The sequence below is a fragment of the Roseicyclus sp. genome (assembly GCF_018402035.1).
Taxonomy (GTDB): domain Bacteria; phylum Pseudomonadota; class Alphaproteobacteria; order Rhodobacterales; family Rhodobacteraceae; genus Roseicyclus.
Genome location: NZ_JAGYJN010000011.1, coordinates 1 through 47784, shown reverse-complemented (window position 1 = coordinate 47784; position 47784 = coordinate 1). Strand labels below are relative to the sequence as shown.

Annotated in this window: 43 protein-coding genes; 32 read left to right on the top strand and 11 right to left on the bottom strand. The window is 63.5% G+C overall.

Annotated features, from left to right (window positions below; translation table 11 throughout):
* Together KG698_RS13255 and KG698_RS13250 are read left to right on the top strand one after the other, a co-directional pair.
* On the top strand, positions 1-144 hold a 144-nt coding region (locus KG698_RS13255), incomplete at its 5' end, for a sigma factor-like helix-turn-helix DNA-binding protein (protein WP_300983999.1).
* Between the two features lie 66 nt (positions 145-210).
* Positions 211-432 carry an RND transporter gene (locus tag KG698_RS13250; RefSeq protein ID WP_213686046.1) on the top strand — a complete coding sequence of 74 codons (222 nt, stop codon included), beginning with the start codon at positions 211-213 and terminating at the stop codon, positions 430-432.
* Between the two features lie 8 nt (positions 433-440).
* Here KG698_RS13250 and meaB read toward each other — a convergent pair whose 3' ends face one another.
* Entirely contained in the window at positions 441-1433 is a 993-nt protein-coding gene (meaB, locus tag KG698_RS13245; protein WP_213686045.1) for a methylmalonyl Co-A mutase-associated GTPase MeaB, read from the bottom strand.
* 125 nt (positions 1434-1558) lie between these two features.
* On the opposite strand from meaB, the gene hrpB reads away from it, so the two are divergent.
* From hrpB to KG698_RS13225, 4 genes are all read left to right on the top strand, one after another.
* A complete protein-coding gene (hrpB, locus tag KG698_RS13240) occupies positions 1559-4012 on the top strand; it encodes an ATP-dependent helicase HrpB (RefSeq protein ID WP_213686044.1) in 2454 nt (817 codons plus the stop codon).
* 74 nt (positions 4013-4086) lie between these two features.
* The gene (selD, locus tag KG698_RS13235; protein ID WP_213686043.1) at positions 4087-6219 is read left to right on the top strand and encodes a selenide, water dikinase SelD; all 2133 of its coding nucleotides are present in this window, start codon (positions 4087-4089) and stop codon (positions 6217-6219) included.
* A gap of 106 nt (positions 6220-6325) precedes the next feature.
* Complete coding sequence (locus tag KG698_RS13230) at positions 6326-8623, top strand: xanthine dehydrogenase family protein molybdopterin-binding subunit (protein WP_213686042.1); 2298 nt, start codon at positions 6326-6328, stop codon at positions 8621-8623.
* The gene (locus KG698_RS13225; protein WP_367114107.1) at positions 8511-9677 is read left to right on the top strand and encodes a DUF2235 domain-containing protein; all 1167 of its coding nucleotides are present in this window, start codon (positions 8511-8513) and stop codon (positions 9675-9677) included. The genes KG698_RS13230 and KG698_RS13225 overlap by 113 nt, the downstream gene beginning before the upstream one ends.
* A 13-nt stretch (positions 9678-9690) precedes the next feature.
* On the opposite strand, the gene truA is transcribed toward KG698_RS13225, so the two are convergent.
* Positions 9691-10461 (bottom strand): tRNA pseudouridine(38-40) synthase TruA, encoded by a 771-nt coding sequence (truA, locus tag KG698_RS13220; RefSeq protein ID WP_213686040.1) that lies wholly within the window; start codon positions 10459-10461, stop codon positions 9691-9693.
* Between the two features lie 160 nt (positions 10462-10621).
* On the opposite strand from truA, the gene KG698_RS13215 reads away from it, so the two are divergent.
* The 6 genes from KG698_RS13215 (at position 10622) to yghU (ending at position 18920) form a co-directional block, all read left to right on the top strand.
* On the top strand, positions 10622-11995 hold the full coding sequence (locus tag KG698_RS13215; protein WP_367114109.1) for a YcjX family protein: 1374 nt from the start codon (positions 10622-10624) through the stop codon (positions 11993-11995).
* A 94-nt stretch (positions 11996-12089) separates the two neighbouring features.
* Positions 12090-13091: a YcjF family protein gene (locus KG698_RS13210; protein ID WP_213686038.1), complete on the top strand. Its 1002-nt coding sequence runs from the start codon at positions 12090-12092 to the stop codon at positions 13089-13091.
* 31 nt (positions 13092-13122) lie between these two features.
* The gene (locus tag KG698_RS13205) at positions 13123-14034 is read left to right on the top strand and encodes a DMT family transporter (RefSeq protein ID WP_213686037.1); all 912 of its coding nucleotides are present in this window, start codon (positions 13123-13125) and stop codon (positions 14032-14034) included.
* Positions 14035-14078: 44 nt separating this feature from the next.
* Positions 14079-14792, top strand: coding sequence for a VIT1/CCC1 transporter family protein (locus tag KG698_RS13200; protein ID WP_213686036.1), 714 nt, complete (start codon positions 14079-14081; stop codon positions 14790-14792).
* Between the two features lie 180 nt (positions 14793-14972).
* A complete protein-coding gene (ileS, locus tag KG698_RS13195) occupies positions 14973-17942 on the top strand; it encodes an isoleucine--tRNA ligase (RefSeq protein ID WP_213686035.1) in 2970 nt (989 codons plus the stop codon).
* Positions 17943-18056: 114 nt separating this feature from the next.
* A complete protein-coding gene (gene yghU / locus KG698_RS13190) occupies positions 18057-18920 on the top strand; it encodes a glutathione-dependent disulfide-bond oxidoreductase (protein WP_213686034.1) in 864 nt (287 codons plus the stop codon).
* A 119-nt stretch (positions 18921-19039) separates the two neighbouring features.
* On the opposite strand, the gene KG698_RS13185 is transcribed toward yghU, so the two are convergent.
* Positions 19040-19795: a folate-binding protein gene (locus KG698_RS13185; protein WP_213686033.1), complete on the bottom strand. Its 756-nt coding sequence runs from the start codon at positions 19793-19795 to the stop codon at positions 19040-19042.
* A 128-nt stretch (positions 19796-19923) separates the two neighbouring features.
* On the opposite strand from KG698_RS13185, the gene KG698_RS13180 reads away from it, so the two are divergent.
* The gene (locus KG698_RS13180; RefSeq protein ID WP_213686032.1) at positions 19924-21120 is read left to right on the top strand and encodes an aminotransferase class V-fold PLP-dependent enzyme; all 1197 of its coding nucleotides are present in this window, start codon (positions 19924-19926) and stop codon (positions 21118-21120) included.
* 6 nt (positions 21121-21126) lie between these two features.
* On the opposite strand, the gene KG698_RS13175 is transcribed toward KG698_RS13180, so the two are convergent.
* Positions 21127-21573, bottom strand: coding sequence for a DUF305 domain-containing protein (locus tag KG698_RS13175; RefSeq protein ID WP_300983986.1), 447 nt, complete (start codon positions 21571-21573; stop codon positions 21127-21129).
* 1 nt (position 21574) lies between these two features.
* A complete protein-coding gene (locus tag KG698_RS13170; protein WP_213686030.1) occupies positions 21575-22690 on the bottom strand; it encodes a pyridoxal phosphate-dependent aminotransferase in 1116 nt (371 codons plus the stop codon).
* Positions 22691-22827: 137 nt separating this feature from the next.
* Between KG698_RS13170 and KG698_RS13165 the strand changes: the two genes are divergently transcribed.
* From KG698_RS13165 to KG698_RS13150, 4 genes are all read left to right on the top strand, one after another.
* Positions 22828-23991: an alpha-hydroxy acid oxidase gene (locus KG698_RS13165; protein ID WP_213686029.1), complete on the top strand. Its 1164-nt coding sequence runs from the start codon at positions 22828-22830 to the stop codon at positions 23989-23991.
* Between the two features lie 171 nt (positions 23992-24162).
* Positions 24163-24492, top strand: a complete 330-nt coding sequence (locus tag KG698_RS13160) for a hypothetical protein (protein ID WP_213686028.1) — start codon at positions 24163-24165, stop codon at positions 24490-24492.
* A 55-nt stretch (positions 24493-24547) separates the two neighbouring features.
* Positions 24548-26083, top strand: a complete 1536-nt coding sequence (locus KG698_RS13155) for an AAA family ATPase (protein WP_213686027.1) — start codon at positions 24548-24550, stop codon at positions 26081-26083.
* On the top strand, positions 26080-26814 hold the full coding sequence (locus KG698_RS13150; protein WP_213686026.1) for an SDR family oxidoreductase: 735 nt from the start codon (positions 26080-26082) through the stop codon (positions 26812-26814). The genes KG698_RS13155 and KG698_RS13150 overlap by 4 nt, the downstream gene beginning before the upstream one ends.
* A gap of 100 nt (positions 26815-26914) precedes the next feature.
* Here the strand turns inward: KG698_RS13150 and KG698_RS13145 are convergent, their stop codons facing one another.
* The 3 genes from KG698_RS13145 to KG698_RS13135 all read right to left on the bottom strand — a co-directional run bounded on the left by KG698_RS13145 (position 26915) and on the right by KG698_RS13135 (position 29888).
* Positions 26915-27670, bottom strand: coding sequence for a TIGR02186 family protein (locus KG698_RS13145; RefSeq protein WP_213686048.1), 756 nt, complete (start codon positions 27668-27670; stop codon positions 26915-26917).
* 2 nt (positions 27671-27672) lie between these two features.
* Positions 27673-28599: a sulfite exporter TauE/SafE family protein gene (locus KG698_RS13140; RefSeq protein WP_213686025.1), complete on the bottom strand. Its 927-nt coding sequence runs from the start codon at positions 28597-28599 to the stop codon at positions 27673-27675.
* 119 nt (positions 28600-28718) lie between these two features.
* Positions 28719-29888 (bottom strand): type III PLP-dependent enzyme, encoded by a 1170-nt coding sequence (locus KG698_RS13135; protein WP_213686024.1) that lies wholly within the window; start codon positions 29886-29888, stop codon positions 28719-28721.
* 352 nt (positions 29889-30240) lie between these two features.
* Here KG698_RS13135 and KG698_RS13130 point away from each other — a divergent pair, with 352 nt between their 5' ends.
* The 10 genes from KG698_RS13130 to KG698_RS13085 all read left to right on the top strand — a co-directional run bounded on the left by KG698_RS13130 (position 30241) and on the right by KG698_RS13085 (position 38884).
* Complete coding sequence (locus KG698_RS13130; RefSeq protein WP_213686023.1) at positions 30241-30729, top strand: VOC family protein; 489 nt, start codon at positions 30241-30243, stop codon at positions 30727-30729.
* Positions 30730-30837: 108 nt separating this feature from the next.
* Positions 30838-31293 carry a universal stress protein gene (locus KG698_RS13125; RefSeq protein WP_213686022.1) on the top strand — a complete coding sequence of 152 codons (456 nt, stop codon included), beginning with the start codon at positions 30838-30840 and terminating at the stop codon, positions 31291-31293.
* 250 nt (positions 31294-31543) lie between these two features.
* On the top strand, positions 31544-32107 hold the full coding sequence (locus tag KG698_RS13120; protein ID WP_213686021.1) for a NifU family protein: 564 nt from the start codon (positions 31544-31546) through the stop codon (positions 32105-32107).
* Entirely contained in the window at positions 32107-32769 is a 663-nt protein-coding gene (tsaB, locus tag KG698_RS13115) for a tRNA (adenosine(37)-N6)-threonylcarbamoyltransferase complex dimerization subunit type 1 TsaB (protein ID WP_213686020.1), read from the top strand. Before KG698_RS13120 ends, tsaB begins: the two co-directional genes overlap by 1 nt.
* Entirely contained in the window at positions 32766-33188 is a 423-nt protein-coding gene (locus KG698_RS13110) for a GNAT family N-acetyltransferase (RefSeq protein WP_300983978.1), read from the top strand. Before tsaB ends, KG698_RS13110 begins: the two co-directional genes overlap by 4 nt.
* A 190-nt stretch (positions 33189-33378) precedes the next feature.
* A complete protein-coding gene (locus KG698_RS13105; protein ID WP_213686019.1) occupies positions 33379-34377 on the top strand; it encodes a BMP family ABC transporter substrate-binding protein in 999 nt (332 codons plus the stop codon).
* Between the two features lie 90 nt (positions 34378-34467).
* The gene (locus KG698_RS13100; RefSeq protein ID WP_213686018.1) at positions 34468-36000 is read left to right on the top strand and encodes an ABC transporter ATP-binding protein; all 1533 of its coding nucleotides are present in this window, start codon (positions 34468-34470) and stop codon (positions 35998-36000) included.
* Complete coding sequence (locus KG698_RS13095; protein WP_213686017.1) at positions 36000-37118, top strand: ABC transporter permease; 1119 nt, start codon at positions 36000-36002, stop codon at positions 37116-37118. Before KG698_RS13100 ends, KG698_RS13095 begins: the two co-directional genes overlap by 1 nt.
* Positions 37119-37122: 4 nt before the next feature.
* On the top strand, positions 37123-38100 hold the full coding sequence (locus KG698_RS13090; protein ID WP_213686016.1) for an ABC transporter permease: 978 nt from the start codon (positions 37123-37125) through the stop codon (positions 38098-38100).
* Positions 38084-38884 carry a purine-nucleoside phosphorylase gene (locus KG698_RS13085; protein ID WP_213686015.1) on the top strand — a complete coding sequence of 267 codons (801 nt, stop codon included), beginning with the start codon at positions 38084-38086 and terminating at the stop codon, positions 38882-38884. The genes KG698_RS13090 and KG698_RS13085 overlap by 17 nt, the downstream gene beginning before the upstream one ends.
* 77 nt (positions 38885-38961) lie before the next feature.
* Here KG698_RS13085 and deoD read toward each other — a convergent pair whose 3' ends face one another.
* The 3 genes from deoD to KG698_RS13070 all read right to left on the bottom strand — a co-directional run bounded on the left by deoD (position 38962) and on the right by KG698_RS13070 (position 42035).
* The gene (deoD, locus tag KG698_RS13080; protein WP_213686014.1) at positions 38962-39666 is read right to left on the bottom strand and encodes a purine-nucleoside phosphorylase; all 705 of its coding nucleotides are present in this window, start codon (positions 39664-39666) and stop codon (positions 38962-38964) included.
* 4 nt (positions 39667-39670) lie between these two features.
* Positions 39671-39967: an H-NS histone family protein gene (locus tag KG698_RS13075; protein ID WP_300983972.1), complete on the bottom strand. Its 297-nt coding sequence runs from the start codon at positions 39965-39967 to the stop codon at positions 39671-39673.
* Between the two features lie 100 nt (positions 39968-40067).
* Positions 40068-42035 carry a protein meaA gene (locus KG698_RS13070; RefSeq protein ID WP_213686012.1) on the bottom strand — a complete coding sequence of 656 codons (1968 nt, stop codon included), beginning with the start codon at positions 42033-42035 and terminating at the stop codon, positions 40068-40070.
* A 170-nt stretch (positions 42036-42205) separates the two neighbouring features.
* Here KG698_RS13070 and KG698_RS13065 point away from each other — a divergent pair, with 170 nt between their 5' ends.
* The 5 genes from KG698_RS13065 (at position 42206) to KG698_RS13045 (ending at position 47661) form a co-directional block, all read left to right on the top strand.
* Positions 42206-43147, top strand: a complete 942-nt coding sequence (locus tag KG698_RS13065; protein WP_213686011.1) for an ABC transporter permease — start codon at positions 42206-42208, stop codon at positions 43145-43147.
* Positions 43144-43968: an ABC transporter permease gene (locus KG698_RS13060; RefSeq protein ID WP_213686010.1), complete on the top strand. Its 825-nt coding sequence runs from the start codon at positions 43144-43146 to the stop codon at positions 43966-43968. Before KG698_RS13065 ends, KG698_RS13060 begins: the two co-directional genes overlap by 4 nt.
* A 58-nt stretch (positions 43969-44026) precedes the next feature.
* Complete coding sequence (locus tag KG698_RS13055; RefSeq protein ID WP_213686009.1) at positions 44027-45604, top strand: ABC transporter ATP-binding protein; 1578 nt, start codon at positions 44027-44029, stop codon at positions 45602-45604.
* Complete coding sequence (locus KG698_RS13050; RefSeq protein ID WP_213686008.1) at positions 45601-47046, top strand: aldehyde dehydrogenase family protein; 1446 nt, start codon at positions 45601-45603, stop codon at positions 47044-47046. Before KG698_RS13055 ends, KG698_RS13050 begins: the two co-directional genes overlap by 4 nt.
* A gap of 75 nt (positions 47047-47121) precedes the next feature.
* Entirely contained in the window at positions 47122-47661 is a 540-nt protein-coding gene (locus KG698_RS13045; RefSeq protein ID WP_213686007.1) for a hypothetical protein, read from the top strand.
* Positions 47662-47784: the final 123 nt, after the last annotated feature.

Sequence of the window (47784 nt, the reverse complement as noted above, 5' to 3'; positions counted from 1 at the left end):
ATGAACACCGACCATACGCTCGAAGAAGTGGGCCAGCAATTCAGCGTGACCCGCGAACGCATCCGCCAGATCGAAGCCAAGGCTTTGCGGAAGCTCAAGCACCCAAGCCGGTCGCGGAAGCTACGTTCTTTCCTTGATCAGTAGGGTGGGCATTTTGCCCACCACAGCACAGCGCGGTGGGCGGGATTGCCCATCCGCAGGGAAAAAATAATGCGCCGCCTTCTCGATGCTCTGCCGCTTTGGATGCTGGTTGTGGCTTGCCTCACGCTTGGCCTCGCCCCCTTTACCCCCGAGCCGCATATCTGGGAAAAGCTCAAGATGCTGGCGGCGGGGGAATTGCGCCAAGCCATCGATATCTTCGACCTGCTCCTGCATGGGCTGCCGTGGCTGTTGCTATTCGCCAAGCTGATCCTGACACGCCGTGCTGTGTAGGGCGCGCCCTACCCCTTCAACCGATCCAGCATCTCGGCCGCTGCCGCGTCTGGGGTCATCTCACCTGCGGCCACCTGTGCGGCCATGGCGGCCATCGCGGATTTGACGGCTGGATCACCGCGCAGACGGGCCAAAAGCCCCGCGCGCACCTCTTGGTCGAACCAATGCGCGGCCTGTTCGGCGCGGCGGCGGTCCCACCAACCCTGATCCTTGCGCCAGCGCGCCAAGGTCTGCATCTCATCCCAAGCCTGCGCGATCCCGTCGCCTGTCACCGCCGAGACGGGCAGCGCCTTGGGGAACCCCTCCGGGTCTTGTGGGCGTTTGCGGAGCAACCGCAGCGCGCCTGCGTAATCGGCGACGGTGCGGGTCGCGGCCGGTTTCAAATCGCCATCGGCCTTGTTGACCAAAATCAGATCGGCCATCTCCATGATGCCGCGCTTGACGCCTTGCAACTCATCCCCGCCTGCCGGGGCCAAAAGCAGGACGAACAGATCGCAAATCTCGGCCACCATCGTCTCGGATTGGCCGACACCCACGGTCTCGATCAACACCACATCAAACCCTGCCGCCTCGCAAAGCGCCACCGCCTCGCGGGTGCGGCGCGCGATACCGCCCAGATGGGTGGCCGAGGGCGATGGGCGGATAAAGGCCGCAGCCTCGCGGCTGAGCAGTTCCATCCGTGTCTTGTCGCCCAAGATCGAGCCCCCCGAGCGCGCCGAGGAAGGATCGACCGCCAAGACCGCGACCTTGAGGCCCGCGCCCACCAGCGCCATGCCAAAGGCCTCGATAAAGGTGGATTTGCCCACGCCGGGCGTGCCTGAAAGGCCGATCCGCAAGGCTTGGCGGCCATGGCCGCGCAGCGCCTCGATCAGGGCGGTGGCCTGTGTGCGGTGATCGGCACGGGTGCTTTCGACAAGCGTCACGGCACGGGCCAGCGCGCGGCGCTCACCCGCAAGGATGCGGGGGGCCAGATCATCGCCGCCTTGTACCTGTTCCGCCATCGCTCTGCGCGCCTTCCTCTCCGCCACCCCGGTCGCCCGGTGTTGGACTATCTGCCCCGGCAAAGCGCGGCATGTCCAGTGCAACTGCCCGGCTTTGGTGTTGACGCTGATGGGCGCTGCACCGCATGTGGCGGCGATCAGGCCAGAACCACGGGATTGCGCGCGCCTTGCCCCTGCCCATCGACGATATCTTGCCCGCACTTTGCGCCGCAATCGCGGCCAAGGGGCGTGCCGTGCTGCAAGCCCCGCCGGGGGCAGGCAAAACGACAGGTGTGCCGCTGGCGCTATTGGGCCAGATCAAGGGCCGCATCGTCATGCTGGAACCCCGCCGCTTGGCCGCGCGCGCCGCCGCCGAGCGGATGGCCGAAACCTTGGGCGAGGCCGTGGGCCAAACCGTGGGTTACCGTATGCGCGGCGAAAGCGTGGTGGGGCCAGACACGCGCATCGAGGTGGTGACCGAAGGCATCCTGACCCGGATGTTGCAAGACGCCCCCGACCTGCCCGGTGTGGGCTGCGTGATCTTTGACGAATTCCACGAACGCTCGCTCAACGCCGATCTGGGGCTGGCCCTGACATGGGAGGTCGCCCAAGCGCTGCGCCCCGATCTTGCGATTGTCGTGATGTCGGCCACGCTGGATGCCGCCCCCGTGGCGGCGCTTTTGGGCGATGCGCCGCTGTTAAGCTCAGAAGGTCGCGCCTTTCCGGTTGCGACCCGCCATCTCGACCATCCCCTGCCCAAGGATCGCCGTTTGGAGGATGGGGTCATCGATCTGATCTTGCACGCACTTGGCGAGGCCGAGGGGGGATGCCTTGTGTTTTTGCCGGGCGAAGGCGAGATACGCCGCACCGCTGCGCGCCTTGTAGGCCGCCTGCCCGGTGATGTGGCGCTGCATCTGCTTTACGGCGCGATGCCCTTTGCCGATCAGCGCGCGGCCATCGCGCCCGCGGTGCAAGGGCGCAAGCTGGTGCTGGCCACCGCCATCGCCGAGACCTCGCTGACCATCGCGGATGTGCGCATTGTCGTCGATGCAGGCCGCGCGCGGCGGGCGCGCTTCGATCCGGGATCGGGGATGTCGCGGCTTGTGACCGAACCCGTCAGCCGGGCCGAGGCCGATCAGCGGCGCGGCCGCGCGGGCCGGGTTGCACCGGGCATCTGCTACCGGATGTGGACCAAGGGCGCCGAGGGCGCGCTGCCCGCTTTCCCGCCGCCTGAGATTGCGGCGGCCGATCTGGCGGGCTTGGCGTTGGAGCTGGCAGTTTGGGGCGGGGCCGAGGGGCTGGCCTTTCTGACACCACCCCCCGAAGGCGCGCTGGCCGAGGCGCGGGCGCTCTTGGCAGAGTTGGGCGCTTTGGATGCGGCGGGGCGGATCACCGATCATGGCCGGGCGCTGGCGCGCCTGCCGCTCCATCCAAGGCTGGGGCATCTGGTGCTGCGCGGGGGGCGCGGCGCGGCGCGCTTGGCAGCGCTTCTTGCCGCGCGCGATCCGTTGCGCGAGCGGGGTGTCGATCTGGCGCTGCGCCTGCGCGCGCTGGACGATCCGGGCGGCATGGGGGCCGATCGCGGCGCGGTCGCCCAGATCAGGGAAGAGGCCAAGCGCCTGAAGCGCTTTGAGCGCGGCGATGCGGCCCTTGGACTTGGGGGGCAGGCCGCACTCGCCTATCCCGACCGGGTGGGCCTGCGCCGTGCGGGCGATGCGGCCCGCTATGTGCTCTCGGGCGGCAAGGGCGCGGTGATGCCGGATGGCGACGCATTGGCCGGCCAACGCCTGATCGTGGCCACCGATCTTGATGGCGACCCGCGCGAGGCGCGTATCCGCCAAGCGGTCAGCATCAGCGAGGCGGAATTGCGCGCCATCCATGCGGACCAGATCATCTGGCGCAATCAATGCCACTGGTCCAAGCGCCACCGCCGGGTCGAGGCCCAGCAACAGGAGGTCTTTGGCGCGCTGGTGCTGGCCGAACGCCCGTGGCGCGACGCCCCCCCCGAGGCGATGGCAGACGCGCTGATGGAGGGTATCCGCGATCTGGGGTTAGCATGTTTAGGCTGGAGCGCGCGGGCGCGGCTTTTGCGGGCGCGCATCGCCGCCTCGGGTCTGGCTGATGTTGGGGATGGGGCACTGTTGGCGGGGCTCGAAGACTGGGCCGCGCCCTATCTCGGGGCTGCGCGCAATGCCGCCGATCTGGGCCGCTTTGATCCGCATGATGCGCTGGTCGCGTGGTTGGGCCACACCATGCTGCGCGAGGTCGAACGGCTGGCACCCGCCACATGGCAAAGCCCGCTTGGTCGTGCGATCGCCATTGATTATTCCGGTGCCGTGCCCGAGGTGGCGCTGCGCCTGCAAGAAGTGTTCGGCACCACCACTCATCCCCGGATCGGCCAAGATCGGGTGCCACTCAAGATGGTGCTGCTCTCGCCGGGCGGCCAGCCCGTGCAGGTCACGACGGATTTACCGGGATTCTGGGACGGATCCTATACGGATGTGCGCAAGCAGATGCGCGCGCGCTACCCGCGCCATCCTTGGCCGGAAGACCCAAGATCAGCCGATCCCACCTTGCGGGCAAAGCCGCGCGGAGGATAGGGCTGCAGTGGGGGCGCTGCCCCCGCCCCTTCGGGGCCCCCCCGGAGTATTTTTGAAGCAAAGAAGGGCCAAGCATGCAGGACGGGTCAGTGCCCATCGTCAAGGAGCTGGTGCTGGTGGGCGGCGGCCATGCCCATGCGCTGGTCCTCAGACGTTGGGGGATGCGGCCTGTGCCCGGTGTGCGGGTGACGCTGATCAACCCCGGGCCAAGCGCGCCCTATACCGGCATGCTGCCCGGCCATATCGCGGGGCATTACGCGCGCGATGCGCTTGAGATCGATCTGGTGCGGCTGGCGCGCTTTGCGGGTGCGCGGCTGGTCTTGGGGGCGGTTGAGTTGATCGATCCGGTGGCGCGGCGCGTATCGGTGGCAGGGCGCGCGCCGATGGCCTATGACCTTTTGTCGCTTGATATCGGGATCACCTCGGATATGGCCGCGCTGCCGGGTTTTGCGGAACATGGCGTGGCGGCCAAGCCGCTGGGGCGTTTTGCAGACCGCTGGGCCAGCTATTGCGCGGGCGACGCTGCGGCCCGCATCGCGGTGATCGGTGGCGGTGTGGCGGGGGTGGAACTGGCGCTGGCCTGTGCGCATCGGATGCAGGGCTTAGGGCGCGCGGCAGAGGTCTCGGTGATCGACAGGGGCCAGATCCTCAAGGGTTGGCCGGGGCGCGGGCGGCTCTTGGCGGCGATGGACGCGCATGGCATCGCGCGGATCGAAGGGGCGGTGCCTGTGGCAGTGACCGCAGATGGTGTGATGCTGGAAGATGGGCGGCGGATCGCGTCCGATTTCACCATCGGTGCTGCGGGTGCCGTGCCGCATGGGTGGCTGGCACATTGTGGCATGGCGCTGCATGACGGCTATCTGGTGGTGGATGACCAGCTGAGATCGATCAGCCACCCCGAGATCTATGGCGCGGGCGATTGTGTGCATCTGCGCGACACCCCCCGCCCCAAAGCCGGTGTTTTCGCCGTGCGCGCGGCCCCGGTTCTCGCGTGGAACCTGCGCGCCGATCTGACGGGCGCGCAGCGCCACAGCTTTCGCCCACAGCGCGATTTCCTGAAGCTGGTGTCTTTGGGCGGCAAGCATGCGCTGGCCGAAAAGGCCGGCTGGACATGGTCCGGCCCTGCCATGTGGCGTTGGAAAGATGCAATCGACCGCCGCTTTATGGAGAAACTGCGCAACTTGCCCGCGATGGCGCATGTAGGCCCGCCGCGCGGTGCTGCGCGTGGTGTGGCCCAAGAGATGGCGGGCCCTGCCCCATGCGGCGGCTGTGGGGCGAAGCTTGGCGCTGGTGCGTTGACGGGGATCTTGGGCGGCCAGCCCGGCGATGATGCGGCGGTGCTGACGACGGGCGGGGTGCGCCAAGTGATCTCGACCGACCATCTGCGCGCCTTTGCCCATGACCCGGTGCTGGTCGCACGCGTTGCTGCCATCCATGCGATGGGCGATATCTGGGCGATGGGGGCCACCCCGCAAGCCGCCGTTGCCAGCGTGATCTTACCGCGCATGGCGGCGCGGTTGCAGGGCGCGTGGCTGGACGAGGTGATGGCGGCAGCACGCGTTGTTTTCGCCGCTGAGGGCGCCGAGATCGTCGGCGGCCATTCCTCGATGGGGGTGGAGTTGACGCTGGGCTTTACCGTTACGGGGCTGCTTGATCGCGCGCCGATCACGCTGGGCGGTGCGCGTGCGGGTGACGCGCTGATCCTGAGCCGTGGCATCGGCACGGGCGTGGTGCTGGCCGGTGACATGCAGATGCGCGCCCATGGCGCAGAGGTCGCGGCCGTTTGGGCGCAGATGTCCACGCCACAGGGCGATGCGGCGGCAATCCTTGCCCCTCATGCCCATGCGATGACCGATGTGACGGGCTTTGGTCTGGCCGGGCATTTGGGCAATATCTGCACCGCCTCGGGCGTGGGAGCGGAGGTTTGGCTTGACGCAGTGCCGCTTTTGCCCGGTGCCTTGCGGCTTTCCGAGGCGGGTCTGCGCTCTACGCTTTTTGCACAGAACCAAGCAGCACTGGCCGGGCGGGTCGCGGTGGCCGATACCCCCCTTGGCGCGCTGGTTTTCGACCCGCAAACGGCGGGGGGGCTATTGGCAGCGGTCCCTGCCGATCTGGCCGCTGGTTTGGTCGCAGGCTTACGCGCCGCTGGCCATGATGCGGCACAGATCGGCGCGGTGACAGCCACACCGCAAATGATTTTTCGCTGAAGCCAGACAGGATGCCGGTCGTCCAGCACGGCATCTGCTCTGGACAGGGCCGCCATGGCCCCTAGTGTCAGGGGCAACAAGGATGGATGGATCAAGGGGCAAGAAGATGCGCAAATTCGGGACAAGCCAACCCATCACACGGCTGGAAGATCGGCGTTTTCTGACCGGGCAGGGGCAATATGTTGATGATGTCGCCCCCGATGATGCCTTGTATGGCTATGTATTTCGCAGCCCCGAGGCGCATGGCCGGATCGAACGACTAGATGTCACGCAAGCCCGCAGCGCGCCGGGTGTGCATCTGGTGCTGACCGCGGCTGATCTGGCCACAGCCGGGCTGAAGAACGCGATGCGCTTTGCCGTGGTCCAAACCGCCGGTGGATCGCCGGTGGCCAAACCTGATCGCCCGATCCTTGTGACCGACAAGGTGCGGTTTGTGGGCGATGCGGTGGCCTTTATCGTGGCCGATAGCGTGGCCGCTGCCAAGGATGCGGCCGAGTTGATCGCGCTTGATATTGTAGCCGAACCGGTCAAGCTCGACCTCGCGCCGGGTGGCGCGGTGGTGCATGCCGAGGCGCCCGACAATATCGCTTATGATTTCACCATGGGCGACGATGCCGCAACGCAAGCATCACTGGCCAAGGCCGCCCATGTGGTCACGCACAAAAGCCATGACAACCGGATCATCGTCAACAGCCTTGAGCCGCGCGGCTGTTTTGCCGAGACGGTCGATGGGCGGCTGCATCTGGCCTTCAACGGGCAAGGTGTCTGGGGGGCAAAGGGCGATCTAATGCGCCTTTTCGGCCTCGAGGCCAAGGATGTGCGCGTCACCAATCCCGATGTCGGCGGCGGCTTTGGGATGAAGGCGATGGGATACCCTGAGCATTTCCTTGTGGCCCATGCCTGTCGCGTGCTGGGCCGGCCTGTGCGCTGGATGTCGGAACGCACCGAGGCGATGCTTTCCGACAATGCAGGGCGCGATCTGGATGTCACCATTACCTTGGGTTTTGACGCGGATCTCAAGATGGTCGCTTTTCACACTGACAGTATCTCGAACCTCGGGGCCTATGTCTCGCAGTTCGGACAGAACATCCAATCCTCGCTCTATTCCAAGGTCTTGACCGGCACCTATGATGTGCAGACCTACTTCTTCCGCAACCGCGGGGTGTTCACCAACACGACCCAAGTCGATGCCTATCGCGGCGCGGGCAGACCCGAGGCGATCTATGCGCTTGAGCGCGCGATGGATTTCGCCGCGCGCCAATTGGGCGTCGACCCGCTCGAGCTGCGGCGGCGCAATTTCATTCCGACAGCGGCATTCCCTTATCGCAGCGCCACGGGCGAGCTTTACGATGTGGGCGATTTCCACAAGGTCTTGGCCCGCGCCGAGGAAGCCGCCGATCTGACGGGTTTCGCCGCGCGCAAGGCGGCCTCTGCGGCCAAGGGACGGCTGCGCGGGCTCGGCACCTGCTATTACATCGAAAGCATCCTTGGCGATCCGCAGGAAACCGCGATGATCGAACTGACCGCGACGGTGGCCAAGGTTTATGTCGGCACCCAATCGAACGGGCAAGGGCATGAAACCGTCTATGCCCAGCTGTTGCATGATCAAACCGGCCTGCCGCTTGAGCAGATCGAGATCGTGCAAGGCGACAGCGACCAGATCGCCAAGGGCGGTGGCACGGGCGGGTCGCGCTCGGTCACGGTGCAGGGCATGGCGATGCGCGCCACCGCCGAGACGCTGATCACCGGGCTCTGCGCCTTTCTCGATGAGGATATGGACCAGCGCGAGACCAGCTTTGACGCGGAGGAGGGCGTGTTTCGCGCCCCCGGCTCCAACGTCGTGATCACCTTGCTTGAGGCCGCAGGCCGCGCCAAATCCGCCGGGCGCGCGGAATTGACCAAGGTGACCGAGACCCGCACCCTGCCCGGTCGGTCCTATCCCAATGGCTGCCATATCACCGAGGTCGAGATCGACCCCGAGACCGGCACGACACGGGTCGACCGCTACACCGTCGTCGATGATTTCGGCAATCTGATGAACCCAAGGCTGGCCGAGGGGCAGGTGCATGGCGGCGTGGTCCAAGGGATCGGGCAGGCCATCAGCGAGCATGTCGTCTATGACAGCGAGGGGCAGCTTTTGACCGCGACCTTCATGGATTACGGCATGCCGCGCGCCGATGACACGCCGTTCATCGCCTTTTACACCGAATGCGTGCCGTCCACGGCCAACCCCTTGGGCATGAAGGGCTGCGGCGAGGCGGGCACGGTCGGCGCTCTGGCGGCGGTGGCCAATGCGGTGCAAGACGCGCTTTGGCCCTTGGGCATCCGGCAGGTGGACATGCCCTTCACCCCGTCCCGCGTCTGGGGGATGTTGCAACATGGCAAGGCGAGTGCGGCCGCGTGAGCGCCTAAGACAATGGTTCAGGGGCCAAGCTGGCCCCGCCCATTTTGCGCCTGTGCCACCCAGCCCCACGACGCATGTCGTGTTGCTTGACGGGACAATGTCGCAGCTCACCCATGGGCAAGAGACGCATATCGGGCTGACCTATCTGCTCTTGCGCGAGATCGCGGCGGCGGCCCAGCTTTCCATCCATTATGAGCCGGGCATCCAATGGCAAAGCTGGCGGCGCACCCATGAGGTGATCGCGGGTGTAGGTCTGAACCGCCAGATCAAGCGCGCCTATCAGTTCTTGGCGCGCGGCTACCGGCCCGGCGACCGGATCATCCTGATGGGCTATTCGCGCGGCGCTTATGCAGTGCGCTCGCTTGCGGGGATGATCGACCGGGTGGGCCTGTTGCGGCCCGCGCATCTGGACCGCGACACGGTGGAGCGGCACTACGCGCTTTACCGCGCGGCCCCCGAGAGCGATCAGGCCCAAAGCCTGAAACAGCGCTTGTGCCATGGGGATGTGCCGATTGCCTTTCTGGGGGCCTATGACACGGTGCGCCCATCGGGTATCGACCTTTTCGGGCTGTGGCAGATCGTGCCGGCACCCCATGCCTTTCACACAGATGCGGTTGGCCAGTCGGTCATGGTCGCGCGCCAAGCGCTGGCCTTGCAAGAGACGCGGGCCGCGTTTCACCCGATGATCTGGACAACCACCCAAACACAGGCTGCCAGCGGGCAAGTGCAACAGATGTGGTTTCGTGGCACCCATGGCGATGTCGGGGGCCAGCTGGGCGGGCTTGGCTGGGCGCGACCCTTGGCCAATATCGCGCTGATCTGGATGTTGTCCGAGGCGGCGCGCGCGGGCCTTGCCCTGCCCATGCTATGGCGTCAGCGTTTCATCACCGATGCCAATGCGCCGGGGATCGGGATGAACCGTGGCATTGGAAAGCTCTTTGTTTTGCGCCGCCCAAGGCCGATTGGCCAAGACCCATCCGAAGTGCTGCATCCCAGCGCGCTGACGCTGGGCCGCGCCTTGGGGATGACTGGCCTACGCGCCATGCCGCTGTGAGGGGGCAAGATAGTCAGGCGGCAAAGATATCTTGCGGGTAGCCGACCCCGGTCAGAAACAGCCCATCGGGTGGGGCGACAGGCCCGCAAGCGGCCCGGTCGCACGCGCGCAGCGCCATGGCCATCTGATCGGGATGCCACGCGCCCGCGCCCACGCGCTCGAGCGAGCCCGTGATGGAGCGGACCTGATTGTGCAAGAAGGACCGCGCGCGCAGGTGGATCTCGATTGTTTGGCCATTCGGGGTGGCCCTCTCCTCGATCATGATCTCGTCGAGGGTTTTCACAGGGCTTGCCGCTTGGCACATGGCCGCGCGGAAGGTGGTGAAATCATGCCGCCCCAGCAAATGCGCCGCAGCTTGGCGCATCGCGCCCAGATCGAGGTCATGGCGCAGATGCCACGCCTGCCCGCGCTGATGGACCAAGGGCGCGCGGCGACAGATCAGCTGATAGGTATAGCGCCGCTCGATGGCCGAGAAGCGCGCATGCCAGTCGTCGGGCACCCGCGTACAGGCCACAACAGCAACAGGCGCGGGCTTGAGATGCCAATTGATCGCCTCGGACAGGCGATAGGGGTCCCAATCGCGCGCCATATCGCATTGGGCCACCTGCCCTGTCGCATGCACGCCTGCATCGGTGCGACCGGCGGCAGCGACGGATGGCACATCAGCCTCGAGGGCGGCCAAAGCCACCTCGAGCGCGCCTTGCACCGTGGGCAGGCCCGATTGGCGTTGCCACCCGGCAAAGGGCGCACCGTCATATTCCAATTTCAGCGCATAGCGAGGCATGGGCCGCGACATAGGCCCAAAGCCCCCCCGCCGCCAAGGGGCAAACGCGTTCCGCCTGCCCTCTCGCAATCGGGCGCAGCGATGCTTACTGTCTGACCAACACAGTGAGAGGTTGCCCCATTTGGTCATCAGGACGATCACACAAGCGCTTGGCCATCAGATCGCGGATGTCTCGCATGGTGTCACCGGGCTCTTCTCGGCACCGGTGATCCGGCTGGGCGTCACCGGCTTGAGCCGGGCAGGCAAGACCGTGTTCATCACCTCGCTGGTGGCCAATCTGCTGGAACGCGGGCGGATGCCGGGGTTGGAGGCCGCGCGCATGGGCCGGATCGAGGCGGCCTATCTGCAACCCCAGCCCGATGATACCGTGCCGCGCTTTGATTTTGAAAACCATCTGGCGGCTTTGACAGGGGCATCGCCGCATTGGCCGGAAAGCACCCGCGCCGTGTCGGAATTGCGGGTCTCGTTCAGGGTCAGGCCGGGGGGGATTTTGGCGGGGCTGACCGGGCCGCGCATCGTGCATCTCGATATCGTGGACTACCCCGGTGAATGGCTGCTCGATCTGGGGTTGCTTTCGCTGAGCTATGGCGCTTGGTCGCGCGCCGCCTTGGCGCGCGCGGCCGTACAGCCCGAAGCAGCGGCTTATGTGCAGCTTTTGGCCAAAGCCGCACCCGATGCACCGCATGATGAGCCGCAGCTTGCAGCCCTTGCAAAAGCTTGGGCCGCCTATCTGCGCGCCGCGCAACAGGCAGGTTTTGCCGATTGCACACCGGGCCGCTTCTTGTTGCCCGGCGATCTGGAGGGTAGCCCCGCGCTGACCTTTGCGCCCCTGCCACCCGGACCTGCGCCACGCGGATCGCTGGCGCGCGAATGTGAACGCCGTTTCGAGGCCTATAAGGCGCAAGTGGTCAAACCGTTCTTCCGCGCCCATTTTGCCCGGATCGATCGCCAAGTGGTGCTTGTCGATGTCTTGGAGGCGGTCCATCGCGGGCCAAACGCCCTTGCCGATCTCCGCCATGCGATGGCCGGGATCTTGTCGGCCTTTCGGACCGGGCGCACGACATTCTTGGCGGGGTTGATGGGACAAAGCCGGGTCGACAAGATCTTGTTTGCCGCAACCAAGGCCGATCATTTGCACCACAGCCAGCATGACCGCTTGGCCGCGCTCATGGGCGCGCTTTTAGGCGATGCGCGCAGACGGGCCGATTTTACGGGCGCGCGCACCCATGCCATGGCATTGGCAGCCCTGCGCAGTACGGTCGAGGAAAGCCGCGAGATCGACGGGGTGATGCATGATCTGGTGCGCGGCACCTTGCTGGAGACGGGCGCGCAGGTGGCGCTCCATCCCGGCGATCTGCCACAAGACCCCAGCCAAATCTTGGCCAGCACCCCAGAGGGCGCGCCGCAATGGGTGGCGGGCGATTACGCGGTGATGCGCTTTGCACCTGTGGCCGGGACGTTGCGCGCAGGCGACGGCCCGCCGCATATCCGCCTTGACCGGGCGGCGGAGTTTCTTTTGGGGGATCGGCTGTGATCTCTGCGTCACCTCAGCGGGGGGCGCTGCCCCCCGGCGCCTTTGGCGCCACCCCCCGGGATATTTATGAAACGAAGAAGCGAGGGGCTTGGCGATGACGATCCGCAAAGGCCCGGTGATGATCGCGATCAGCGATCCCGCGCCGATCTTGCCGCAAGAAGCCCCCTTGCCGCCCGATGCGGCCGCTTTGCCCGAGGGGCGCGCGATGATCTTGGCCGCGCAATTGGCCGCAAAGCGGCCGAGCTTTTTGGCGCGGCTCTTTTGGCGCGCGGCGGCGGGGTTGATCACGCTGATGGCGGGGATCGCGGCATGGGATTTCATCACCGCAATTTTGGCGGCGCGCCCCTTGCTTGGGTGGCTGGCTTTGGTGCTGGTGGGGCTGGTGATGGTGAGTTTCACTGGGCTCGCGCTGCGCGAATGGCTTGCCTTTCGCAGGCTTGGGCGGCTCGATCAGCTCCGCGCGGCAGCCCTTGGCGCGCAGGCAACCGGCGATTTGGCGGCGGCGCGAGAGGTAGTCGTCCAGCTTGAGGCGCTTTATCGGGCGCGGCCCGAATTGGCAGGCGCGCGCGCCGATCTGGCGCGTCAACGCGATGACATCTTTGATGTGACCGCCTTGTTTGCTTTGGCCGAGGCGCGTTTGCTGTCGCCCTTGGATCATGCTGCGCGGCTGGAGATCGAGGCCGCCTGCCGCCAAGTCGCCACGGTGACGGCATTGGTGCCCATCGCGCTTGCCGATATGCTGGCCGCACTCACCGGCAATATCCGCATGATCCGGCGCATCGCCGAGATCTATGGCGGGCGCTCGGGCCCCTTGGGGGCGTGGCGGCTGACGCGGGCGGTTCTGAGCCATCTGGTGGCCACGGGGGCGGTGGCCATCGGCGACGATCTGATCGGCTCGGTCGCCGGTGGCTCGGTCCTGTCCAAGATCTCGCGCCGCTTTGGCGAAGGGGTGGTCAATGGCGCGCTCACCGCGCGGGTGGGTGTGGCCGCGATGGAGGTTTGCCGCCCCCTCCCCTTTGGACCGGGACAAAGACCGGGGGTAAGCGCGCTGCTCCGCCGGGCGCTGACGGGGCTTTTCGGGTCGGGGACGGGGTGACAATCGCCAAGGCGCGCGGCAAGAGTGGGCGATGAGCCAATCCCACCGAGATCGCCCACTGCTTGGCATCGTCTTGATGCTGGGCTTTTGCTTGCTCATCCCATTTTCGGATGCGCTGGCCAAGCTGTTGGGCGATCAATTCCCGCTGTGGCAGTTGATCATGGTGCGCTTTCTCGCGCAGGCGGGGCTATTGCTGCCCTTGGCGCTGTGGCGCGGCGCGGTGATTTTTCCCAGCACACGGGTGGTGCGGCTGGCCGCGATGCGCAGTGTGCTACAGATTTGCGGCATCGCGATGATGTTCAGCGCGCTGCGCTTTTTGCCTCTCGCCGATGCGGTGGCGATTGCCTTTGTCATGCCTTTCATCATGCTGATCCTTGGCCATTATGTGCTGGGCGAGCAGGTGGGGCCGCGGCGGCTGGCGGCGTGTACGGTGGGGTTCATCGGCACGCTGATGGTGATGCAACCAAGTTTTGCCGCCGTGGGGTGGCCGGCACTTTTGCCACTGGCGGTGGCGGTGGTCTTTGCGCTGTTCATGCTGGTCACCCGCCAGATTGCCAAAGAGATCGACCCCATCGCGCTCCAAGGCTTGGGAGGCATCATCGGCCTGCCGCTTCTTGGGGTGCTCTGGTTCTTGCCCGCATGGGGTGGCAGCCCGCCGCTGATCGGCTGGATCGCACCGCCCGATCAGGCCGCAGTTTGGCTGTTGATCGCGCTTGGGATCACCGGATCGCTGGGGCATTTGTTAATGAGTTGGTCGCTGCGCTTTGCGCCTGCATCGACATTGGCACCGATGCAATATCTGGAAATCCCGATGGCGGCCCTTGTCGGGCTTGTGCTGTTTGCCGAGTTTCCCAACGGCTTGGCTTTGGCGGGGATCGCGGTGACCATCGCGGCGGGGCTTTACATCGTGGCGCGAGAGCGACGGCTGAGCCGCGCGGATTGAGTGCGCGCAAGGCAATGCGCATCGGCACGGCCTAGCCTGATGGCATGCCGCAAGAACATGGCCATAGCCCGGCGGAGGTCGCGGAACGGATTGGTGCGCCCGCAGGGCGTGGGTATCTGCGCGACACGATCTATGGGGCGATTGACGGGGCGGTGACAACCTTTGCCATCGTGGCGGGTGTGGCCGGGGCCGCATTGCCGACGGGCGTGATCCTTGCGCTGGGGCTGGCTAACCTCTTGGCAGACGGGTTTTCCATGGCGGCGGGCAATTACGCAGGCACCAAGGCCGAGCGCGACGACGCAAACCGGCTAGCGCAGGTCGAACGCCGCCATCTGGCTGAAAACCCCGAGGGCGAACGGGCCGAGATCCGCGAGATCTTGCGCCGCAAAGGGTTGCGTGGCGATGTCTTGGAACAGGCGACCGCGCAGATCGCAGGTGACACGGCGGCGGCGGTCGCGCTGATGCTGAGCGATGAATACGGGCTTGCCCCGGTCGCGCCGCGCCCCTTGCGGGCGGCGCTGGCGACATTTGGGGCCTTTGTGGGCGCGGGGTCGGTGCCGCTTGTCCCCTTCGTGCTGGGATGGGGTGATGCTTTTGCGCTGGCCGCCGCGATGACCTTGGCGGTGTTTTTCGCCATCGGTGCCGCCAAAAGCCTGTGGTCCGAGGCACCATGGTGGCGCTCGGGCCTTGAGACATTGGCCATTGGCGGGGCAGCGGCAATGGTGGCCTTTGCGGTGGGGCGGCTCTTTGCGCCCTGAGCCCCCTTTACCCGGCGGGGGTGCGGGCCTATACCGCCACGCATGACGCATATCGTGGTTCAGATCATTCGAATTACGGGCCCGGCGCTCTGATCCAGTGAGCCGCCGGGATTGAGGTGCTTGAGCAATCGCACCGCCGCCATTATTGCCCACTCATCCGAAAGATAGGGAGCGCCCGAGATGTGCGCCGATACGCCGAACCTGGACTACAAGGACACGCTGAACCTACCCCAGACCGAATTTCCGATGCGCGCGGGCCTGCCTCAGCGCGAGCCGGGCTGGCTTGCCCGCTGGGAAGAGATCGGGGTTTACGACCGCCTGCGCGAAAAGGCGGCTGGCAGAAAGCCGTTCACCCTGCATGATGGCCCCCCCTATGCGAACGGGCATCTGCACATTGGCCATGCGCTGAACAAGATCCTCAAGGATATGGTCGTGCGCTCGCAGCAGATGTCGGGCTTTGATGCGCGCTATATCCCCGGCTGGGATTGTCACGGCCTGCCCATCGAATGGAAGATCGAAGAGGCGTACCGCGCCAAGGGCCAAGACAAGGACAAGATCGACGTTGTCGATTTCCGCCAAGAATGTCGCCGCTTTGCCGAGGGCTGGATCGATATTCAACGCGAGGAATTCAAGCGGCTGGGCATCACCGGCACATGGGACAAGCCCTATCTGACGATGGATTTCCACGCCGAGCGCGTGATCGCCGAGGAATTTCAGAAATTCCTGATGAACGGCGCGCTTTATCAAGGGTCCAAGCCCGTGATGTGGTCGCCCGTGGAGAAGACCGCATTGGCCGAGGCCGAGGTGGAATATCACGACCGCCAGACCGATGCCGTTTGGGTGCCCTTCCGCGTTGTGCCCGCAAGCGAGAAGATGGCGCTTTTGGACGCAGAGCCCACGGCCTTTAACGATGCGCTGCACGGGATGGCCACAAGCGATCTTGATCGCGCAAAGGTCGTGATCTGGACAACCACGCCGTGGACCCTGCCGCAAAACCGCGCGATCTGTTTTGGGCCCGAGATTTCTTATGGGCTATACGAGATCACGGCCCGGCCCGAAGAATGTTGGGCGCGGATCGGGGATTACTACCTGATCGCCGACAAGCTGGCCGATGATGCGCTGGGGGCCATGCGGCTGGAACCCGGCCAGTATCGCCGCCTGCGCGCTGTGGCGGCGGATGAGCTGGCGGCCCTGACCTGTGCGCACCCCTTGCGCGGGGCCGAGGGGGCAGATGGCGAATGGGATTATGATGTGCCGCTATTTGCTGGCGATCATGTGACCGATGATGCCGGCACGGGCTTTGTCCACACTGCGCCCAGCCATGGCGATGACGACTTCGAGATCGGGCGCAAGCATGGGCTGGCGATGACATGGAACATTTTGGACGATTCCAGCTATCGCCCCGACCTGCCGTTTTTTGCCGGTCAGCGGATCATCAAGGAAGATGGCAAGCCGGGCGGTGCCAACAAGGTCGTGATCGACAAGCTGGTCGAGGTCGGCGGGCTATTGGGGCGTCGGCGTATCACGATTTCGGATGCACATTCTTGGCGGTCGAAAGCGCCGGTGATCCGGCTGAACCGTCCGCAGTGGTTCGCCGCCATCGACAAGCCCTTGGGCGATGGGATGGATCAATATGGGCAGTCGATCAGGCAACGCGCGCTGACGTCCATCGACCAACTCGTGCAGTGGACGCCCCAAACCGGGCGCAACAGGCTCTATTCCATGATCGAGGCGCGGCCCGATTGGGTACTCTCGCGTCAACGTGCATGGGGCGTGCCGCTGACCTGTTTCACGAAAAAGGGCGCCGCACCCACCGACCCCGATTTCTTGCTGCGCGATCCACAAGTAAACGCCCGTATCCTTGACGCCTTCGAGGCCGAAGGGGCCGATGCGTGGTATCAGCCCGGCGCCAAGGCGCGTTTCTTGGGCGATGCCTATGACCCCGAGGCATGGGATCAGGTGTTCGACATTCTCGATGTGTGGTTCGACTCAGGCTCTACCCATGCTTTCGTCTTGCGCGACCGCGAGGATGGCAGCGTGGATGGTATTGCGGACCTATACCTAGAAGGCACCGACCAGCACCGGGGATGGTTCCATTCCTCGATGCTGCAAGCTTGCGGCACCATCGGGCGCGCGCCTTATCGCGCCGTGCTGACCCATGGCTTCACTCTGGATGAAAAGGGCATGAAAATGTCCAAATCCATCGGCAACACGGTCGCGCCGCAAGCGGTGATCGACCAATATGGTGCCGATATCTTGCGGCTTTGGGTGGCGCAGTCCGATTATACCGTCGATCTGCGCATCGGGCCGGAAATCCTGAAAGGTGTGGCCGACAGCTATCGCCGCTTGCGCAACACCATGCGTTTCTTGCTGGGCTCACTTGCCGATGTGACCCCGGCAGACCGCGTGGCCCCGGCGGATATGCCAGAGTTGGAACAATGGGTGCTGCACCGCTTGTCCGAACTCGATGAGACCGTGCGCAAGGGCTATGCCGCTTACGATTTCCAAGGCGTGTTCCAAGCGCTGTTCAACTTCGCCACCACGGATTTGTCGGCCTTCTATTTCGACATCCGCAAAGACGCGCTTTATTGCGACGGCGACACAGCCCGCCGCCGCGCCGCACGCACCGTTTTGGAGATGCTCTTCGAGCGGCTGACCACATGGCTTGCCCCCGTCTTGGTCTTCACCATGGAAGAAGTCTGGCTCGAGCGGCATCCGGGTGCGGACAGCTCGGTTCATCTGCAAGATTTCCCAGAAACTCCGGCGGAATGGCGGAATGACGCGCTGGCGGCGAAATGGGCCGATATCCGTCGCGTGCGCCGCGTCGTGACCGCAGCACTTGAGATCCAGCGCCAAGACAAGGTCATCGGTGCCAGCCTTGAGGCCGCACCGCTCTTGCAAGTGGCTGACCCCGCGCTGGCCGCGATGCTGCAAGCGCTTGATATCGCAGATCTGTGCATCACCAGCGATCTGAGCGTGATGGCGGGCGAGCCACAGGCCGACGCCTTCCGCCTTGATGATCCGGGGCTGGGCGTGGTGTTCCACAAAGCCGAGGGCGAGAAATGCCAGCGCTGCTGGAAAATCCTGCCCGATGTGGGAAGCCACAGCCACCCCGGCGTCTGCGGGCGCTGTGATACGGCCTTGGGCTGAGATCAAAGGGCGGCCCGCAAGGCCGCCCTTTTTGCAAGAATGCACAAGTCTTTGTGCCTTGGGTTTCACAACGGCCCGCCCTAGTTTGAGCGCACCATCAATAGGAGAGCCGCCATGTCCGACGCAGAAACATACACACCGCCCAAGGTCTGGATCTGGGACAAGGAAAATGGCGGCAAATGGGCCGGGCTGAACCGCCCCATCGCGGGGGCGACCCATGACAAGGATCTGCCGGTGGGCCGCCATCCCTTCCAGCTTTACTCCATGGGCACGCCCAATGGGGTGAAGGTCACCGTGATGTTCGAGGAATTGCTGGCCGCAGGGCATGCCGCCGAATATGACGCGTGGCTGATCCGCATCGGCAATGGCGACCAGTTTGGGAGCGGTTTTGTCGAGGTGAACCCCAATTCCAAGATCCCCGCGCTGATGGACCGCTCTGGCCCCGCGCCTGTGCGGGTCTTTGAATCCGGCGCGATCTTGATGCATCTGGCCGAAAAATTCGGCGCCTTCTTGGGCCAGCCCGAGGATCGGCCAGAGCTGCTCTCATGGCTGATGTGGCAGATGGGCAGCGCGCCTTACCTTGGCGGCGGCTTCGGGCATTTCTACGCCTATGCCCCCTTCCCGATGGAATACCCGATCAACCGCTTCGCGATGGAGGCCAAGCGCCAGATGGATGTGCTAAACCGTCATCTGGAAGGGCGCGACTGGATGCTGGGCGAGAGCTATTCCATCGCCGATATCGCGATCTGTCCTTGGTATGGGCGGCTTGCCCTTGGCGAGGCCTATGAGGCGGGCGAGTTCCTATCGGTGCATGAATACCCCAATGTCATCGCATGGGCCGAGCGCTTCTTTGCCCGCCCCGCCGTGGCGCGGGGGCGGATGGTCAACAAGACATTCGGCCCGCTGGAAACCCAGCTATGGGAACGCCACGCGGCGGGCGATTTCGACACAAACACGCAAGATAAGCTGCAAGGCTGAGGCGGAGAGCGAAAAACTCCAGTTTTTCGCATGGGAAAACTGGAGTTTTCCCCGCCGTTTTCCGCGAGGAAAACGGCACCCTTCCAAAATGCGATCACCTCACAGGCTTATCCACAGAGTCAGGCCGGATGCCATGTCACTTTCGCATCACCCGCTTGCATCACGCCCTCAGCCCGGTCAAAGCGCAGATAGGCGATGGCTTGCCCGCCTGCTTGGGTGAAAAGCGTGCCTGCGGGTTTGTCGCCCGCCATGATCTCGGTGCCGATCGGGGCCGCACCCGTAACCGCAACCGTCACCAGACCTTTGCGCAATTCGGTCTTATGCTTCATGCGCGCCGTCACCTCTTGGCCGACATAGCAGCCCTTGCGGTGATCGACGCCGCCCATCCGGTCGAACCCGCACTCAAGGATATAGCTGTCGTCAGCGATCAACTCGACGCCCGTCTCGGGGATGCAGGCGGCGACGCGCAGCGCGTCCCAATCGATGCTGGGCGCACCGCCCGCCATACCATAGCCGCGCCAGCCAAGGCTGGCATCGCGCGGATCGGCCCATGCCCCTTCGGGCGCATCGCCCAAGCCGCGCACCACGGACAGGCCACTGTCGGCAATGCCGACATCGGCGCGCAGCCGATACATCATCAAGCGCTGCGCCAGACCTTGCGCCAGATCGGCCTTCACATCGAGCAAGATATCCGCGCCGCGATTGAGCAAGAAGAAATCCGCCAGATATTTCCCCTGCGGTGTCAGAAGCGCGGAATAGACCAACCCCGTTCCCGCCGCGCCCAGATCGCGGGTGACCAGACCATGCAGAAACTTCTCCCGGTCAGCGCCCGTGATGCATAACACCATGCGATCTGTCGTCACTTCACCTTGCATCCCTGCCTCCTGCACTGCTTTGCACAACAGCTAATCATCTGCGCGCCCCGCGCCAAGCCATCGCCGCTGATTGACCCTGCCAAGGGCGCGATCTACCACAGGCGTATCCGTGTCGAAGGAATTCCAACATGAGCCTAGCCAATGGCCGCCATTACCTTGCCATCCCCGGCCCCTCGGTCATGCCCGACCGCGTGCTGCAGGCGATGCACCGCCCCGCGCCAAATATCTATACCGGCGAGTTGGTCGATCTGACCCATAGCCTTGTGCCCGACCTCAAGTCCGTGGCGCGCACCAGCCATCATGTCGCGATGTATATCGCCAATGGTCACGGGGTTTGGGAAGCGGCGCTTGCCAATACGCTTTCGCGCGGCGACAAGATCTTGATCCTTGCCACCGGGCGTTTCTGCCTTGGCTGGGGCGAGATGGCGGCCGCCATGCATATCGACTGCGAGATCATCGATTTCGGCCAGCGCGCCGATATCGACATGGACCGCGTGGCAACCGCACTTGCCGCCGACAAGGCGCACAAGATCAAGGCCGTGATGGCCGTACAGGTCGATACCTCAACCAGCGTGCGCAACGATATTCTGGCTTTGCGCAAAACACTCGATGCAGCCGGCCACCCGGCGCTGTTGTTCTCGGACAATATCGCCTGTCTGGCCTGCGATGCGTTCCACATGGATGATTGGGGCGTCGATGTGATGGTGACAGGCAGCCAAAAGGGGCTGATGACGCCGCCCGGCATGGGTTTTGTCTTTTTCAACGACAAGGCCGACCGTGCGCGCGACCGGGCTGATTTGGCGACATCCTACTGGGATTGGCGCCCACGCATGGCGCCTGATGAATACTATAAATTCTTCAACGGCACGGCACCCACCCATCACCTTTATGGGCTGCGCGAAGCGCTCGACATGATCAAGGAAGAGGGGATCGAGAATGTCTGGCACCGCCATGCGACGCTGGCGCGCGCGGTCTGGGCTGCGCTTGATACATGGGGCGCGGGCGGGCCGGTGCGCGCCAATATCGCCGATCCCGCCAAGCGCAGCCATGCGGTCACGACCGCCAATTTCGGCGCGGGCAATGGTCTGCGCCTGCGCGATTGGATGACCGCCAATGCGGGCGTGACGCTTGGCATTCCCTTGGGTGGTGTCGAAGGCACGGGTGGCCGGAAAGAAGATTTCTTGCGCATCGGCCATATGGGCCATGTGAACGCCCATATGGTCATGGGCGTTCTGGCGGGGCTTCAGGCCGGGATGGCGGCGCTGCAGATTCCGCATGGCGCGGGCGGGCTTGACGCAGCGGTGCAGGTGATCGCCGAAGGCTGATGCGCCTCAGAACCCGTTCTTCGCCAGCCAAGCGCGCATCCACGCGATCTCGACCTCTTGCGCGTCAATGATCTGTTGGGCCAGCGCGCGCACCTCGGCATCGGCGCCATGGTCCAGCACGACCCGGGCCATGGCCACAGCCCCTTCGTGATGGGGGATCATGCCACGGATGAAATCGGCATCCGCATTGCCGCTATAGGCAATGTCCATGTCGCGGTGCATCGCGTCATTGACGGCACGATACGCATCCTCGGCCGGGCCGGTCGATGATGTTTGCATCGCGCCATGGCCTGCATGCCCGCCACCATGTTGGGAATGATCCATCTGGGCGATACCAACCCCTGTGACGATGGCAATCAATGCGGCGGCGGCGAGGCCAAGCTTTACGGTGCGGTTCATGGTTTCGTTCTCCTGTTTCGTGCGCCATGCCTGCTTCCAGCAACAGGAAGGCAATTCACGAAGCCGTGAGGGATGCCTCGGCCAATGCGACGGGCAAGGCGGCGGCAAAAGCCGCAAGATCTGCCGGTGTCCCGGCTGAAACGCGGATGCAGCGGTCTTGCGGGGGCGTGAAGGGCATGCGCACGAAAATGCCGCGCGCAACCAACCCCGCCAACACCGCGCGCGCAAACGCCCCGTCGCGCCCGCAATCGATGGTCACGAAATTCGTGGCCGAAGGCAGGGGCACCAGCCCATTGTCGCGGGCGATGGCGGCAATCGCCGCGCGCGCCTCGGCAATCCCCGCGACGGTCGCACGCAGATGATCTTGATCGCCCAAAGCGGCCAGCGCCGCCGCCTGCGCCACACGGCCCATGCCGAAATGGTGGCGGATCTTGTTGAAGGCATTCGCAAAATCGACATGCGCCAGCCCATAACCCACACGTAGCCCCGCGAGGCCATAAGCCTTGGAAAAGGTCCGCAAACGGATGACACGCGGATGGGTCATATCCAGCGGCGGAATGGCACCATCGGGGGCGGTGTCGGCATAGGCCTCGTCCAGTGCCAGAACGGCGCCATCGGGCAGCGCGTCGATCATGCGCTGCACAATGGCCGCGTCATGCCAGCTTCCCATCGGGTTGTCGGGATTGGCGAAATAGATGAGCTTCGCGTCAACCGCCCGCGCCTTTGCCAAAAGCGCCTCGGGGTCTTCGTGGTCGCCCGCATAGGCCACCTTATGCAGCACGCCACCAAAGCCCGTCACATGGTAGTTGAACGTCGGATAAGCCCCGTCCGAAGTGACAACAGCGTCACCCGGCGCGATCAGCAGGCGCACCAGATAGCCCAATAGCCCGTCGATCCCCTCGCCCACCACGACATTGGCGCGGGTCACACCGTGATGCGTCGCGATCGCTTCGCGCAGATCGTAAAGCTCAGGATCGCCATACATCCACGCCTCGCCCGCCGCCTTTTGCATCGCCGCAATGGCGTGCGGGCTGGGGCCAAAGACGCTTTCATTCGCACCAATCCGCGCCACAAAAGCCGCGCCGCGCGCGCGCTCTTGCGCCTCGGGCCCAACAAAGGGGACAGATGCGGGCAAGGTCTCGACAAGTGCGGTGTAGCGGGGCGTTTTCATGGCCAAGTTGAAAAGCCGAAATCCCGCCTCTGCGCAAGGGCCACATCAGGACCAAAACTGACGCATTGCCCAAGCGCGCGGGGATTGGTAGCAAAACCTGACCAATTCAGATCATCTCCGTGCAAGGGAGCGCGCCAATGCCCGTCATCACCGAGATCGAAGACCTCAAGCGTATCTACAAGCGCCGCGTGCCCAAGATGTTCTACGATTACGCCGAAACGGGCAGCTGGACCCAGCAGACCTTCAACGACAATTGCTCGGATTTCGACGAGATCCGCCTGCGTCAGCGCATCGCGGTCGATATGGCGGGCCGCTCGACCGCGTCCAAGATGGTGGGCATCGATGTGGCCATGCCCGTGGCCCTCGCCCCGGTGGGGCTGTGCGGCATGCAATCAGCCGATGGCGAGATCAAGGCCGCCCGCGCCGCCGAGAAATTCGGCGTGCCCTTCACCCTGTCGACCATGTCGATCTGCTCCATTGAAGATGTCGCCAGCCACACCAACGCGCCCTTCTGGTTCCAAGTTTACACGCTGAAAGACGACGAGTTCATGAAGCGGCTTTTTGCGCGCGCCAAGGATGCGAAATGCTCCGCGCTTGTCATTACCGTTGATTTGCAGATCATGGGCCAGCGCCACAAGGATCTGAAGAACGGCCTGTCCGCCCCGCCAAAGCTGACGCCCTCCTCGATCCTGAACCTTGCCACCAAGGTGCCATGGGGGCTTGAGATGCTGCAAACCAAGCGGCGTTTCTTTGGCAATATCGTGGGCCATGCCAAGGGCGTGACCGACCCCACATCGCTGGGTAGCTGGACGGCTGAGGCTTTCGATCCCTCCCTCGATTGGGAGCGGATCAAAGAGTTCCGTAGCTGGTGGGATGGCCCCGTGATCCTCAAAGGTATCCTCGACCCCGAGGATGCCAAGAAAGCCCTCGCCGTGGGTGCCGATGCCATCGTGGTGTCGAACCATGGTGGCCGCCAACTCGATGGCGCGCTCAGTTCCATCCGCATGCTGCCCCAGATCATGGATGCGGTGGGCGACAAGATCGAGGTGCATCTCGACAGCGGTATCCGCTCGGGCCAAGATGTGCTGAAAGCGCTGGCCTTGGGCGCGAAAGGCACGATGATTGGCCGCGCCTTTGTCTATGGTCTGGGTGCCATGGGCGAGGCGGGCGTCACGAAAGCCTTGCAGGTGATCCACAAGGAACTCGACACAACCATGGCGCTTTGCGGCGAACGCAATGTCGCGGATTTGGGGCGTCACAACCTGCTTCTGCCGCAAGATTTCGCCAACCGCTGGGCGTAACCGCGCCCGGCATTCACGATCACAGCCGTTAACCATTTGTGTAAAATTGATTGTTTCCCGCCACGCGCTTGTGTGGCGGGGCGCCAGTGTCATATCTGCGTCACGCAAGAACCGACGGTGCAAAAACGCCCCACGCGGGAGAACCCCGGTCCAACCACCCAAGGAACCGGGATGACCCATGATGAAGACACAATCGCGCTGTTCGAGCGTGTCCTTGACGCCTTGACCCGCGCGGCAGGCGATCAGGCGAAACTGACCGCGCTGCTGGCAAGCTTTCCCGAAGACATCCGTGCCATGGCCGTGATCCGTGGCCTGTTGACCGCCGATACCAGCCTGCGCCAAACCTTCACCGCAGGCGAGATCGCCCAGCGCGACAGTGCCTTGGCCGGGCGGGCAGCACTTGCCTTGGCCCAGATCGCCGACCGGATCGAGGCAAAGATGCCCAGCACCCGCGACCCAGTGCGCCTGTCAGAAATGGCCTTGGATCGCGATATCGGCTGATGGGCGGGGCGTTTGCCCCTCGCACATGGGCACGGCGCAAGCTAGGTTCACCATCATGAGCGCCCCTGCCCCCACCATCGCCTTTTCCGACGATCAGGCCCAAGCCCATGACAGCATCGCCGCCGCGCTGCGCGGCATCGGCGTGGACCTCGACAATGACACGCTGACCCCTGCCGCCGATGGCATGGGCCGTGTCATGGCCGTGGTGGGCAAGGCGGGCTCGGGCAAGACGCTGCTTCTGGCCGAACTTGTGCGCGCGCTGCAAGCGGCGGGCGTCGATATCATCTCGGGCGATTGGGAAGGGCGCAGGCGCAAGGACCGCCGCACCGCGGCCGTGCTCGCCCCCACCAACAAGGCCGCCTCCGTCTTGCGCAATCGCGGTGTGCCGGCGACGACGATCCACCGCATCCTTTACACCCCGGTCTATGACCCGGAATACGAAAAAGTCGCCGAATGGCTGGCAGGCCAAGGTGACCGCCCGGTGATCGACGCCTTGACCGATACCGCCATGGACCGCGCCAAACAGGTCTATGAGGCCACGACATCGGTGCCCGCCGCCCTCGCCTCGGCGGGGTTGCGCGGATCGGATTTCATCACCGGCTGGAAGCGGCGCGACGACCCGCTCGATATCGGCTTGATCGACGAATCCTCCATGCTCGATGACCGCCAATTCGACGATCTGCGCGAGATTTTTCCCTTTCTCGTGCTTTTCGGCGACCCGGCCCAGCTTGCCCCCGTGAACCAATCTGGCCAAATGGTGTTCGACAAGGTGACAGGCCCTGACCGCCTCGACTTAGCGCGCATCCACCGGCAAGAGGCGGGCAACCCGATCCTCGATCTGGCCCATGCCTTGGGCGATCCCGACCTCAGCTTTGCGCAATTCGAGCGTATGATCCATGAGGCCGCCGCCCGCGACCCGCGCATCGAGATCGCGGCCCGTGTCGATGCCGATCTGATGGCGCGCAGCCCCGTGCTGGTCTGGCGCAACGCGACCCGCATCCGCCTGATCACCGCCTTTCGCGCAGCCCATGGCGCGCCCGATGATGCACTCATCCCCGGCGAGCCCTTGATCTGCGACGGGATCGAATTGCCGCTGAAACACCGCAAGCGCCGCATCGACCTCGAGGCGCGCGGCCTGATCAAAGGCGCGCCGGTCATCTATCTTGGCCCCGGATCGCGCCCCGGTTTCTCGCGCCTGCATGTGCTGGGTGCCGAAAGCCCGCGCTTTTCGGCGGCCTCCATCGTCAAGATCGAGAAACCCGATGAGGAAGAACCCTTCATCCCCTATGCTGCGCGCATGGGGGCGGCCTTTTTGCACGGCGCGGCGGTGACGATTCACAAGGCCCAAGGCAGCCAGTGGAACGCGGTGCAGGTCTTTGCCCCTGACCTCTACGCCGCCGCCCAAGCGGGCCGGGTCGAGGCGGGACAAGCGCTTTGGAAGCGGCTCGCCTATGTCGCGATCACGCGGGCGGAAGAAAAGCTGATCTGGGTCACCCGCTACGCGCTGGCCCGCCCGAAAGACGCGCTGGGGGTCGAAGATCTGCCCAACCCCACCACGGCCCTGATGCTGGAAGGAACAGAAGAGCCATGACCAAAACCATCATCGTGACAGGTGCCAGTGCTGGCATTGGTGCCGCCGTCGCCACCCATATGCTGGCCGCTGGTTGGACCGTAGGCCTTGCCGCGCGGCGGCACGACAAGCTGGCGCAGATCGCGGCCCCCTTTGGCGCACGCGCGGTGATCATGCCGCTTGATGTGACCGATGCAGATGCCGTCAGCGCCGCCTTCACGCAATTTGCCACAGATCAAGGGCGGCTCGATGTGCTGTTCAACAATGCGGGTATCTTCACCCCGACAGCCCCCCTTGATGAGATCGCGCTTGATGATTGGCACAATGCCGTCGCGGTCAATCTGACGGGCATGTTCATCTGCGCGCGCGCGGCCTTCGGGCTGATGCGCCGCCAAACCCCGCAAGGCGGGCGTATGATCAACAATGGCTCTGTCTCGGCCCATGCGCCACGCGCCGGTGCGGCCCCTTATACGGCCACCAAACACGCCATCACCGGGCTCACCAAACAGATCGCGCTTGATGGCCGCCCCTTTAACATCGCCTGTGGGCAAATCGATATCGGCAATGCCGAGACCGATCTTTTGCGCGACGCGGCCCATCAGGCCATGGCGCGCGGCGATGCCCCCCCTGAGGTGATGGATGTGGCCGATGTGGCAACAAGCGTCCATCACATGGCCAGCCTGCCGCCATCGGCGAATATCTTGTTTCAAACCATCATGGCGACAAAAATGCCCTTCGTGGGGCGCGGCTGAGCCTGCTTCTCTGTTTCATAAATATCCCGGGGGAGCCGCGCCAAAGGCGCGGTGGGGGCAGAGCCCCCCAAACAAAAACAACGGGGCAAAGCCCCACCGTTTAGCCGCGGATGTAACGAAACGCCGCCGAGGCCATCCAGCCCGCCGCAATCGCGATGACCAGCGACAAGATCCCATAAATCAGCGGCCGCTCATGGGCGAGGTTATAGATCCACCGCTCCAGCCCGACCTTGCGCACCGGGATCACCTGCTCATGCAGATCGACCACCACGCCGCCGCGCGTCAGGATGATCCGCGTCAGGTAATCGCCCTCGGTCAAATTGGCAGGCAGGCGCACGGCGGTATCGAACAAGGTCTGCTCGCGAAACCGCACCGCCCCTTCGTTGAGTTGATAGGCCCCGTCGTCGCTGCGAATGCGGATCAAGGCCGCGTTGAACAAGGGCTGATCGGCCCGCCCCGTCCCCACCGCGCGGATCGCTTGGTCAAGCGTGACGCGATGGCGCAGATCTTCGGTCTGCGACAGCGCTTGGGGCAAAGGTGCCGTGGTTGACACCGCGTAAAAGCTGGGGGCTTCATCGATCTGCGAGGCATCAGTATTGACCCAGATCCCAAAGCGCCGCTCCTTGCGGCGCACAGTGACGGGCTGGCTTGGCCCTTGCACCGTGACGATCACTTCCAGCGGTTCTGCCCCCGGCGGCGGGGCCGCGCGTTGCACGGCGCCATAGATCAAGATCTCGGACCCTGCGAAATTCGTGGTGATGGCGATGGCCTCTTGGCTAAGGCCCGCCACGACGCGCTCGGCCTGCACGGGCGCCGCCAGCAACAGCGCCAAGGCGCAAAGCCAAAGGCCACGCACCCTCAATGCCCTGCCCCGTCGAAACCGATGACGTAAAGCTCATCGGGCGTGACCAACAGATCAAAGGCAAGCTTGCCGCAGACCAGCAAGACCATGATCGACAGCAAGATGCGCAGCTGCTCGGCCTTGAGTTTGACACCGATGGCCGCACCAATCTGCGCGCCGATCACACCGCCCACCAGCAACAAGACGGCCAGCACCATATCGACGGTGTAATTGGTCGTGGCATGCATCAACGTGGCAAAGCCAGTCACGAAAATAATCTGAAACAGCGAGGTGCCGACCACCACCTTGGTGGGCATCCCCAAAAGATAGATCATCGCGGGCACCATGATGAAGCCGCCGCCGACACCCATGATCGCGGCCAAGACGCCAACAAAAACCCCAACAACAAGCGGCGGAATGACCGAGATATAAAGCCCCGAGGTCCGAAACCGCATCTTGAATGGCAGCGCGTGAATCCAGCCGCGATGCCTGCGCGGTAGCGGCACGCTGCCCGCTGGGCGGCGCGCGCGCCGGATCGCGCGCAGGCTTTCGAAAAACATCAGCCCGCCAATGATGCCAAGGAAGACGACATAGCAGAGCTTGACCAAAAGATCGACCTGACCGATGGCCGTCAGCGCGGCAAAAATCTGCACACCGACCGCCGCACCGACCAAGCCGCCGATCAACAGCACCGTGCCCATGCGCAGGTCGACGGTCTTTCGCTTGAGATGGGCGAGCACCCCCGAAAACGACGAAGCGACGATCTGGTTGGCCTCGGTCGCGACGGCGACGGCGGGCGGAATGCCGATAAAAAACAACAGCGGCGTCATCAAGAACCCGCCACCTACGCCGAACATGCCCGACAAAACACCAACGATCCCACCCAACCCAAGCAGCAAGAACGCGTTCACGCTGACTTCGGCGATGGGGAGGTAGATTTGCATCACGTTACGGCCAATTGCCCGATGTTCGCGCCAGCCTTAGCGCGCGATGCGCGCCAAGGCCAGACGTGAGATGAACCGCCCCCTGCGACGGATCGGAACAGCAAGCGCGCCGCGCGCGGTCAGATCACCATCACATCAAGCGGCGGGAAGCCGTTGAAGCCGACCGAGGCATAGGACGAGGTATAGGCACCGCAATTGCGGATGATCACCTTATCGCCCGATTTCAAGGCCAAGGGCAGCGCGACGGGGCGCTTTTCGTAAAGCACATCGGCGCTGTCGCAAGACGGTCCCGCCAAGATGCAGGGGCCGGTGGCCTCGCCATCATGGGGGGTGACGAACTGGTAGCGGATCGCCTCGTCCATGGTTTCGGCCAGACCCGAGAACTTGCCGATGTCCAGATAGACCCAGCGATGGATGTCATCCTCGGATTTGCGCGCAACCAGCAGCACTTCGGCCGCGATCATGCCTGCCTCGGCCACCATGCCGCGACCGGGTTCCGCCATGATGCGGATACCTGCGGGGAAATGCGCGGTGACTTGGTCCATCACGGCCGCAGCATAGGCGGTCGGGTGAGGGATCGCCTCGCCGTAAAAGGCCGGGAAACCACCACCGATGTTGAGCAGGTCCAGATCGAACCCTGCCGCAACCGCCGCATCCCAAACAGCCGCGATTTGTGCCAGCGTGTCGCCCCACATCAGCGGATCGCGGGTTTGCGAACCGACATGGAAGCTCAACCCAACAGGGCGCAGGCCCAGATCACGCGCCTGTGCCATCAAGGCCAGCGCCGTGTCGCGGGTGGTGCCAAACTTGCGCGTCAGCGGCCAATCGGCGCCGGACGCCTCGACCAACAGGCGGATATAGACCTCGGCACCCGGTGCATGGGCGGCGATTTTCTCGATCTCTTCGGCGGCGTCGGCTGCAAACAGCGTGATGCCCATCTGATGCGCATAGGCGATATCGGCCACGCGCTTGATCGTGTTGCCATAGGAAATCGTGTCGGGATGCGCGCCATGGCGCAGGCACAATTCGATCTCGCCGCGCGAGGCCGCATCGAACTTGGAGCCGAGCGCAACCAGCCGCTCGATGATCTCGGGCGCGGGGTTTGCCTTGACCGCGTAATGGATCGCAGCCGGGCCAAGACCGGCGGCAAGCGCACGGTATTGCGTGTCAACGCGGTCGATCTCGATCACCAGCGTGGGACGCGCGAAATGGTTCTCGGCGATGAAGGATTCGAGGCGTGCAGAGGCAATAGGAAAGGAGGCCGAGAAATCGGCATTCGTAGCGTTCATGGTCATCTCCGACAGACAGGGGGCCGTGGCCCCACAACATTCCAAGGGAGACGTTACCGTCGCTACGTAACTGCGATGGTTATGCCGGCAAGCCGGAGTACCACCCGTGACAGAGGCGCGTGCGTTGGCGTCTTGCGGCGGGCATATGAGGCCGTTTCCCTGTTGATGCAAGCAAAATTTTTGTGACGCTCCCGGTTTTTACGGCGCGGGGTTAAAATGGGGTTTGGTATAGGCAAAAGAGACAGGCCCACCCTGCCCCGCTGCACAGCATCGGTGCATCCGCAGGGGAAGACAGCCCCACCAAGCTGCGCGATAATGACGACCTGTTCACCCAAGTGAAAGGCGCTGTGCCATGCAACCCGAATCGCAAACAGCCAGCGGTGCCCGCATTGGGCATGTGCATCTGAAAGTTGCCGATCTTGCACGATCCGTAGCCTTTTACGAAGCGGCGCTCGGTCTTGAAGTACAACAATATTTTGGCACAGAGGCGGCGTTTTTGTCGTTTGACGGCTACCACCACCACCTGGGGCTGAACACATGGCACAGCGCGCATGGCCCGCGCCCTGCGCCCGATGCGACGGGGCTCTATCACACGGCGTTTCTTTTCCCTGATCGCGCCGCTTTGGCGCGCGCAGTGCGCCGCGCGCTTGATGCTGGTGTCCGATTAGAGGGGGCGGCCGATCATGGCGTGTCGGAGGCGATCTATTTCAGCGATCCCGACGGCAATGGGATCGAGATTTATTGCGACCGCGCGCCGCAGGATTGGCCGCGCGACAGCACCGGGCAATTGGCAATGGGCAATGCGCGCTTGGATATCGCGGCGCTTTTGGCCTTGGTCTGAACGGCGCAAGGCTGGCATGCGCATGCCGAGCTGACCCGCATCTTTCCAATCCTGTGGACAGCCCGCGCCGCGCGCGTCATGCTGGGCCGCCGAAACAGGGAAGATCCGATGCGCAAATTCCTCGTGGTGCTCGACGACACCCGCGAATGCCTCAACGCGATGCGCTTTGCCGCCATGCGCGCCGCCAATACCCAAGGCGGGGTAGAGATCTTGTCGGTGATTCCCCCCGACGCGTTCAATCACTGGATCGGCGTGGCCGAGGTGATGCGCGCCGAGGCCCGTGAGCGGATCGAGGCGCATTTCAACGTCTTTGCCAAATGGATGCGCGACAAGCAGGGGATCGATCCCTCGCTGGTGATCCGCGAGGGTGAGCCAGTGGCCGAGATCCTCGCCCATATCCGTGGCACCCCCGAGATCGGGGTGCTGGTGCTGGGTGCGGCGACGGGCAAATCGGGGCCGGGGCCGCTGGTGACCGCGATGGTCAAGCAATCGGGCACCTTGCCCGTGCCCATCACCATCGTGCCGGTGGAACTGAGCAAGGAACAGTTGGAACAGATCACCTGAGGGGGATGTCGCCGCGCCCTTGGCGCGCCGACCCGCCGGGGGGGGCCAGCCCCCCCGGACCCCCCCGGGATATTTTTGAAACGAAGAAGGGGATCTTGCGGGAATTGGCCATCATCCAAGGGATGACCAAGGGTCGGATCTGCGATGGCGACGATCCTGGCGGGCGCACAAAAAGTTTAGAACGGTTCCAAAACTTGACTCTGCCCGCGTCTGCGCGCATATCTGAGCAAAGCGATAAGGAATGCGCCACATGTTTATCCAGACCGAATCCACGCCCAACCCGGCGACGCTGAAATTCCTGCCCGGCCAGACGGTGCTGGATATGGGCACGGCGGATTTCCCCAGCGCTGCTGCTGCCGAGAAATCGCCCCTCGCCGCGCGCATCTTTGCCGTCGCGGGCGTGACGGGCGTGTTTTTCGGCACTGATTTCGTGACCGTGACCAAGGCCGAAGATGCCGCATGGGAGCATATCAAGCCCGCCCTGCTGGGTGCGATCATGGAGCATTACCAATCCGGCGCGCCGGTGATGGAGGGCGAGGGCGGCGGCACCGGCGGCCATGCCGAGCATAGCGGCGAGGATGCCGATATCGTCATCCAGATCAAATCACTGCTCGATACCCGCGTGCGCCCCGCCGTGGCCCAAGATGGCGGCGATATCACCTTTCACGGCTTTGATCGCGGCGTGGTATACCTGCATATGCAAGGTGCCTGCGCCGGTTGCCCGTCATCGACGCTGACCTTGAAAATGGGGATCGAGAACCTTTTGCGCCATTACATCCCCGAGGTGCTCGAGGTGCGCCCCGTCAACGTATGATGACAACCTCTGCGCCCCTGATCTTGGCTTTCGACACATCGGCCGCGCATTGCGCGGCCGCTTTGTTGTCGGGCGACAAGCTTTTGGCCCATGCCCATGAGCCGATGGCCAAGGGGCAGGCCGAACGATTGATGCCGCTGGTCGCCGAGGTGTTGGCCATGGCTGGTGCAGCACTTTCAGATCTCGACGCGATCGGGGTCGGCGTGGGCCCCGGCAATTTCACCGGCATCCGCATTTCTGTCTCTGCCGCGCGCGGCTTGGCCTTGGCACTGGGCATTCCAGCCGTCGGCGTCAGCACGCTTGAGGCGCTGGCCCATGCCTTGCCCCGCCCGCTGTGCGTGATCGAGGATGCGCGGCGCGACGCGGTCTATGTGCAGAATTTCGACGCCACCGCCGCGCATGCGCCGCTGTTGCTGTCACCCGGCGATCTGGCCGCTTGCATCGGGGCGCGCGCGATCACCGGGTCGGGTGTGGCCGTGGCGCAAAGCATGATCGCGGGTCTGCATGTTCTGCCCCCGGCCCTGCCCTTGGCCGAGGCGATCGCGCGGATCGCAGCCCAGCGCTGGAACGATCCCGCCCTACCGCGCCCTGCGCCGCTCTATTTGCGCCCCCCCGATGCGGCAGCTGCGCGCGAGCGCGGGCCGGTGATGTTGCCCGCATGACGCCCGCCCGCATGGCCGAGATCCATGCCACGGCCTTTGCAGGCCACGGCCAGATTTGGCCCGAGGTCGAGATCGCCGCGATGCTGGCCCATCCGCTGATCCGTGCCGTGACCCTTGGGCAAGATGGTTTTGCCTTGGTGCAGATCATCCCCCCCGAGGCAGAGCTTTTGACCATCGCCATCACCCCCACTGCACAAGGCAAGGGGCATGGGCGCGCGCTTTTGGCCGACGTCATGGCGCAAGCGCGCATCGCGGGGGCCACGCGCCTGTTTCTAGAGGTGGCCGCCGACAACCACGCGGCTTTGGCGCTTTATCGCTCAATGCAATTCACCCAAACCGGCCAGCGGCGCGGCTATTACCAGCGCCCCGGCGGGCCTGCGGTTGATGCCATCACACTTGGCTGTGATCTCAGCGCCTAAAAACGCGGCATTCCTATAAAAAATTGACCCAAGGGCAGTTTCACCCTGCACGGTTTTTGACAGAATCGAGTTGACCGCGTCGCCCGGCTACGCGCTTAATCGCGGAGGGGATGTTGTATAATCCTTAGAAACATTCGCGATGCGCGACACCACGCATGTGCCGCGATCCGGTCCAATCGGGAGTAAGATCATGACGATGAAAACAACGCTGATGGGCGCTGCTGCTGCACTTGCCATGACCGCCACAGGCGCGCTGGCCGATGGGCCGGCGATCATTTTCGACCTTGGCGGCAAGTTCGACCGCTCGTTCAACGAAGCGGCCTTCAACGGGGCAGAGCTTTGGGCCTCGGAAACCGGCGGCACCTACCGCGAGATCGAGCTGACCTCGGATGCGCAGCGCGAACAGGCGATGCGCCGTCTGGCCGAAGCGGGCGCAAACCCGATTGTCATGGCGGGCTTTAGCCAAGCAACCCCCTTGTCGGTCGTGGCACCCGATTATCCCGACACGACCTTCGTGATCATCGACGGTGTGGTCGATGCACCTAATGTGCGCTCGGTCATCTTCTCGGAGCATGAAGGCTCTTACCTTGTCGGCATGTTGGCCGCGATGGCGTCGGAAACCGGCACGGTCAGCTTTGTGGGCGGCATGGATATCCCGCTGATCTCGCGCTTTGCTTGCGGCTATGCGCAGGGCGCGGCGGCCGTGAACGGCGACATCAAGGTCATCGCGAACATGACCGGCACCACCCCCTCGGCGTGGAACGACCCGGTGCGCGGTGGTGAATTGACCCGTGGCCAGATCGCCCAAGGCTCGGATGTGGTCTTTGCCGCGGCGGGCGGCACCGGGCTTGGCGTGCTGCAAGTGGCCACCGACGAAGGGATCTTCTCCATCGGTGTGGACAGCAACCAAAACTACCTGCACCCCGGTTCGGTCCTGACCTCGATGCTCAAGCGCGTCGATGTGGCCGTGCATGACGCCTTCACCACCGGCGCCGAAGTGGCAACCGGCATCCATGTCTTCGGCTTGGCCGAAGAGGGTGTGGGCTATGCGCTCGACGAGAACAACGCCGAATTGATCACCGCCGAGATGCAGGCCGCCGTCGATACCGCGCGCGCGGCGATCATCGCGGGCGAGATCAAGGTGCATAATTTCACCGATGACGGCACCTGCCCCGTGCAGATGCAGTAATCCTTGGTGAAGTGATACCGGCGCGGGCCGTGGTGCGATGAACACCGCGGCCCGTTCCACATCGGATGCATCCGGGGGATATGCGATCAGATGACCGACGCGCCAGCCATCGAACTCAGGGGCATATCCAAAGCCTTCGGCCCCGTGCAGGCCAACAAGGATATCGCGATGTCCGTCGCGCGCGGCACGATCCACGGGATCGTGGGCGAAAACGGCGCGGGCAAATCCACGCTGATGTCGATCCTCTATGGCTTCTACAAAGCCGATGCTGGCGAGATTTTCATCAATGGCAAAGCCACCGCCATTCCCGACAGCCAAGCCGCGATCCGCGCGGGCATCGGCATGGTGCACCAGCATTTCAAACTGGTCGAGAATTTCACCGTGCTTGAGAATGTCATCTTGGGGGCCGAGGATGGCGCGCTTTTGCGCCCCTCCATCGCCAAGGCGCGCAGGCTTTTGACCGAATTATCCAAGGAATATGGGCTGAAAGTCGATCCCGATGCGATCATCGAGGATTTGTCCGTCGGCCATCAGCAGCGTGTCGAGATCCTCAAGCAGCTCTATCGCCATGCCGATATCTTGATCCTTGATGAGCCCACCGGCGTGTTGACCCCCGCCGAGGCCGATCAGCTGTTCCGCATCCTCGAACGGCTGCGCGCCGAGGGCAAGACCATCATCTTGATCACCCACAAGCTGCGCGAGATCATGGAGATCACCGACACCGTCAGCGTGATGCGGCGCGGCGAGATGACGAATACCGTCAAAACCGCCGATACCTCGCCCGCTGAACTGGCCGAGATGATGGTGGGCCGCAAGGTGCTGTTGCAGGTCGATAAAACCCAAGCCCAACCCGGCGAGGTGGTGCTGTCCGTCCGCGATCTGCGCGTCACGCATGGCGGTGTCGCGCGGCTCAAGGGCGTGTCATTCGACATCCGGCGCGGTGAGATTTTCGGCATCGCCGGTGTCGCGGGCAATGGCCAGACCGAGTTGTTGGAGGTGCTGGGCGGCATGATGGCCGCCACGGGTGGCAGCGTCAGCTTGTTTGGCGCGCCTTTGCCCGTCACCGGCCCAGACGCCAACGGTCAGGCCCGCCGCGCGCAAGGCATCGGCCATGTGCCCGAGGATCGCCAGACCGAGGGGCTGATCATGGCCTTCGAGGCGTGGGAAAACGTGGCCTTCGGCTATCATCGCGATCCGAAATACAATTCCGGCCCCTTGATGGACAACACAGCCATCCGCGCCGATTGCGCCGATAAGATGGCGCGCTATGATGTGCGCCCGCCCAACCCGCGCCTGCCTGCGCGCAATTTCTCGGGCGGCAACCAGCAGAAAATCGTCGTCGCCCGCGAGATGGACCGCGCCCCCGATCTGCTGTTGGTGGGCCAACCCACCCGCGGCGTCGATATCGGCGCGATTGAATTCATTCACAAACAGATCATCGCCCTGCGCGATCAAGGTAAGGCGATCTTGCTCGTCAGCGTGGAGTTGGACGAGATCATGGGCCTATCCGACCGGATCGCCGTGATGTTTGACGGCCAGATCATGGGCGAGCGCCTGCCGCAAGACACCGATCAAAACGCGCTTGGCCTTTTGATGGCCGGCGTGACCGAGGGGGCGGCCTGATGGACAAGATGCCGAAATGGGCCGATGTCGTCTTGATCCCGCTGATCAGCGTGGTGCTTGCCCTCTTGGTGTCGGGGCTCGTCGTCGCGATCATCGGTGAAAGCCCGCTTCGCGCGATGCAGATCATGGTGCGCGGCGCATTCGGCTCGGCCTATGGCTGGGGTTACACGCTCTATTATGCGACGAATTTCATCTTTACCGGGCTGGCCGTGGCCGTGGCCTTTCACGCGCGGCTCTTCAACATCGGGGGCGAGGGGCAAGCCGCCCTTGGCGGTCTGGGCGTCGCGGTGATCTTGCTGGCCGTGGACTGGCCGCATTGGTCGCTGGCCTTGGCCGCCGCGATGGGCTTTGCGATGCTCTTTGCGGCCGCTTGGGCGGCCCTGCCCGCCTATCTGCAAGCCAAGCGTGGCAGCCATATCGTAATCACAACGATCATGTTCAATTACATCGCCTCGGCGCTGCTTGTTTATCTGCTGGTCAATGTCTTCCGCGTCGAAGGTTCCATGTCGCCGGAAAGCGCCCGCTTTGCGGAAAACACCCACCTACCCGGTGGCGGTGATTTTGCGGGCTTTTTGGGCTTCAGCGCGACCACCCCGCTCAACATCTCGATCTTTCTGGCGTTGATCGCCTGCGTGCTGGTCTGGCTTCTGATCTGGCGCACAAGGCTGGGCTATGAAATCCGTGCCTTTGGCCAATCCGAGACGGCAGCGGTCTATGCGGGCATCAACCCCTTCAAGATCATCATGATCACCATGCTGATCTCGGGCGCGCTCGCGGGCATGATGGCGATCAATGTCGTGATGGGCGAGGCCGAGCGCTTGGTCCTCGATTTCACCGAAGGGGCCGGGTTCGTGGGTATCGCCGTGGCACTTATGGGCCGCTCGCACCCGGTGGGCGTGGTTCTGGCCGCGCTCTTGTTCGGCGCGCTTTACCAAGGCGGAGCCGAGTTGCAGTTCGAGATGCCCGCCATCAGCCGCGAGATGATCGTGGTCATCCAGGCGCTGGTGATCTTGTTCACAGGCGCGCTCGACAACATGGTGCGGATGCCGGTGCAAAAACTTTTCCTCGCGCTCAAGCGCCGCCGCGATCACGCCGCGCGCCCCACCCCGGAGGCATGAGGCAATGGATTTCCTGACCATCCTGCAAATCCTCGACTCGACCGTCCGGCTGGCCACGCCGCTTTTGTTGGCCTGCCTCGCCGGGCTTTGGTCGGAACGGGCGGGGATTTTCGATATCGGGCTTGAGGGCAAGATGTTGGTCGCGGCGTTTTTCGCCGCCGCCATCGCCTATACGTCCGGCTCGGTCTGGGTGGGGCTATTGGCCGGGATCGCCGCCTCGATGGTGCTGGCGCTTTTGCATGGGCTGGCCTCGATCACCTTTCGGGGCAACCAGCTCATCTCGGGCGTCGCAATCAATTTCTTGGCCGCTGGTCTGGCCGTCGTGATCGCCCAGACATGGTTCGCCCAAGGGGGCCGCACCCCACAGCTTTCATCCGATGCGCGCTTTGCCAATATCGAATTGCCGGGGGCGGCAACCCGCATCCGCGACATCGCCCAGCAAGGGCCGCTGGGGCAGACCTATTCCGAACTTATCTCCGGCCATTCGATCCTTGTCTATCTGGCGCTGGCCTGCGTGCCGCTGACATGGTGGGTGCTTTACCGCACGCGCTTTGGCCTGCGACTGCGGGCGGTTGGTGAAAACCCGGCGGCGGTCGATACCGCCGGGGTTTCGGTCGTGGGGCTGCGCTTTGCCGCTGTGCTGATCGCGGGCGTCTTGTGCGGGATCGCGGGGGCGTATCTGTCGACCGCGCTGTCATCAGGCTTCGTCAAGGATATGAGCGCCGGGCGCGGTTTTATTGCGCTTGCCGCCCTGATCTTTGCCAAATGGCGGCCTTGGTATGCGCTCTCGGCCTGTCTCCTGTTCGGGTTCTTCGACGCGGTCGGCAATCGCTATCAAAACATCCAATTGGGCGAGTTCATCGTGCCGGTGCAGTTCATGCAAGCCCTGCCCTATATTCTGGTCGTCATCGTGCTGGCGGGTCTTGTTGGCAAGGCCATACCGCCGCGCGCCGGGGGGGAGCCCTATGTCAAAGAACGCTGAAGATCTCGCACGCCTTATCCGTGACCGCGCGGGCGCTGAGCCGCCCGCATACGGCATGGTGCTTGGCTCTGGCCTTGGCCATATCGCCGATCAGGTCGATGGTGTGGCGATCGATTACGCCGATTTGCCCGGATTTCCCCATGCGGGCGTGTCAGGGCACAACCCCAAGCTGGTCATCGGCGAACTAGAGGGCACCCGCGTCGCCATCTTTGGCGGACGCGCGCATTACTATGAAAGCGGGCGCGGTGACGCGATGCGCCTGCCGCTCGAGGTGCTGAAGGCGCTGGGCGGCGAACGGTTGATCTTGACCAATGCTGCGGGGTCGATGCACCCAGATCTTGATCCGGGCGATCTGATGCTTTTGTCCGACCATATCAATTTCTCTGGCCTGAACCCGCTGATCGGTGAGAAAACCGATGCGCGTTTCGTCCCGATGACACAGGCCCATGACCCCGATCTGCGCGCGGCACTCAAAGCTGCGGCATTGGCCGAAGATATCCCGCTGATGGAAGGGGTCTATGCGTGGTATTCCGGCCCCTCGTTCGAGACACCGGCCGAGATCCGGGCGATCCGTATCTTGGGGGCCGATGCGGTGGGCATGTCGACCGTGCCAGAGGTGATCTTGGCCCGCTTCCTTGGGCTGCGCGTGGCGGCGATTTCGACCATCACAAACAAGGCGGCGGGGCTGTCGGATGAACAGATCAGCCATGAACACACCAAGGCCATGGCACCCTTGGGCGCGGCCAAGCTGGAACGGATCATCCGGCGCATGCTGCGCGGCTGAAGGGGGCGGAAAACCTGGGTTTTCCGCATGGGAAATCTCGAGATTTCCCGGCCGAAAACGCGCGTTTTTCGGCCCCGTCAGGCGAAAGCGGCTTCCAGCGCGATCTCGACCATATCGCCGAAACTCGATTGGCGGTCCGCTGACGGCAATTCTTCCTTGGTGATCAGGTGATCGGAAATCGTCAGCACCGCCAGCGCCCGCACCCCGTAGCGCGCGGCCAGCGTATAAAGCTCGGCCGCCTCCATCTCGACGGCCAATACCCCGTGGCGCATTAATTGCGCGTTCAGATCGTCGCGCTCATCGTAAAACACATCCGAGGAATAAATACCGCCGACATGGGTCGGCACGCCGCGCGCCAAAGCCGCGCGATGGGCGGCCGTCAATAGGCCATAATCCGCGCAAGGCGCGAATTGCATTTCTCGAAAAATCCCGCGCGATGGCGTCGAGAGCGATGAACATCCCATCGCCAAAACAATATCGCGCAATCCGATATGGGCCTGCATCGCCCCTGCCGATCCAATGCGGATCAATGTTTTGGCCCCGTAATTACGGATCAATTCATTGGCATAAATCGACAGGCTGGGCATGCCCATGCCTGATCCATGGATCGTGACGCGATGACCGCGCCACGTTCCAGTATAGCCCAACATACCGCGCAGCTGGTTGACGCAAACGGGAGTGTCGAGAAATGTTTTGGCGGCCCATTCGGCGCGCAGAGGATCACCCGGCATCAAGATCGTTTCAGCGATCTCACCGGGCTTTGCGCCGATATGGACCGTCATTGGCTCAGATCGCCATCGTGTCGAGCGATTTGCCCGCCGCGAGTGCCTCTTTGATCCAAGCAGGCTGACGCCCACGGCCCGACCATGTCTGTGTGCTATCGGCAGGGTTGGCGTATTTCGCAACACCCTTGGCCGTAACTTTGCCCGGCGCCTTGCCACCGATCAATTCTTCGAGCGTGAAACCATGCTCTTTCGCGGTCGCGCGCACGGCGGCTAGCGCTTCGGTCCGCTTCTTTTTCTCGTAACCCTTAATCGCGGCTTCGACTTCTTTATGATAAGCCTGCAGCTCCGTGAGACTCATATCGTCGATAGACTTTACCATTATCAGCCCTTTCGGCAAAATTACACTTCGCCAGATATGCCGTATCGTTTTTTAAAACGCAAGTGTATCACCAGCGTGATTATTGAGCGGCAAATTCCTTTGGATCGGCCAAAGAAACCACATCCATCATGATGTTATTCAATTCGAAATCCTTGGGCGTATAGACCCGGGCCACGCCAAAAGATTTCAGTTTTTCAGCATCTTCATCGGGAATGATCCCGCCCACCATCACGGGGATATGACCCAAGCCTGCGGCGCGCAAACGCGCCATCACATCGGCGATCAGCGGCACATGACTACCCGATAGAATGGATAGGCCGATCACATGCGCGCCCTGCGCGCGGGCTGTGGCGATGATCTCCTCGGGCGTCAGCCGGATACCGTCATAGGTGATATCCATCCCGCAATCGCGCGCACGAAAGGCGATTTGCTCAGCACCGTTGGAATGGCCATCAAGCCCGGGCTTGCCCACCAGAAACTTCAGCCGCCGCCCCAGCCGATCACTAACCGCATCGACGGCGGCACGGATCTCATCCAAGCCTTCGGTCTTGTTTGACACAGATGCCGACACGCCAGTCGGCCCGCGATACTCCCCATGGACCGCGCGCATGACACCCGCCCATTCGCCCGTGGTCACCCCCGCCTTGGCCGCCGCGATGGATGCTTGCATCACATTGCGCCCCGCGCTTGCGGCGGCACGCAGATCAGCGAGTGCTGCCTTGACCGCCCTCGCATCGCGGCCCGCGCGCCACGCCTCTAGACGCATGATCTGATCTTGTTCGACCGCCGGATCGACGACCATGATCCCGCCATCCGCCCCCAAGAGCGGCGAGGGCTCAGAAGCGGTGTATTTATTCACGCCCACCACGACCGTCTCGCCCCGCTCGATCCGGTTCACCCGGTCGGCGTTGGAATCGACCAAGCGCGCCTTCATATAATCAATCGCGGCAATCGCACCGCCCATCGCGTCGAGATTGGCCAATTCCGCGCGCGCGCCGTCCTTCAACTCTGCGACCTTGGCATCAACCGCCGGATTGCCATCGAACAAATCGTCGAATTCCAAAAGATCCGTCTCATAGGCCATGATCTGCTGCATCCGCATTGACCATTGCTGGTCCCAAGGCCGCGGCAGGCCCAGCGCCTCGTTCCACGCGGGCAATTGCACGGCGCGCGCGCGCGCCTTTTTCGACAATGTCACGGCCAGCATCTCGATCAAGATGCGATAGACGTTGTTTTCCGGCTGCTGCTCGGTCAGGCCGAGGGAATTGACCTGAACCCCATAGCGAAAACGGCGGTATTTCGGATCGCTGACGCCATAGCGGGTCTCGCAAATCTCATCCCAAAGATCGACAAAAGCGCGCATCTTGCACATCTCGGTGACAAAGCGGATGCCCGCATTCACGAAAAACGAGATACGCCCGACAAGCACCGGGAAATCATCCTCTGGCACGCGCGGACGCAATTCATCAAGAACCGAGATCGCCGTCGCAAGCGCAAAGGCCAGTTCCTGCTCTGGCGTGGCACCGGCCTCTTGCAAATGATAGGAACACACATTCATCGGGTTCCATTTCGGCACGTTACTATAGCAGTACTCCGCCACATCCGCGATCATCGCGAGGCTGGGCTTGGGCGGGCAGATATAGGTCCCGCGGCTGAGATACTCCTTGATGAGATCGTTTTGCACCGTGCCTTGCAACTGCGCGATATCGGCACCTTGCTGCTCTGCCACCGCGATATAAAGCGCCAAAAGCCAAGGGGCCGTGGCGTTGATCGTCATCGAAGTATTCATCTGTTCAAGCGGGATTTGGTCGAACAATGTCGCCATATCGCCCAAGTGACAGATCGGCACGCCAACCTTGCCCACCTCGCCGCGCGCCAGCACATGGTCGCTGTCATAACCTGTCTGCGTCGGCAGATCGAAGGCCACCGACAGCCCGGTCTGCCCCTTGGCCAGATTGCCCCGGTATAGCGCGTTCGATGCTTTGGCCGTCGAATGGCCAGCATAGGTGCGAATGAGCCAAGGATTATCGCGCGTGCGGGCTGTCATAAGTGGCTCCTGTCGTACATTCAGCAATAAGATTACGTCAAGACGGGTATATTGAAAACATTATGACCTTGTCAATTCGCTGCATCGCGGCAAAACACCAAGATCCGTCGTCCAATACGGGGGTAAACTCCCCTCTGGCCCCCTTGCGCGCGGCACGCTAGCCTCACCCCATGCTGCGCTACATCCTCACCCGCGCTTTTTCTCTCGGGCTCAGCCTGATCTTGGCGAGCGTCGTGATCTTTGCACTGATCGAGGTGATCCCCGGCGATCCGGCCAGCTACATGATGGGGCTGAACGCAACGCCCGAGAACCTCGCCGCACTCCGGGCCGAGCTTGGCCTCGATCAAGGGCCACTGACGCGCTATCTCGCTTGGGTCGGCGGCATGCTCACGGGCGATTTCGGTGTTTCCTACACCTACCGGGTGCCGGTGGCCGATCTGGTGGCCGACCGGATCTGGGTCTCGCTTCCCTTGGCGATCTATGCGCTGACGCTGTCCACCCTGATCGCCTTTCCCATCGGCATCATCGCCGCCGCGCAGCGCGCCACTTGGGCCGATCACGGGATCATGGGGGCGACCCAGCTTGGCATCGCGGTGCCGAATTTCTGGTTCGCGATGCTCTTGGTGCTGGTCTTTGCGGTCAATCTGCGCTGGTTTTCGGCGGGTGGTTTTCCCGGCTGGTCCGACCCCGCCGCCGCGCTCAAGGCGCTGACGCTGCCAGCAATCGCCCTTGCCCTGCCGCAGGCCGCGATCCTTGCGCGCGTCATGCGCTCGGCGCTTCTGGACACGCTTGATCAAGACTACATCCGCACCGCGCGCGCCAAGGGGCTGACACGCGCGCAAACCATCCGCCGCCACGCGCTGCGCAATGCGCTGATCCCGGCGCTCACGATCATCGGGCTGCAATTCTCTTTCCTCATCGCGGGGGCGATCATCATCGAGAATGTCTTCTTTCTTCCCGGTCTTGGGCGTTTGATCTTTCAAGGCATCACCCAGCGCGACCTGATCGTGGTGGAATCGGTCACCATGCTCTTGGTTTTCGCGGTGATCCTCGTGACCTTTCTGGTCGATCTGGCCTATGCGCTGGTCGACCCAAGGCTGCGCCGCAGATGAGCCGCCTTCCCACCGCCCTTTGGATCGGCGCGACCCTTTCGGGAGTGTTCTTGATCGCCGCCCTCATCTCGCTGGTTTGGGTGCCCCATCCCGTTGATGGCATCTCTATCGCGACACGGCTGCAACCGCCCTCGGCCACACATCTATTGGGAACCGACCAGCTTGGGCGCGATCTGCTGTCGATGTTGATGGTGGGCGCCCAGACATCCATCGCCGTGGCCGTCATCGCGGTGGGCATCGGCGTGGCGCTTGGCGTGCCGCTCGGCCTTGCCGCTGCCGCCAATCGGGGCGGTCTGCTCGACGAGGTCATTATGCGCGGCAATGACCTGATCTTTGCCTTCCCCAGCCTTGTCATCGCCATTTTGATCACCGCACGCTACGGGCCATCGGCCAGCAATGCGATCCTTGCCATCGGCATTTTCAATATCCCCGTCTTTGCCCGTGTCGCGCGTGGCGCAGCGCTTCCCTTATGGACGCTCGATTATATCTTGGCCGCACGCACAGCGGGAAAAGGCAAGATCCGCATCAGCGGCGAACATATCTTGCCCAATATCATGAACCTGCTGATCGTGCAGGCGACGATCCAATTCTCGCTCGGTATCTTGGCAGAGGCAGCACTGAGCTATGTGGGCCTTGGCGCGCAGCCGCCCATCCCAAGCTGGGGCCGGATGCTGGCTGAGGCACAGACGATGATCTATACCCATCCGATGCTGGCCGTGCTGCCGGGTCTGGCCATCGTGCTGATGGTTTTGGGTCTGAACCTGATGGGCGACGGGCTGCGCGATCTGCTCGACCCAAGATTGCGCCGGGGGCGGTCATGATTTTTCGTACGAAAAATCACATGATGCGAATTTTCGTACGAAAATTCGGGGGCGCGTCATGATCGCGATTGACCACCTCTCGCTTGATATCCACGGCTCACCGATCTTGCGCGATGTCTCGCTCGATATCGCACCGGGCGAGATCATGGGCCTGGTCGGCGAAAGCGGGTCGGGCAAATCCATGACCGCACTTGCCATCATGGGGCTTTTGCCGCAAGGCGCGCGCACCACGGGTACCATACGCCTTGATGGCGTCGATCTCTTGACCCAAAGCGAAGCACAGCTTTGCGCCATCCGGGGCAACCGGATCGGGATGATCTTTCAAGAACCCATGACAGCGCTCAACCCGGTGAAAACCATCGGCGATCAGGTGGCCGAGACACTGATGATCCACGGCAAGGCCAACCGGGCCGACGCGCAGCGCATCGCGCGCGACAGGCTTGACCGCGTGGGCCTGTCGCAGATCGCGCGCGACCGCTACCCCCATGAGCTTTCGGGCGGCCAACGCCAGCGCGTCTGCATCGCGGCGGCCATCGCGCTGAACCCAAGGCTGTTGATCGCTGATGAGCCGACGACAGCGCTTGATGTCACGACACAGGCGCAGATCCTCGATCTGCTCAAATCATTGGTGACCGATGAGGGTTTGTCGCTTTTGCTCATCACCCATGACCTTGCCGTGGTGGCCGATATGGCCAAGCGGATCGGCGTGATGCAATCTGGCCAGATCGTCGAGATGGGGCCAACTGCCCATGTTTTGGCCGAACGCCGCCACCCCTACACCGCCGCGCTTTTCGCCGCCTCATCGCATCGGCCCAACCGCGCGATCCGCCCAACGCCAGAGCCGCTTTTGCGCGTCGAGAATGTTGTTCGCAGCTATCCCGCCCCCCGGCGCGGCCTAAGCCGTGAACCAGAAATAGCCGCGGTCAATGATGTCAGCTTCACGCTGCACAAGGGTGAAAGCCTTGGCCTTGTGGGCGAAAGCGGCTGTGGGAAATCCACGCTGACCCGCGCGATCCTTGGGCTCGACCCGGTCCAAAGCGGCGATATCCAGATCTTTGGCAAATCCATCCTACCCCAAATGCCCGCAGCGCTCAGGGCGGGGATTCAGGTCGTGTTTCAAGACCCTTACGGCAGCTTCAACCCCCGCTGGCGCGTTGAAAAGATCGTGGCCGAGCCCTTTCACCTGCTGGCCAATCCACCCCAAGCCAGCGCGCGACGCGACCGCGTGGCCGAGGCGCTGAGCGCCGTGGGCCTGTCACCCGACGACATGATGAAATACCCCCACGCGTTTTCGGGCGGCCAGCGCCAGCGCATCGCCATTGCCCGCGCGCTGATCACCCGGCCCAAGATCTTGGTGCTGGATGAGGCGGTCTCGGCGCTCGATGTCTCGGTACGCGCGCGCATCCTTGATCTGCTGGCCGCATTGCAGGGCGAATTGGGGCTTTCTTACCTGTTCATCTCGCATGATCTGACAGTCGTGCGCGCCATCACCGACCGCGTTTTGGTGATGCAGGCAGGCCAGATTGTGGAACAAGGCCTAACTGCGACCGTGTTCGACGCGCCCCAGCACCCCTATACACGCCAACTCATCTCAGCCGCTCCACGGCTTCCCGATCTGGAAAGAGCTATCGCATGACACCTTGGTTCGACCCATCGCTTGTTTTCATCGGCGGCGCATGGCGCGCCCCGGCCTGTGGCGATACCCTGCCAGTGATCAACCCCTCGACAGGGGCAGAGATTGCCCGCATCGCGCGTGGCACCCGTGCCGATATCGACGCGGCCGTGACCGCTGCTGAAACCGCAATGGCGGGCGAATGGGGCGCGCTGCCCGCCTTTGCGCGCGGCCGTATCTTGGCGCGGCTGGGCCAGCTTATCCTAGACCACATTGACCCTCTCACCGCGATGGAGGCCGCCGATGTCGGCAAGCCGCTGACGCAAGCCCGCAATGATGTGATCGCTATGGCGCGCTATTGCGAATTCTACGCAGGTGCGGCCGACAAGCTGATGGGCGAGACGATCCCGTTCCAAAACGGCTTTACCGTCTATACCTTGCGCGAACCCCATGGCGTCACGGGCCATATCGTGCCGTGGAACTACCCGATGCAGATCATCGGCCGCTCGGTCGGTGCCGCACTTGCGGCTGGCAACGCCTGTGTTCTGAAACCCGCGGAAGAGGCGTGCTTGACCGCACTCGCCTTTGCCGATCTGGCCCGCCAAGCGGGGCTGCCGCCGGGTGCTTTGAACGTCGTGCCGGGCTTGGGGGCCGAGGCGGGTGCCGCGCTGACCGCCCATCCGGGCATCCGCCATATCTCCTTCACCGGCTCTGTCGCGACGGGTCGTAAGGTGCAAGCGGCAGCAGCCGAAAACGTCGTGCCCGTGACGCTGGAATTGGGCGGCAAATCCCCGCAACTGGTCTTTGCCGATGCCGATCTGGATGCGGCCCTGCCCTATCTGGTCAATGCGGGTATTCAGAACGCGGGCCAGACCTGTTCGGCCTCTTCCCGCATTCTTGTCGAACAATCCATTTACGCGGAAGTCTGCGACAGAATGGCCGCGGCCTATCGCGGGCTAAGCGTTGGCCCCGCCACCGCCGATCTGCGGGTTGGGCCGCTGATTTCGGCCCGGCAAAAGGGCATCGTGGAACGGTATCTGGCAATGGCCGACCCCGCCCATATCATCGCGCGCGGCCAGCTTGCCCCCGACCTGCCCGAGGGCGGCCATTACATCTCCCCCGCCCTGATCGCAGGCCCCGGCCCCGACCATGTTCTTGCACAAGAAGAGATTTTTGGCCCTGTCCAGATCATCTTGCCCTTCGTGGATGAGGCCGACGCCATCCGCATCGCCAATGGCACGGCCTATGGGCTGGTCGCCTCGGTCTGGTCGCGCGATGGGGGGCGGCAAATGCGGCTGGCCAAAGCCTTGCGCGCGGGACAGGTGTTTTTGAACAATTACGGCGCGGCGGGTGGCGTCGAATTGCCATTCGGCGGCACGGGCCTCTCGGGTCATGGGCGCGAAAAGGGGTTCGAGGCGCTTTATGCCATGACGGGCCTGAAAACCGTGGCGGCCCTGCATGGGTGAGCGGCGCGCGGGTTGGGCATGGACGGCTTGCCGCCCGCCCGCTAGGCTTGCCCCAACCCCAGCGCTGGAGCGATGATGAAGCTTGGTAAATTCCCCACCTTCTTTCTCTTGATCGCGCTGGCGGCCTGTGCTGCGGCGATCTTTGGCGCGCTGCATAATCAACTCAGCTACACGGTCGGCCCCGACTATTTTCACAGCTTGAAATTCCCCCAATTCGCCATCCCGCCCGAGATGTCGCCCCGGCTTGGCGCGGCATGGGTGGGGGTGCAGGCAAGCTGGTGGATGGGTGCGGCCGTGGCTTTGCCAGCCTTTGCCTATGGGCTGTTGAGCGTGCCGAATGCGCAAAGCTATCTGGCCGCCGGGATCGGTGCGATCGGGCTTGTGATCATGCTCGCGACAATGGCGGCCTTCGCCGGGCTGATCGGCGGGCTGATCGCCGATGCCACGGGCCTGCTTGATGCGTCCCTGACCCCGCCCGAAGGTGTGGATCGTTCCGATTTCCTGCGCGCGGGTGTCATGCATGAGGCCGCTTACATCGCGGGGGCTTTGGGCGCGCTTGTGGCCTTTTGGCCGATCCGGCGCGCGCGCGGGCTTGACCTGCGCCGGGCGGGCTGACGCGATGGAGACGCTGCGCCGCCCCGTTGGGCCACGCGATTGCGATATCCTCGGGCATATGAATGTCGCAGCCTATATCGAGGCGGTGTCCGATGCGATGTTCGCCCTGCAAACCGCCGTGGG

What these genes read in the sequence shown, in the direction of transcription:
- KG698_RS13250 (WP_213686046.1), top strand. Translation starts at nt 211, where the DNA reads ATGCGCCGCCTTCTCGATGCTCTGCCGCTTTGGATGCTGGTTGTGGCT.
- meaB (WP_213686045.1), bottom strand. Translation starts at nt 1,433, where the DNA reads ATGGCGGAACAGGTACAAGGCGGCGATGATCTGGCCCCCCGCATCCTT.
- hrpB (WP_213686044.1), top strand. Translation starts at nt 1,559, where the DNA reads ATGTGGCGGCGATCAGGCCAGAACCACGGGATTGCGCGCGCCTTGCCC.
- selD (WP_213686043.1), top strand. Translation starts at nt 4,087, where the DNA reads ATGCAGGACGGGTCAGTGCCCATCGTCAAGGAGCTGGTGCTGGTGGGC.
- KG698_RS13230 (WP_213686042.1), top strand. Translation starts at nt 6,326, where the DNA reads ATGCGCAAATTCGGGACAAGCCAACCCATCACACGGCTGGAAGATCGG.
- KG698_RS13225 (WP_367114107.1), top strand. Translation starts at nt 8,511, where the DNA reads ATGCGGTGCAAGACGCGCTTTGGCCCTTGGGCATCCGGCAGGTGGACA.
- truA (WP_213686040.1), bottom strand. Translation starts at nt 10,461, where the DNA reads ATGCCTCGCTATGCGCTGAAATTGGAATATGACGGTGCGCCCTTTGCC.
- KG698_RS13210 (WP_213686038.1), top strand. Translation starts at nt 12,090, where the DNA reads ATGACGATCCGCAAAGGCCCGGTGATGATCGCGATCAGCGATCCCGCG.
- KG698_RS13205 (WP_213686037.1), top strand. Translation starts at nt 13,123, where the DNA reads ATGAGCCAATCCCACCGAGATCGCCCACTGCTTGGCATCGTCTTGATG.
- KG698_RS13200 (WP_213686036.1), top strand. Translation starts at nt 14,079, where the DNA reads ATGCCGCAAGAACATGGCCATAGCCCGGCGGAGGTCGCGGAACGGATT.
- ileS (WP_213686035.1), top strand. Translation starts at nt 14,973, where the DNA reads ATGTGCGCCGATACGCCGAACCTGGACTACAAGGACACGCTGAACCTA.
- yghU (WP_213686034.1), top strand. Translation starts at nt 18,057, where the DNA reads ATGTCCGACGCAGAAACATACACACCGCCCAAGGTCTGGATCTGGGAC.
- KG698_RS13185 (WP_213686033.1), bottom strand. Translation starts at nt 19,795, where the DNA reads ATGCAAGGTGAAGTGACGACAGATCGCATGGTGTTATGCATCACGGGC.
- KG698_RS13180 (WP_213686032.1), top strand. Translation starts at nt 19,924, where the DNA reads ATGAGCCTAGCCAATGGCCGCCATTACCTTGCCATCCCCGGCCCCTCG.
- KG698_RS13170 (WP_213686030.1), bottom strand. Translation starts at nt 22,690, where the DNA reads ATGAAAACGCCCCGCTACACCGCACTTGTCGAGACCTTGCCCGCATCT.
- KG698_RS13165 (WP_213686029.1), top strand. Translation starts at nt 22,828, where the DNA reads ATGCCCGTCATCACCGAGATCGAAGACCTCAAGCGTATCTACAAGCGC.
- KG698_RS13160 (WP_213686028.1), top strand. Translation starts at nt 24,163, where the DNA reads ATGACCCATGATGAAGACACAATCGCGCTGTTCGAGCGTGTCCTTGAC.
- KG698_RS13155 (WP_213686027.1), top strand. Translation starts at nt 24,548, where the DNA reads ATGAGCGCCCCTGCCCCCACCATCGCCTTTTCCGACGATCAGGCCCAA.
- KG698_RS13150 (WP_213686026.1), top strand. Translation starts at nt 26,080, where the DNA reads ATGACCAAAACCATCATCGTGACAGGTGCCAGTGCTGGCATTGGTGCC.
- KG698_RS13140 (WP_213686025.1), bottom strand. Translation starts at nt 28,599, where the DNA reads ATGCAAATCTACCTCCCCATCGCCGAAGTCAGCGTGAACGCGTTCTTG.
- KG698_RS13135 (WP_213686024.1), bottom strand. Translation starts at nt 29,888, where the DNA reads ATGAACGCTACGAATGCCGATTTCTCGGCCTCCTTTCCTATTGCCTCT.
- KG698_RS13130 (WP_213686023.1), top strand. Translation starts at nt 30,241, where the DNA reads ATGCAACCCGAATCGCAAACAGCCAGCGGTGCCCGCATTGGGCATGTG.
- KG698_RS13125 (WP_213686022.1), top strand. Translation starts at nt 30,838, where the DNA reads ATGCGCAAATTCCTCGTGGTGCTCGACGACACCCGCGAATGCCTCAAC.
- KG698_RS13120 (WP_213686021.1), top strand. Translation starts at nt 31,544, where the DNA reads ATGTTTATCCAGACCGAATCCACGCCCAACCCGGCGACGCTGAAATTC.
- tsaB (WP_213686020.1), top strand. Translation starts at nt 32,107, where the DNA reads ATGACAACCTCTGCGCCCCTGATCTTGGCTTTCGACACATCGGCCGCG.
- KG698_RS13110 (WP_300983978.1), top strand. Translation starts at nt 32,766, where the DNA reads ATGACGCCCGCCCGCATGGCCGAGATCCATGCCACGGCCTTTGCAGGC.
- KG698_RS13105 (WP_213686019.1), top strand. Translation starts at nt 33,379, where the DNA reads ATGACGATGAAAACAACGCTGATGGGCGCTGCTGCTGCACTTGCCATG.
- KG698_RS13100 (WP_213686018.1), top strand. Translation starts at nt 34,468, where the DNA reads ATGACCGACGCGCCAGCCATCGAACTCAGGGGCATATCCAAAGCCTTC.
- KG698_RS13095 (WP_213686017.1), top strand. Translation starts at nt 36,000, where the DNA reads ATGGACAAGATGCCGAAATGGGCCGATGTCGTCTTGATCCCGCTGATC.
- KG698_RS13090 (WP_213686016.1), top strand. Translation starts at nt 37,123, where the DNA reads ATGGATTTCCTGACCATCCTGCAAATCCTCGACTCGACCGTCCGGCTG.
- KG698_RS13085 (WP_213686015.1), top strand. Translation starts at nt 38,084, where the DNA reads ATGTCAAAGAACGCTGAAGATCTCGCACGCCTTATCCGTGACCGCGCG.
- deoD (WP_213686014.1), bottom strand. Translation starts at nt 39,666, where the DNA reads ATGACGGTCCATATCGGCGCAAAGCCCGGTGAGATCGCTGAAACGATC.
- KG698_RS13075 (WP_300983972.1), bottom strand. Translation starts at nt 39,967, where the DNA reads ATGAGTCTCACGGAGCTGCAGGCTTATCATAAAGAAGTCGAAGCCGCG.
- KG698_RS13070 (WP_213686012.1), bottom strand. Translation starts at nt 42,035, where the DNA reads ATGACAGCCCGCACGCGCGATAATCCTTGGCTCATTCGCACCTATGCT.
- KG698_RS13065 (WP_213686011.1), top strand. Translation starts at nt 42,206, where the DNA reads ATGCTGCGCTACATCCTCACCCGCGCTTTTTCTCTCGGGCTCAGCCTG.
- KG698_RS13060 (WP_213686010.1), top strand. Translation starts at nt 43,144, where the DNA reads ATGAGCCGCCTTCCCACCGCCCTTTGGATCGGCGCGACCCTTTCGGGA.
- KG698_RS13055 (WP_213686009.1), top strand. Translation starts at nt 44,027, where the DNA reads ATGATCGCGATTGACCACCTCTCGCTTGATATCCACGGCTCACCGATC.
- KG698_RS13050 (WP_213686008.1), top strand. Translation starts at nt 45,601, where the DNA reads ATGACACCTTGGTTCGACCCATCGCTTGTTTTCATCGGCGGCGCATGG.
- KG698_RS13045 (WP_213686007.1), top strand. Translation starts at nt 47,122, where the DNA reads ATGAAGCTTGGTAAATTCCCCACCTTCTTTCTCTTGATCGCGCTGGCG.